At 60.4% G+C, this 57671-nt stretch carries 49 protein-coding genes and 2 pseudogenes (1 of these 51 running past the window's edge); 33 read left to right on the plus strand and 18 right to left on the minus strand.

The annotated features are described in order from the left end of the window. The 6 genes and pseudogenes from D8U82_RS17530 to D8U82_RS17555 all read left to right on the plus strand — a co-directional run. A pseudogene (locus D8U82_RS17530) lies at positions 1-395 on the plus strand (type VI secretion system tip protein VgrG); the annotation flags it as partial. Continuing rightward, a complete protein-coding gene (locus tag D8U82_RS17535) occupies positions 396-1268 on the plus strand; it encodes a DUF4123 domain-containing protein (protein ID WP_125926642.1) in 873 nt (290 codons plus the stop codon). Next, positions 1265-4684, plus strand: coding sequence for a toxin VasX (locus D8U82_RS17540; protein WP_130886923.1), 3420 nt, complete (start codon positions 1265-1267; stop codon positions 4682-4684). Before D8U82_RS17535 ends, D8U82_RS17540 begins: the two co-directional genes overlap by 4 nt. A gap of 175 nt (positions 4685-4859) precedes the next feature. Continuing rightward, positions 4860-5870, plus strand: coding sequence for a DUF6708 domain-containing protein (locus D8U82_RS17545; RefSeq protein WP_232245609.1), 1011 nt, complete (start codon positions 4860-4862; stop codon positions 5868-5870). Between the two features lie 118 nt (positions 5871-5988). Next, positions 5989-6486 (plus strand): hypothetical protein, encoded by a 498-nt coding sequence (locus D8U82_RS17550; RefSeq protein WP_130902628.1) that lies wholly within the window; start codon positions 5989-5991, stop codon positions 6484-6486. A 156-nt stretch (positions 6487-6642) separates the two neighbouring features. Continuing rightward, positions 6643-7470, plus strand: a complete 828-nt coding sequence (locus tag D8U82_RS17555; protein WP_125926645.1) for a glycosyltransferase — start codon at positions 6643-6645, stop codon at positions 7468-7470. 323 nt (positions 7471-7793) lie between these two features. Here D8U82_RS17555 and D8U82_RS17560 read toward each other — a convergent pair whose 3' ends face one another. From D8U82_RS17560 to D8U82_RS17585, 6 genes are all read right to left on the minus strand, one after another. Continuing rightward, complete coding sequence (locus tag D8U82_RS17560) at positions 7794-8378, minus strand: hypothetical protein (protein WP_130902629.1); 585 nt, start codon at positions 8376-8378, stop codon at positions 7794-7796. Between the two features lie 86 nt (positions 8379-8464). Further along, positions 8465-8665 carry a hypothetical protein gene (locus D8U82_RS17565; protein ID WP_110598969.1) on the minus strand — a complete coding sequence of 67 codons (201 nt, stop codon included), beginning with the start codon at positions 8663-8665 and terminating at the stop codon, positions 8465-8467. Positions 8666-8676: 11 nt separating this feature from the next. Then, the gene (locus tag D8U82_RS17570; RefSeq protein ID WP_016774112.1) at positions 8677-8919 is read right to left on the minus strand and encodes a hypothetical protein; all 243 of its coding nucleotides are present in this window, start codon (positions 8917-8919) and stop codon (positions 8677-8679) included. 656 nt (positions 8920-9575) lie between these two features. After that, positions 9576-10643, minus strand: coding sequence for a lipocalin-like domain-containing protein (locus D8U82_RS17575; RefSeq protein ID WP_110598967.1), 1068 nt, complete (start codon positions 10641-10643; stop codon positions 9576-9578). Then, positions 10633-13104 (minus strand): ABC transporter permease, encoded by a 2472-nt coding sequence (locus tag D8U82_RS17580; protein ID WP_130902630.1) that lies wholly within the window; start codon positions 13102-13104, stop codon positions 10633-10635. Before D8U82_RS17580 ends, D8U82_RS17575 begins: the two co-directional genes overlap by 11 nt. Beyond that, positions 13101-13754, minus strand: coding sequence for an ABC transporter ATP-binding protein (locus tag D8U82_RS17585; protein ID WP_130899468.1), 654 nt, complete (start codon positions 13752-13754; stop codon positions 13101-13103). The genes D8U82_RS17580 and D8U82_RS17585 overlap by 4 nt, the downstream gene beginning before the upstream one ends. Before the next feature lie 138 nt (positions 13755-13892). Between D8U82_RS17585 and D8U82_RS17590 the strand changes: the two genes are divergently transcribed. After that, on the plus strand, positions 13893-15866 hold the full coding sequence (locus D8U82_RS17590; RefSeq protein WP_130902631.1) for an alkyl sulfatase dimerization domain-containing protein: 1974 nt from the start codon (positions 13893-13895) through the stop codon (positions 15864-15866). Positions 15867-16085: 219 nt separating this feature from the next. Here D8U82_RS17590 and D8U82_RS17595 read toward each other — a convergent pair whose 3' ends face one another. Continuing rightward, on the minus strand, positions 16086-16937 hold the full coding sequence (locus D8U82_RS17595; protein WP_130902632.1) for an AraC family transcriptional regulator: 852 nt from the start codon (positions 16935-16937) through the stop codon (positions 16086-16088). 97 nt (positions 16938-17034) lie between these two features. On the opposite strand from D8U82_RS17595, the gene D8U82_RS17600 reads away from it, so the two are divergent. Both D8U82_RS17600 and D8U82_RS17605 read left to right on the plus strand, forming a co-directional pair. After that, complete coding sequence (locus D8U82_RS17600; RefSeq protein WP_130902633.1) at positions 17035-17979, plus strand: LysR family transcriptional regulator; 945 nt, start codon at positions 17035-17037, stop codon at positions 17977-17979. Continuing rightward, positions 17976-18995: an AraC family transcriptional regulator gene (locus tag D8U82_RS17605; RefSeq protein ID WP_130902634.1), complete on the plus strand. Its 1020-nt coding sequence runs from the start codon at positions 17976-17978 to the stop codon at positions 18993-18995. The genes D8U82_RS17600 and D8U82_RS17605 overlap by 4 nt, the downstream gene beginning before the upstream one ends. A gap of 115 nt (positions 18996-19110) precedes the next feature. On the opposite strand, the gene D8U82_RS17610 is transcribed toward D8U82_RS17605, so the two are convergent. Further along, positions 19111-20808: a sulfatase-like hydrolase/transferase gene (locus D8U82_RS17610; RefSeq protein ID WP_130902635.1), complete on the minus strand. Its 1698-nt coding sequence runs from the start codon at positions 20806-20808 to the stop codon at positions 19111-19113. 388 nt (positions 20809-21196) lie between these two features. Here D8U82_RS17610 and D8U82_RS17615 point away from each other — a divergent pair, with 388 nt between their 5' ends. The 18 genes from D8U82_RS17615 to D8U82_RS17700 all read left to right on the plus strand — a co-directional run bounded on the left by D8U82_RS17615 (position 21197) and on the right by D8U82_RS17700 (position 40498). After that, entirely contained in the window at positions 21197-22549 is a 1353-nt protein-coding gene (locus D8U82_RS17615) for a UDP-glucose/GDP-mannose dehydrogenase family protein (RefSeq protein WP_130886916.1), read from the plus strand. Then, the gene (locus D8U82_RS17620) at positions 22546-23580 is read left to right on the plus strand and encodes an NAD-dependent epimerase (RefSeq protein ID WP_110598953.1); all 1035 of its coding nucleotides are present in this window, start codon (positions 22546-22548) and stop codon (positions 23578-23580) included. The genes D8U82_RS17615 and D8U82_RS17620 overlap by 4 nt, the downstream gene beginning before the upstream one ends. A gap of 14 nt (positions 23581-23594) precedes the next feature. Beyond that, on the plus strand, positions 23595-24341 hold the full coding sequence (locus tag D8U82_RS17625) for a sugar transferase (protein ID WP_016774101.1): 747 nt from the start codon (positions 23595-23597) through the stop codon (positions 24339-24341). Then, positions 24341-24988 (plus strand): CpsD/CapB family tyrosine-protein kinase, encoded by a 648-nt coding sequence (locus D8U82_RS17630; protein WP_024012451.1) that lies wholly within the window; start codon positions 24341-24343, stop codon positions 24986-24988. Before D8U82_RS17625 ends, D8U82_RS17630 begins: the two co-directional genes overlap by 1 nt. 21 nt (positions 24989-25009) lie before the next feature. Beyond that, positions 25010-26032, plus strand: coding sequence for a polysaccharide biosynthesis/export family protein (locus D8U82_RS17635; RefSeq protein WP_041478599.1), 1023 nt, complete (start codon positions 25010-25012; stop codon positions 26030-26032). 16 nt (positions 26033-26048) lie between these two features. Continuing rightward, positions 26049-27641 carry a Wzz/FepE/Etk N-terminal domain-containing protein gene (locus D8U82_RS17640; RefSeq protein WP_130902636.1) on the plus strand — a complete coding sequence of 531 codons (1593 nt, stop codon included), beginning with the start codon at positions 26049-26051 and terminating at the stop codon, positions 27639-27641. Beyond that, complete coding sequence (locus D8U82_RS17645) at positions 27638-28729, plus strand: glycosyltransferase family 4 protein (protein WP_130902637.1); 1092 nt, start codon at positions 27638-27640, stop codon at positions 28727-28729. The genes D8U82_RS17640 and D8U82_RS17645 overlap by 4 nt, the downstream gene beginning before the upstream one ends. Beyond that, positions 28726-30096: an O-antigen ligase family protein gene (locus D8U82_RS17650; protein WP_125926654.1), complete on the plus strand. Its 1371-nt coding sequence runs from the start codon at positions 28726-28728 to the stop codon at positions 30094-30096. Before D8U82_RS17645 ends, D8U82_RS17650 begins: the two co-directional genes overlap by 4 nt. Beyond that, positions 30093-31061, plus strand: a complete 969-nt coding sequence (locus D8U82_RS17655; protein WP_122610237.1) for a glycosyltransferase — start codon at positions 30093-30095, stop codon at positions 31059-31061. The genes D8U82_RS17650 and D8U82_RS17655 overlap by 4 nt, the downstream gene beginning before the upstream one ends. Next, entirely contained in the window at positions 31054-32190 is a 1137-nt protein-coding gene (locus D8U82_RS17660; RefSeq protein WP_130902638.1) for a glycosyltransferase family 2 protein, read from the plus strand. The genes D8U82_RS17655 and D8U82_RS17660 overlap by 8 nt, the downstream gene beginning before the upstream one ends. 13 nt (positions 32191-32203) lie before the next feature. Then, entirely contained in the window at positions 32204-33205 is a 1002-nt protein-coding gene (locus D8U82_RS17665; RefSeq protein ID WP_130902639.1) for a polysaccharide deacetylase family protein, read from the plus strand. Then, positions 33202-34506, plus strand: a complete 1305-nt coding sequence (locus D8U82_RS17670; protein ID WP_095179530.1) for an oligosaccharide flippase family protein — start codon at positions 33202-33204, stop codon at positions 34504-34506. Before D8U82_RS17665 ends, D8U82_RS17670 begins: the two co-directional genes overlap by 4 nt. Further along, entirely contained in the window at positions 34503-36422 is a 1920-nt protein-coding gene (locus tag D8U82_RS17675) for a hypothetical protein (RefSeq protein ID WP_130902640.1), read from the plus strand. The genes D8U82_RS17670 and D8U82_RS17675 overlap by 4 nt, the downstream gene beginning before the upstream one ends. Positions 36423-36490: 68 nt before the next feature. Next, positions 36491-37180, plus strand: coding sequence for a hypothetical protein (locus tag D8U82_RS17680; RefSeq protein WP_064363960.1), 690 nt, complete (start codon positions 36491-36493; stop codon positions 37178-37180). Positions 37181-37184: 4 nt separating this feature from the next. Next, entirely contained in the window at positions 37185-38372 is a 1188-nt protein-coding gene (locus tag D8U82_RS17685) for a GNAT family N-acetyltransferase (RefSeq protein WP_122747231.1), read from the plus strand. After that, positions 38344-39135, plus strand: coding sequence for a ChbG/HpnK family deacetylase (locus tag D8U82_RS17690; RefSeq protein WP_122700564.1), 792 nt, complete (start codon positions 38344-38346; stop codon positions 39133-39135). The genes D8U82_RS17685 and D8U82_RS17690 overlap by 29 nt, the downstream gene beginning before the upstream one ends. 57 nt (positions 39136-39192) lie before the next feature. Further along, positions 39193-39885: an N-acetyltransferase gene (locus tag D8U82_RS17695; RefSeq protein WP_071171760.1), complete on the plus strand. Its 693-nt coding sequence runs from the start codon at positions 39193-39195 to the stop codon at positions 39883-39885. 304 nt (positions 39886-40189) lie between these two features. Beyond that, positions 40190-40498 carry an addiction module antidote protein gene (locus D8U82_RS17700; RefSeq protein ID WP_039762818.1) on the plus strand — a complete coding sequence of 103 codons (309 nt, stop codon included), beginning with the start codon at positions 40190-40192 and terminating at the stop codon, positions 40496-40498. Positions 40499-40613: 115 nt separating this feature from the next. Here the strand turns inward: D8U82_RS17700 and D8U82_RS17705 are convergent, their stop codons facing one another. Further along, positions 40614-41411 (minus strand): class I SAM-dependent methyltransferase, encoded by a 798-nt coding sequence (locus D8U82_RS17705; RefSeq protein ID WP_110598928.1) that lies wholly within the window; start codon positions 41409-41411, stop codon positions 40614-40616. A gap of 307 nt (positions 41412-41718) precedes the next feature. On the opposite strand from D8U82_RS17705, the gene D8U82_RS17710 reads away from it, so the two are divergent. Continuing rightward, positions 41719-41910, plus strand: coding sequence for an antitoxin (locus D8U82_RS17710; protein WP_130902641.1), 192 nt, complete (start codon positions 41719-41721; stop codon positions 41908-41910). Further along, a pseudogene (locus tag D8U82_RS17715) lies at positions 41900-42169 on the plus strand (type II toxin-antitoxin system RelE/ParE family toxin). Before D8U82_RS17710 ends, D8U82_RS17715 begins: the two are co-directional and overlap by 11 nt. A 76-nt stretch (positions 42170-42245) precedes the next feature. On the opposite strand, the gene D8U82_RS17720 reads toward D8U82_RS17715, so the two are convergent. After that, entirely contained in the window at positions 42246-43145 is a 900-nt protein-coding gene (locus tag D8U82_RS17720) for a LysR family transcriptional regulator (protein ID WP_024012435.1), read from the minus strand. A 215-nt stretch (positions 43146-43360) separates the two neighbouring features. Here D8U82_RS17720 and D8U82_RS17725 point away from each other — a divergent pair, with 215 nt between their 5' ends. Both D8U82_RS17725 and D8U82_RS17730 read left to right on the plus strand, forming a co-directional pair. Continuing rightward, positions 43361-44383 (plus strand): alpha/beta hydrolase, encoded by a 1023-nt coding sequence (locus D8U82_RS17725; RefSeq protein WP_130902642.1) that lies wholly within the window; start codon positions 43361-43363, stop codon positions 44381-44383. A 108-nt stretch (positions 44384-44491) separates the two neighbouring features. After that, complete coding sequence (locus D8U82_RS17730; RefSeq protein ID WP_125926664.1) at positions 44492-45919, plus strand: mechanosensitive ion channel family protein; 1428 nt, start codon at positions 44492-44494, stop codon at positions 45917-45919. A gap of 209 nt (positions 45920-46128) precedes the next feature. On the opposite strand, the gene ycaC is transcribed toward D8U82_RS17730, so the two are convergent. The 6 genes from ycaC to D8U82_RS17760 form a co-directional block, all read right to left on the minus strand. Continuing rightward, entirely contained in the window at positions 46129-46752 is a 624-nt protein-coding gene (gene ycaC, locus D8U82_RS17735) for an isochorismate family cysteine hydrolase YcaC (RefSeq protein WP_016774080.1), read from the minus strand. A 68-nt stretch (positions 46753-46820) separates the two neighbouring features. Continuing rightward, positions 46821-48659: an amidohydrolase gene (locus D8U82_RS17740; protein ID WP_125926665.1), complete on the minus strand. Its 1839-nt coding sequence runs from the start codon at positions 48657-48659 to the stop codon at positions 46821-46823. Positions 48660-48699: 40 nt separating this feature from the next. Beyond that, positions 48700-49326, minus strand: coding sequence for an antibiotic biosynthesis monooxygenase (locus D8U82_RS17745; RefSeq protein WP_110646470.1), 627 nt, complete (start codon positions 49324-49326; stop codon positions 48700-48702). Next, the gene (locus D8U82_RS17750) at positions 49319-49732 is read right to left on the minus strand and encodes a DoxX family protein (RefSeq protein ID WP_024012430.1); all 414 of its coding nucleotides are present in this window, start codon (positions 49730-49732) and stop codon (positions 49319-49321) included. Before D8U82_RS17750 ends, D8U82_RS17745 begins: the two co-directional genes overlap by 8 nt. Positions 49733-49974: 242 nt before the next feature. Then, positions 49975-50898: a LysR family transcriptional regulator gene (locus D8U82_RS17755; protein WP_130902643.1), complete on the minus strand. Its 924-nt coding sequence runs from the start codon at positions 50896-50898 to the stop codon at positions 49975-49977. Between the two features lie 54 nt (positions 50899-50952). After that, positions 50953-51936: an MBL fold metallo-hydrolase gene (locus D8U82_RS17760; protein ID WP_130902644.1), complete on the minus strand. Its 984-nt coding sequence runs from the start codon at positions 51934-51936 to the stop codon at positions 50953-50955. 236 nt (positions 51937-52172) lie between these two features. Between D8U82_RS17760 and D8U82_RS17765 the strand changes: the two genes are divergently transcribed. Both D8U82_RS17765 and D8U82_RS17770 read left to right on the plus strand, forming a co-directional pair. Then, positions 52173-52604 carry an AraC family transcriptional regulator gene (locus D8U82_RS17765; RefSeq protein WP_130902645.1) on the plus strand — a complete coding sequence of 144 codons (432 nt, stop codon included), beginning with the start codon at positions 52173-52175 and terminating at the stop codon, positions 52602-52604. Positions 52605-52738: 134 nt separating this feature from the next. Next, complete coding sequence (locus tag D8U82_RS17770) at positions 52739-55663, plus strand: winged helix-turn-helix domain-containing protein (protein WP_130902646.1); 2925 nt, start codon at positions 52739-52741, stop codon at positions 55661-55663. Here the strand turns inward: D8U82_RS17770 and D8U82_RS17775 are convergent. Together D8U82_RS17775 and D8U82_RS17780 are read right to left on the minus strand one after the other, a co-directional pair. Next, positions 55628-57100: a winged helix-turn-helix domain-containing protein gene (locus D8U82_RS17775; protein WP_130902647.1), complete on the minus strand. Its 1473-nt coding sequence runs from the start codon at positions 57098-57100 to the stop codon at positions 55628-55630. The genes D8U82_RS17770 and D8U82_RS17775 overlap by 36 nt on opposite strands. A gap of 90 nt (positions 57101-57190) precedes the next feature. Next, positions 57191-57671: the 3' portion of a GlxA family transcriptional regulator gene (locus tag D8U82_RS17780; protein ID WP_130886925.1), read on the minus strand. It continues 470 nt past the right edge of the window; only the last 481 of its 951 coding nucleotides appear in the window; its start codon lies beyond the right edge, outside the window; the stop codon is at positions 57191-57193.

Raw genomic sequence — 57671 nt, forward strand, 5'->3', positions numbered from 1 at the left:
GCGCCAACGACCACCTCACCGTCGGCGTCAACCAGCACATCAAGATCGGCACCGGCCAGTTCATCGACGCCGGGCAAGAAATCCACCTGAGCAGCGGCATGAAAGTGGTGATGGAAGCCGGCGCCGAACTCACGCTGGTGGGTGGCGGCAGCTTCATCAAGATTGTTGCTGGTGGCGTGACCATGAGTGGGCCGGTGATCAATATGAATTCCGGTGGCAGCCCGGGCAGTGGGACTGGTGCTGCGCCGTTGATGCCGGGGCCGTTGAAGCAAGCGGATACGGATAAAGCCGGGCAGTTGCTGGTGCCAGCGCAGAGGCAGGCGTTGATGCAGAAGAAGCCGATTTGTGCGGTGTGCGAAGCCGCCAAACAGGCTGCGCAAAGGGAGCTACAGTAAATGATCGAGCTACCGCCACTTCCGATTGATCTGCCATGGGAAACCCCAGCTTATCTGCTGCTGGATGGCGTCAGTGTTCCCGATCTCGCGCAGCAATTGTTTCAATGGGATAACCAAGCCTACAGCCTGTATCAGTCCACTCGCTGGCAGGAGTTGTCAGATATTTCGCCTTATCTGATCGAGCTTAAAGGTGCCAGCGATCCGCTCTTGGCGTACTTCAGAGAACATGCGGCTGAGGAGTGGGGTTATCTGCTGTTCAGCGACGCAGATGCGCATTCGTTGTGGGGCCATTGGCGTCACTTGCTAAGCGTGAAGCACCCGAGTGGCATAGAAGTCATGCCCCGTATTGCCGACCCTGCGGTCATGCACCAGCTGTTTGCATTGGCAGAAAAAAAGGGCAGCGCGAAATGGTTCGGACCGGTCAGCCATGTCTGCCTGCCGGACGGAGTTGGCATCAACTGGCATCAGCACATTCGCCCCCGACCCGCTATAGCCGAACCCGAGACCTATCGTTTGACGGATGATGAACTCACTGCGTTGGGCGAAGTAGAATTTCGTAACTTCATATCTGATCTAAATGAGCATTTGCATACGTACTTTGCGGACTTCATGGCGACTTTTGCATCTGAAGATCGTCGGCCCTATGCGCAAGCACTCGCGAATGATGCCTATCAAAAGGGTTTCGCTTCTGAACAGGAAATCACCCTCTATGCGAACGTTTTCGGTTATCTCGCTGGTGAGCCGGTCACTGATCATCCCGACATCGTTCAGCTACTCGCGCAATCGACGTCTGAAGCACCACTGAAACGCGTTGAGCGCGCTGCAGAACTGGCCGAACGCCGTGCCGCCGATCGACAAGGAAGCCAATCGTGACCACTCAACAACCGCCTAAACCCAGCGCCAACACCGCCGCAATGGCCAAGCCGGCGAAAGACACTCGAGTGCCGATGGGTGTGTGCCCGTTGATGAACAAGAAGGTGCAACTGCTGCCTCTGCGCTATGGCCTGGTTCAACATCTCGATCCAGCTGCCGAGGTGTCCATGCCGTACAAAACCAAAAGCCAGCCGCTGGGCATTCGTTTGCTGCGCGATGGGTATCTGTACATTATCAATGGCACCACCGGTTACTTGCACGAATACCGGATCGAGAAAGGCCAGATCACCAAGCTGCTGTGGAACAGTCAGGAAGTATCGGCCGACACTCGGACCAGTTCAGTCGGGGAACCGCATCTGATTTTCACTCGATCTCACACGCTTTACGCCAGTTATTCCGAAATTCAGTGGACAGCTTTCAAATGCTCGCAAGTGCTCAGCTCCAAGGATGAGCGCAAACGCTTGATGCAGCAGCTCGAGTTGACAAGCGCCTGCCCGGAAAAGGGTGGCGAGCATTTGCTGAGTAAGCAGCAGGCGGAGAGCTGGCTGGCCGAGGTCAAGGAGGATCAGTCTCGATCCGATGCCAAACCAGAGGGTTCGAATCAGCAGGAAAGCGTGGCCTATCACTGGGAGGATCAGCCACTCTTCAAGCAAACCACCATTGAAAGTCTGACCAGTAACGTGCAAGGCCCGTACAAGAACGACTACCTGTTTCTGGTGCTACGAGACGACATTGGCGTGATGCGTGATCTGGCCAGTGCGCAGTTGAAAGTGGCTGACTGGATTGAACAATGGAGTGCTGATGAACGATGCCAGGCTCAATACCTTACTGGCTCTTACATACAGTCGCTCTACGACGTCAATGGGCCCCGACTTGACGCTCTGAGCAAAACAGACCCTGATATCAAGTCGTTGAAAGACGACACCAACGAAGAGCAGCAGAACAAGATTTATGAGTATCTGAAGGTTCGCCGGGATAACAGAGATCCGGGGATCTATGGAGACGAAGCGCACTGGCGAAAAATGGCTGAAAAGGATCCTTATGCCCGTGCGTACATGGACATGACGGATTCGCTGGGCAATCCGTTATACCGTAAACATCAAGACACCTTGAATAAACTGAGCCTGCAAAGCTGGTACGCCTTGCATGGCAAGGAGCTCGGTCAGCGTGGCGTCGATGACTTGGTTAACCGACCGGAGATGGAGGCATTTCTCCTCAAACAGCAAATCCTGCTGAGTCACTGGCACGGACGGTTGAAGAACATTCGTGATGATCGCCTGACGATGTTTACCAGTGGCTACTTCCACGGAGCCGCCTGGTACTACGATTTCAAGCTCGATGCGCAAATCAAGCATCGTCTGGAGACTGAATTCGTCTGTGTCGCCGCGATGTGTGCTGACCCGAAGGCCGTCGCGAAACTTGCGGCTTACATGGAAGCCAATCTGCTGACCGTCGTACCTGGGCTGGACACGCTGACTCTGGCCGCACAAGTCGACGTAGCAAAAAAACTCGCGGACTTGAGCAGTTTCTCGATCAACGTGATCTCCGCCAAGGAAAACCTGGCCAACGTCAACGTCCTGACCAATCAGTTCCACAGTCTGATGACCGAGCGCCTGCCCAACTACGCCAAACTGAACACTCAGTTCATGGGCATGCAAAGCTTGCTGGACGAGGCCTATAACCCGGCTCGACAGATGAAAATTGCCGATCAGTTGGACAAAGCTTACGTAACCTTCGCGCGTGCACAAACCGTCGACCCCAACAGCTACATTCGCGAAATCGGAGCGCCTGCGCGTTTACAGTTACTGCGAGAGTTTTCCCGGCAAGGGCTGACATTGCGTGCAGCGTCTGCCGCCGAAATCAACGCCTTCAACCTTGCCCGAGATCAGGCGTTGGACCTGCGCGGGCAGTTGAAGGAAACCTACAAGTTGCGCAATCGCGAATTGTCCCGGCAAACCACCGGCTCCGCCATGCCGGGCAGTGAAACGCAGTACAACCAACGAATTGCCCAAATCAAAAATTCGCTGTTACCTTTGGAACAGAGGCTCTGCGACGCGTTGACGGTAGGCGGAGACAGCCCGGCAAAAATCGGCACGGTGATCGATGGTCTGGATCCGCAATTGCGGGCAGAGATGGGCCGGACCGTACGAGACTTCCGGGCTACAGGGACGTTCAATAAGCCGCTCGCAGGGGTCATGAGGTCGAAGGGGGATGGGATTGCGTTTGCGTTGTTCGTGATTCAGGGGCAGAAGTTTATTGAAGCGATAAGTTCAATGGGTAAAAAAGATGTTCCGTCGTTATCTGACTGGTGGAACTTATTTGAGTCACTCGTAGGTTTTTCGGCTGCTGGTTTTGCTACGGTACAAGGCTTGGCGGTAACAATATTTCAAGCTCATTTATCGGAAATGGTTAGTGCTACAGGCAAGGTCAATACCCTTAGCCGCTTGGGCCGATGGACGGGCGTCGCCGGAGTAGGCGCTTTCAGTTTCGGCGCGATTTCCGCCTCTATTGACTTGGGTAAGCACTCCATTCAATGGGGCAAGGCCTTGGCTAAAGGCGATTACAAAGAATTAGGAGCTACAACTCTCCAAATCAGTGGTGACTCAATACTAGTAGGTACAAATACATGGGCTGCCACACGTACAAGTTCAATCGTTGTTAACATTATGAAAAGCCCGACTGAACTGCGTGCTTTAGCTTGGGCAGAGGCGAGTCCAAGAATTATGGCGATTGGCGCACGCGCCAACTTGATTGGTCTGATCGCGACTGCTTTGCAACTGGTGGGCGAGGGTTTATACAACTATTTTAATCTGGACGACTTGCAAAAATGGATGGAGTCCAGCGTCTGGGGGAACAAAACTAAGAATCGCAGCATGCAGGACGAATGGAACGAACTGGCAAAGGTCGTGCAAAAACCTACTTGTGAAATGATTCGTGATGCCAAGCAGACCTATCTGAAGCTTATAATTCCAGGCGTTAGCACGCAGGAAATGGATACTCGAAAATTGCAATTGAAAGCGTACCAGCAATATCGCGATGTTCCAAAGAAAGGGGGTTACGCGCCCGGCCCTTTTCCCTTGAGATGGCGGGAGTGCACGACAACCTGGATTAGTCGATTAGTCGTAGCCAGTAAAGGCAGCGAAGCGTTGACAATTCATTTGCCGATCAGTGACTCATTGCAGACCACAGATTTTTCCTTGGCATTGACCATCGCTTATCAATTGGAAGCTGAACGTGACGTAATGCACGAAACCTGCTTTGTGCTCCGTGACCTGCATATTATTAGCTCACCTTATAGGCGCGATCCAACGCGCGGTGTCTTTAAGCTTGATTCTGCTGACTCGTTGCCGATTGGCACAAGTAAATCCCAATTCATATTGTTCAAAAAAGAAGATTTGGGGACCATCGATGCTTAAAAGCCTTTTCAAGCGCGGCGCTAAATTCACTACTTCTGAAGCCGCAGCGGACATCCGTAACGAGAGGCCAAGGGCTGGAGAAGTGCGCGTCCGTGGAATGAATGAAACTCTGTTTCTATCGCCATTACCGGTCTATACAGGGCAAACTCAATCCTCTCGCCGGAATTTTTCAGGGATGAACGAAGTATTCCTGGAACTCGGCGGAAGTAATTGGGGAATGGTTGAACAAGGAAAAATACTTGCCGCTGGAATTTGGATGGCATTGACGACAGCATTCATTGCTCCGGTGCTTATCTGTGCTTGGCTCGCACTTTTCAGCCCTCACGGAATAGATCGAAGGTTCGTCGACCTAATTGGTGACTCGTTACTGGTTTTTGCTAGCGGCTCTCTACTGTTTATTCTCCCTCTTGGTGCGTACTTATACGGAATGCTCTCCGGCGTCTTTAAAGCAGCAAAAACCTACCCCGTCCGCTTCAACCGCCAACGCCGCGAAGTCTGCTACGTCGACAGCAAAACCCGCCGCGTCCTCATCGTACCTTGGGAAAGCGTAGTCGCCTGGGTCTCCAACACTCAGGGCGTCACCAGTTATGGCGCTACTCGCCAGTACACGTTCGGCATGGGTCTGGAGGATGAGGAGCAGGACAAAGTGCAATTCCTCCTGCTACCACAACCCAGCGATGCACATGCTTTAGGGATGTGGACGTCAATTCGTAATTACATGGAAGACGGTCAGTTGGTAGATGCTCCAAACCCGATGCTCAAGGCACTGGGTTTGACTCCATCCGGTGATCGGCTCAAACCGTACGAAGGCCTACACACTTTTGAAATCGAACGCGAAGACGCGCGCGCGATGGGGTCGCTGGACGAGGGTGGCGACGAACTGACGCCCGAGCAGCGCGAGCATTACGGTTACTCGAAAAAATCCTACTGGCCATTGCGCCGCTGGTACATGTGGCGCGTGCTGAGCTTCTGGAAGATGCCTTATATGCTAGCCGAATGGGCGCATCGCAAAGGGCGGCCTACCCTTCCGGAACAAGTGCAAACATGGTCTCAGCCGTTGCCACCAGAGCAATGGGCCAAGCCCAGCGGTGCATTGGTGAAAGCCAATCAAATGGTCAAGACTGCCATGGACAAAAAAGGCGCCACGTTCGTCGAAGCGTGCAAAGCGGCGGGGTTACATGGATGAAATGGGAGCAACCACGTTCGTCTATTTATTTTAATTCTTAACATCTGTTAAAAGGTAAAGCCGATTTGTTTCGGTTTATCCGACGCCATAAGTCGGAAATTTCGAGTCTGAAACCCCCATGAATACCCGTCAGATAACGCTTGCCAATCGATGGACCGCAACCCTTCAAAACATCGGCGAGTTTCGCATGGGCGTCGAGGGCTGGGGCTTGCTTCTACAGGGTCCGGATAACCAGACGATCAAATACTTCGCAGACCAGATTGTTCTAGCGAACGACGAGGACGGCAACCAAGCCAACACCTGCATCCTGCTCTCGGTCGATGGTGTTTACGGCTGTTTGCATACGGCCGTAGACGGCGACTGGGTGATCGATTTTGCGCGAGGGATGATTGCCCCTCATCGAGTAACGATTCGCCACCATCACGACGCTTACGACGAAAGCCTCGCACTATACGAACAGCCGGCCTTCAAACGTGCGCGCCAGTACGTCAGTGTTGTCGGAAAACACATCTACCTGACTTTTCCGCTAACCAGAGATGAGGACTTTCCCAAGGTATGGGACGAATACTTGGCAATCCGCAAGCGCCAACTGGATGAGCTTTACTTCGGAACCTGACAATCGCATGGAGAGGTCCGGCAGTCGTCTCCAACCATATACGTCGTCATATTCCCGCAGGTGGCTCCCTCCCAAATTAAGCTTCACCTAAGCTTCCCCCGCTAGCATCCCGGCTCATCAACCTGTCGTCTTGAGCCGTGGATGAGTCCCTCCGACATGAAAGCCTTTGATCTACCTACCCGACCGCATCCCAACTTCAGCCTCGTCCTGGTAAATTACAAAACCCCGGACATCACCCGCATGTGTCTGGAACTGTTGCGCGAGCATGTTCAGGCGCAGGGCATTGCAGTGTGGGTGGTGGACAACGATTCGGCGGATGCCAGCCTCGATTATTTGCGTTCGCTGGACTGGATCAATCTGATCGAGCGGCCGTCGCCGGGCAAGGAAATGGGGCATATTGCCCATGGCAAGGCGTTGGATCTGGCCTTGGCGAAAGTTGAGACCGATTACTTGTTTCTGCTGCACACCGACACCTTTGTCTACGACATGGAAGTGTTTGCGATGATGATGCGCGAATGCACGAAAAATGCGGACATGGCGGCGGTGGGTTGTGTTGAGCAACTTGATCGTGGGTTACTGCGTGATACCTGGCGTTTAACTTCGCGGTTCTGCAAACATCATGTTCGTCGGCTCAAAGTTCATCTTGGCCTGCGTTCGAAGCCGCCACGCCCGTATAAAGAAACCCATTTGAAAAGTTTCTGCACGCTGTGGAATGCGCGGCTGATGAAGTCGCTGGGTTTGCACTTCTGTATGGATGAGGAGGTGCCTGGTTACACGCTTCAGGATCGAATGGTCGGGTTGGGCTATGGCATCAGGTTCCTCTCGCCGCGGAAGATTTTCCGCTATCTGGATCACATCCAGGCCGGCACCGTCGCGGCGGCGGGCACGTATGGCAAGGATCATCGCCGGACAAAAATGTACCAGCAGACCCTCAAACGCTTGCAGGATCAGTATGGCAAAGCCGGCATGCAAGCTTCGACTTGATCGAAAACAATAAAAAAGGGCGACTGAAAAGTCGCCCTTTTTGTTTGCAGATTCTGTATACAACTTTTGCAAGTAGTGGAGTTCGCCCAGTGTAATGGCCTGGCAATCCATGCACCGGTAAAGAGCCCTGACACTGGGCGAACGCCGAGGATTTTAATTCAAACAAGTGGGCATGTCGTCATGGGCAAACATGAAATTTTTGAACTGAAAAGTTAAAAACTGTGTTTTACCGATTTTCCCCGGGAATTGTCTTACAAAAAACTTTATATGATTGCTCTCATACATAAAATTGTACAAGAGCAATAAACTTGTAGAGCTAATACTCAACTATCGTGCTGACTGGTCACTTTCAAGATATCGGTATAAGTGACAATAACGCTCTGCCCTACTTTCAGATCCTTCAACTTGGCCTGAATCTCCGGCTTCTTCACATCGAGCGTCTTCGATTGTCCGGATGGATTTTGGAGGGTGACCTGATTGGTCTTCGAATCGATTTTGCTGATTTTCAGCTGCACCTGAACCTGACGATAAGCCTCGCCACCAGGGTTATCGCTGCCCGGGGCCTTGCGCAGTTCGCCGGTACGTTCGGTGGTGCCTGGCAGACCTTTATCCACATCCGTATCGAGATAAGCGGCGACAGATCGCTGCACCTCGATCGTCACCGAATCGCCAACTTTAAGTTTGGCGAGGTTTTTCGCTTTGTCGCTGAGCTGAACGTGGACCTGACGACCCTCGGGGCCTTCCAGCACGACCTGGTGATTGGCCGGGTCGACGGCGAGCACTTTGGTGGTAACGGAATCGGCCTCAACGACGGCGGATAACGGAATGTCGGCAGCCAGAGCGCCGAAACTCGTGACAGAAAGCAGCGTTGCGAGAGTGATGGCCTTGGCCAGAGCGTCGAGCTTCATATGCATTACTTTCCCTGTGATGAAATGGCGACGCCCGCCACTGAAACGACTTCAGCGGCGGGCGTGCCAGTGAGCATAGACGCTGTTCAGGGCTTGACTTGAGTTTGTGGCCCTCGGGTGTGCGGCTTGGCGGTGTCCTGCGCAGTGGATTCGCCACTCGGCGTGCCTTTGCCGCTGTCCTGCCGCTGCTTGGGATCGGTCGGGCGCAGCGCATCGTTATCGCGTTCGGTTTCGCCGGCCGGGCGCGGTTCGTCGGGATTGTCGTTCTGGTTGATGGTCTTATTCATGGCAGAAGTCCTCAGGCTTCGGGATCGTCGAGTTCGCGGGCGACGTTGACCTCGGGTGACTGCTTGTGCAGATCATCGGCTTTGGCGCGCAACAACTGCCATTGCTCAAGATCAATCGCGCCTTGGCCGAGCAGGTCATCGGCGATGCGCTGCAGATCGAAATAGTGAGCGTCGGGCGATTGCTGCCAAAGCGTCTGATCGTCGAACAGGCGTTGCCAGGTGTTGAGGTCTGGGAGTTGCACGTCGTCGCTCATGGGTGAGTCCGAAAATGGCGGGTTTCTGGGTAGAGCCTATTGGCGAAGGGAGAGTTCCGAGCGGTTTGATTAGTGGCGACCTTGCTGACGCCATCGCTGGCAAGCCAGCTCCCACAGGGATTGGGGTTAAGCTGTAATTCATCGGTGTTTTTGAGATAGCTATCGCGAGCAGGCTCACTCCTACAAGAGCAAGAGCAAGAGCAAGAGCAAAAGCAAAAGATCGCAGCCTTCGGCAGCTCCTACAGTCCCACGTTCACCTATAGGCCGAGTGTCAGCTCGCCTGCTCTTGATCTTGATCTTGATCCACCGGCGACGTCGGAAGGCTGAGTGGAGGGATTGATCCGGGCGTGGGAGCGCAGCGACCGTCTGGCGCAGCCAGACACAGCGGAAGGAGGTGCAGCGAAGCAAACCGTAGCCGCTGCGCCCGGATCGATCCCGCAGCGAAGGAACCCGAGCCTGCGAGGGCCGAACGTAGGAGCTAGCGTTTTTTGCTTACTTTTTTTGGCGCTTGTAAAAAAGTAAGTCGCCGTAAGGGCGAAACCCTAAGCAGCCGTTACCGCAGCAACGGATATGTACCCGGTCAAGCAGAACAAATCATCGCTCGACAAAAAGCCTTCGCGAGCAAGCTCGCTCCCACAGGGAAACTGCACCTACCGTTAATACCCGGTCATTTCCAGATAGCCCTGGCCAGGATGGCTGCCACCAATCTTCACCGGCCCCTCCCAATACGGAATACGCAAATCCATCCACGCATTGCGGTTGATCGCGTCAACGCTGATATCGAGTTGCTTGTCGGGAATGCGGATCGACCATTTCACCGGCATCGGTCGATCAGCCACCTTGGCCGTATCCTGCGGCACAAGGCTGATCTGCTCGCTGTGCAATGTCTGAATCTGCCCGTCAGCGGCGATCCAGGTGCCGGTCAGATAAGGCGCGCCGTCCTTCTGCCGCATGCGGTAAAGCATCACATGTTCGCCGCTGTCCAGATGCAGCGAGAACCAGTCCCAGCCAGTTTGATTGGCGGTGAGTGGCTGACTGCTCCACTCGCGATCGAGCCATGCCGGGCCGCTGACGGTGTAGGTCTGGCCGTCGATCTGCAGCGTACCGCTGGCCTGAAAAAACGGCTGGCTGTAGTAATACGAGGCCTGACCTTCTTCGGATTTCTGGCTGAAACCGTTGTCGCCTTGCAGCACCAGCGGGCGGCTTGAGGTGAGGCGCAGTTGATAAGCGAATTTCTTGTCACGAGCACTGAGTTGCATATCGCGCAACGGATCCTGCGCCTGACTGGCAAACATCCAGTCATCGATCCACGCTTCGAACGGCGCCAGGCGCACGCCGGCCTGGCCTACTCCGCCCCGGGCGTAGCGCTCGGCGGCGTGATGCACCGAGGGCGAAGTGACTGCCGCATGGCCCAGCCAGATCGTTTGGTTGCCCCAACCGGCCTGCTCGGCGACGGGTTTCAGGGCGCTGCGAAACAGCGTCCATTGCACACCGAAATCATTGCCCTGCTGATCCTTGAGATTGGCGGTGACGTACCACCACTCGATGCGAAAACCATCATGCGCGCCGTGATCGGCGGGGAAGCTGAACACCCGACCGGGCACCACCGGGGTGAAGGATTGCGCCTGATCGCCCATGCCGGCAAAACCCTTTTCCTCGGGTGCAGGCTGATCGCAGCCACCGAGCAGCAGTGCAATCATCAGCACGAGCCATTTAGTCCTCATGGGCAAACGTCCTCAGCAAGTCCGCCGGTTGCGTGCGGTACAGCGAATACAGCGGCCATGCCGAAGCCAACAGAGTCGCCAGCAACGCCAGGCCCATCAGTTGCAACAACTGCAACGGAAACACCCGCAACGGCAAGCGCCAGCCGAATGCCTGCACATTGATCACCGCATCCAGGCACCATGCCAAAGCAATGCCCAGCGGCAGCGCCAACAGCAACGTCAATACGGCGAGCAGCCAGGTCTGGCCGAGGTTGAGCAGCATCAATTGTTTGCGCGTCACGCCCAGCGCCCACAGCGGTGCGAGTTGACTGAGGCGACTCTGGCTCTGGGTCAGCAGACTGATGAACAGCGCCACGCCAGCCACGGCCAAGGTCAGGCTGTTCAACGCCGCCGTCGCGGCAAAGGTGCGTTCGAAGACCTGCACCGACCAGCCCTTGAGCCGCGCCTGATCGACGATGCGGTTGTCATCCAGCGCAAAACGCGCCTGCAAGGCGTTGAGCAGCGCCGGAATCTGCGCTGGGTCGATTCGCAAATTGAAGCGGTTGGGCGTGAGTTGCGGCCAGCCGCGCAACAGGTGCTCGCTGCTGATCAGCACGTGCCCTTTCGGATTGCCGTAGTCAGCGTAGATGCCGACGATGCGCGGCGACCACGTGCCGTTCGGCGTGGGAATGTTCAGATGCTCGCCCGGCCGCAACTTCAGGCGTCGTGCCAGTTGTTCGCTGAGCATCACCGCATCGTCAGTGGCCAGTTTGCCCCAGGGATCGCTGCCACTGCTGTCGAGCAACGGCCAGTGCTGGCGATAGTACGAGTGGTCGATGATGCCGTAGACATCGGCCGGCCAGCCTTGCAGTGTCACCGAAACCTGCCAGTTGGGCAGCACAGCGGTCACGTTGGGCTGCTGCTTGAGCCAACTGTGCATCTCGCGGGCCTGCGCCGGATTGGCCGGGTTGATGTACAGCTCGGCGCTCAGGCGTTGTTCGAGCCAGTCGTTGAAGGTCTGGCGAAAACCGGCGGTCATGCTGCCGGCGCCGATATTGGCGGCGAGCGCCAACAACAGCGCCATCAGCGCCAGACTCAGGGCTGGCAGTTGCTGGCGGCAGTCGGCGAGAAACCATTGGCCGAGCACCGACCGACTGCGCCCGAGCAACGGGTTCAACAACGCGCTGAGCAGCACCGGCAAGGCCAGCGCGGCACCGAGCAGCAGCCCGGCCATCAACACGAAACCGCTGCTCAGGCTGTCGCCCCAGATCAGCGCCGCCAGCGCAATCGCCAGCAGTGCCGTCGCCAGCCAACCCTGTCGGCGCAACCAGCGCGAATACTGTTGATGCCACGCCTGCGGATCGGCCACCGCCAGCAACGGCAGGCGCGCCGCTCGCAGCAGACTGTTGGCACCGGCCAGCAACGCGCCGAGCAGACTCAGACCGATGCCGCTGAACCACCACCAGGGGCTCAAACGCAACTGCCCCGCCACTTCCGCGCCATACAGACCGCGCAGGCTGGCGGCGACGTCCGGCAGCAGCACGCTGGCCAGCCAATAGCCGCTGATCACACCGAACAATCCACCGATCAGCGCCAGCACACCCAGTTCAACCACCAGACACGCGATCAGCATTCGTGCACTGACGCCACAGGCACGCAACGTGCGCAGCAAGCCTCGGCGCTGTTCCAGAGCGAGGCCGATGGCAGCGTGGACGATGAACAGGCCGACCAGAAACGAGAGAAATCCCAAAGCATCGAGATTGAGATGAAAGCTTTCGGTCAGCCGCGCGAGATTGTTTTCTTCTCCGCTGCTTTTGAGCTGCAAGCGATCGTTGAAACTCGCTGGTAATTCCTGATGAAAATCCTTGGGCAGCAGCAATCGCGACAATTGCTCGGGTTGGTCGAGCAGTCTTTGCGCTGCGCCGATGTCGACCAGTAACAGGCCCGGCGCCATGTCCTTCTGCGCGAGCAGCGGCGGCAGGGTCTGGCCGTTCACGGTTTGCGCTGTATCGCCTTCGCGCAAGCCGAGCAGTTGCATCGTGTCCGGGGAAATCCAGGTGCTGCCCGGCGGGCTGAAAAATTCGACGATGCGCTCGATCGGCATCGCCTGCCCGGCTACCGCGGAATCCGTCGGCAGCGACACTGGCTCGATGCCCATCACCTGAATTCGCTGGTCTTCGTGGCCCTTGAGCGTCAGCCGGCCCTGCAACACCGGCGACACCGGCCAGCCCTGACGGCGCAGCTCGATAAACCAGCGCTGGGGAAACAGTGCCCCATTCGGCGTGCTGAGGCTGGCTTGCGGTTCGCCGCCGATCATCTGGCTGGCCCGCGCGTAGCTGTCGCGCGCCTGACTGTTCAGCGCCTCGACGCCGGTGAGCAGACTGGTGGCCAGCCACAGCCCGGTCAGCACACTGAAAAACTGCACAGGATGACGCCGCCAGTGGCTGAGCAGCGCGCGCAGGGTTTGCCGCCAAATCATCAGGCGACCCGTCCGTTCGACAACACCACGCGCTGAGCCAGACGTGCCGCAACGCGCTGACTGTGAGTGACCATCAACAAAGTCGTCGGCGTGTCATCGAGCAATTCCAGCAACAGCCGCAGCACTTCATCGCTGGTCGCTTCATCGAGGCTGCCGGTGGGTTCATCGGCCAAGAGCAATTTCGGCTGCGAAGCCAATGCGCGGCCCAATGCGACTCGTTGCTGCTGGCCGCCAGAGAGTTGCTCGGGATACCGCGAGAGCAGATCGCCCAGACCCAGACGCTGCACCAGATGCGCTTGCCAGCGCGGCTCATGGCGCCCGGCGAGGCGCGCCTGAAAGGCAAGGTTGTCTTCCACGCGCAGGCTGCCGATCAGGTTGAACTGCTGAAACACCAGACCGATTTCCGTGCGTCGCCAGTTGGCCAGTTGCGCTTCGCTCATGGCTTCCAGACGATATTCGCCGCTGCGAATGCTGCCGCTGTCGACCTTGTCCAGCCCCGCCACCAGATGCAGCAGCGTGCTTTTGCCACTGCCCGATTCGCCCATCAGCGCGAGGCTGCCACCGGCCTCCAGCGTCAGGTCGACGCCTTGCAGCACCGGCAACAATCCCTGTGGCGTGGCATAGCTTTTAAAAACGTCGCGAACCTCAAGCATGGGCAAACCCGATCAGTGAACCTGGGCCTAGGATAGCGGCCCTGAATGGTTTTTGTCCGCTGATGATCATCGCCAACGCCGGGACGCGCCATACGCTGCTGGCTGTTCGGCCATAACGATAAAAAACCGGAGACACCCATGCCCCGTTTCATCCTGAGCCCGCGCGGCCTGCTGACCTGCCTGATCACCGCTTGCCTGAGCCAACCGTTGCTCGCTGCTGACGGTGCGGTGGCGCCGAGCATGCAAACCGCCGCAAGCAACGCTGCCGTCCTGCAAACCCTGCCTTTCAGCGACCGCACCGATTTCGAATCCGTCAGCAAAGGCCTGATCGCACCCTTCAAGGGTCAGATCAAGGACGCTGCCGGCAAAGTCATCTGGAACGTCAATGCCTATGATTTCCTCGCCAAAGACAAGGCGCCGGAATCGGTCAATCCAAGCCTGTGGCGACTGGCCCAGCTCAATGCCCACGCCGGTCTGTTCGAGGTCAGCCCCAAGCTGTATCAGGTGCGCGGCCTCGACCTGGCCAACATGACCATCATCGAAGGTGACGACGGGCTGATCATCATCGATCCGCTGACCATGGCCGAAACCGCCAGGACGGCGCTGGACCTGTACTACGCCAATCGGCCGCGCAAACCGGTCGTCGCGGTGATCTACAGCCACACCCATGTCGATCATTTCGGCGGCGTGCGCGGGGTGATCGACGAGGCCGATGTCAAGTCCGGCAAGGTCAAGGTCTACGCGCCGGTCGGCTTCATGGAACACGTCATGAGCGAAAACGTCATGGCCGGCAACGCCATGAGCCGCCGCGCGCAGTACCAGTTCGGCAGCCTGTTGCCGCGCAGTGAAAAAGGTCAGGTCGATGCCGGCCTCGGCAAGAGTGCGCCCAGCGGTGGCACGGTCACACTGATCGCGCCTACCGATCTGATTGCCGAGCCGTTGGAAACCCGCACCATCGCTGGCCTGCAAGTCGAATTCCAGCTGACCCCGGGCACCGAAGCGCCAGCGGAAATGAACCTTTATCTACCGCAGCTGAAAGCCCTGTGCATGGCCGAAAACGCCACGCAGATGATGCACAACATCCTCACCCCGCGCGGTGCGCAGGTGCGTGATGCCAAAGCCTGGTCGCAATACCTCGATGACAGTCTGGCCCGCTACGGCGACAAGGCGGACGTGCTGTTCGCTCAGCACAACTGGCCGACCTGGGGTGGCGAGCGGATTCGTACTCTGCTCGCCGATCAGCGTGACATGTACGCGTTCATCAACGACCGCACCCTGCACTTGCTCAACCAGGGCCTGACGCCGCTGGAAATTGCCGAAGCAATCAAGAAGCTGCCCGGCTCGCTCGATCAGAAGTGGTACACCCGTGGCTATTACGGCTCGCTGAGTTTCAATACGCGCGCGGTGTATCAGCGCTACATGGGTTTCTACGACGGCAACCCGGCCAACCTCAACCCGCTACCGCCGGTCGATGCGGCTAAACGCTCGGTCGAGGCCATGGGCGGTGCCGCGTCGGTGCTGGAAAAAATGCGCAGTGCGATGGCCAGCGCTGACTACCGATGGGCCGCGCAGTTGGGCAACCAGTTGCTGTTCGCCGATCCGGACAACGCGGATGCCCGCAACGCTCAAGCCGAGACGCTGGAGCAGTTGGGTTATCAAAGCGAGAACGCCACCTGGCGCAACATGTACCTGACCGGTGCGATGGAGCTGCGCAACGGCGTGCCGCCGCAGTCAGCCAATACCGTGTCGGTGGATATGGTCCGGGCGATGAGTCCGGAAATGTTCTTCGACTACCTCGCGGTACGCCTGGACAGCGACAAAGCCGTGGCCCATGACCTGACGCTGAACTGGACGTTCGACGATGTGCAAAGGGATTTCACCCTGACCTTGCGCAACGGCGTGCTGACTCACCGCGCCGGTCTGAATCCGGCGGCGGATGCGAGGGTAAGCCTGAGCCGCGATACGCTGGAGAAGATCAGCCTGAAGCAATTGGACTTCCCGACGGCGATGCAAAAAGGACTGGTGAAGTTGCAGGGCAATGGTCAGAAATTCGGATTATTGATGGGCAGCCTGGATACGTTCGGGCCGCAGTTCAATATCGTCACGCCTTAAGTCAAAAGCCCCTCACCCTAGCCCTCTCCCGGAGGGAGAGGGGACCGACCGAGTTGCATGTACGAGATACGCCGACGTGGGATACCGAGTTGAACTCAGATTCCGAACGCCATGAAGATCGGCTCCCTTTCCCCCTCGCCCCCTTGGGGGAGAGGGCTGGGGTGAGGGGGTAAATCTTGCTGGCACCCTCGATAACGATCAATCACCTCAATCCTGCTTTCAACAAACCTGCCCCGGATTCAACCGAAACTGCTTCGGCGTAATCCCGAACTGTTTGCGAAACGCGCGGATAAAGTTACTCGGCTGGCGATACCCCAGCCGCTCGGCTATCCGTTCGATCGGTTGATCACCCGCCGTCAGCCAGTGTCGCGCCATTGTCAGATTGTCCTCACGCGCAGGTGCGCGAGTTTCAGCGTGCCAGTGGCGCAGCATGCTCCGGTGCAGAAACGGGTTGGCGCCCAGCAAGGTCTGATCGAGCCTCGAGCGCGGCAAGGTCAGGCACAGATGTTCGCCCTGCTCCACCGCGATACCCACTCTACGCAGCCAGCCACCGGCCAATTGCGCCGGGCGCAGGCTGACACTCACAAACAAATCTCCAGGCGCCCCGCCCAATCGACGGGCAATGTTGCGCACCAGCGTTATCACTGCCGCATCCAGAGCGAAATGATGCAACTGCCCCTGCTGCGAACGCAGGCGCAAATGAGCCACGTCGCCTGCCTCGACCAACTCCACCGCAACGTAATTGATCACCCTTGGCAAGCAGTCGATGAAGCACTTCAGACTGGCCCGCAAGGTCGCGGACGAGTCGAGCAGAATATTCAGTCCTTGCAGGCAATCGGTCGCCATCCCGTCGGCCAGTTCACAGCCAAACGTCGGCGCTACCCCTGACCGTTCACACTCACGCCACAACTGTTCAACCGCTTGTGCGGCGATCAATTGATGCTGCCCGGCGAGCACTGACGGGCAGATCCCGACGCGCGCCATCAAGCGTTGCGGGCACAGTCCGGACTGGCGAGCATGCGCGAGAATCGTGCGGGTAAACGCGCTGGAGGCGAACAGAGGCTGAGACATGAAGGCGTGCCATCGAAGAACAGGCGTGTACTTATGCCAGCGGACGTGCTATCGATCCAATGCATTAAAAGTATCCGCAAAATGCAGGAGACGCATGATGGATCTTCGCCAGCTTCGCCATTTGGTCGCCCTCGCTGATTACCGCAACTTCGGTCGCGCCGCCGAGGCGATCAACCTCAGTCAACCGGCCTTCAGCCGCAGCATCCAGACTCTGGAGCGTGACCTTGACTGCGAGCTGGTCGAGCGCAGCAGCCGCGAATTTCGCCTGACCGGGCAAGGCCAGCTGGTGCTGCAACATGCGCGGCGCCTGCTCGCTGGCAGCCAGGCGCTGCACAACGAATTGACGCAATACAACGGCCTCACCGGCGGTGAACTGCAATTTGGTTGCGGTCCGTATCCGGCGCAGGTGCTGGTGCCGGAAGCGCTGGCCGACTTCATTGATGCGCATCCGGCGATTCGCACGCGGTTTCATCAGGGCGACTGGCAGCAATTGACGCTGTGGTTGCGCGAGCAGCAGATCGAGTTTTTTGTCGCGGACGCGCGGCACTTTGTCAGCGATCCGCAGTACCAGGTGCACCTGCTGCGCACGCGGCCGGGACGGTTTTTCTGTCGCGCCGGCCATCCGCTCCTCGCGCAACGAGACCTGCGATTGCGCGCCCTGCTCGATTACCCGATCGTCGGCACGCGCATTCCACCGATGATCCGCAAGGTGCTCGCCGATATCCTCGGTGAGCAGGACTTCACCCCGAGCGTCGAGTGCGCACAATTTGACGCGATCCAGCGCGTAGTGCTGCGCTCCGACGCGGTGGGGCTGGCAACGCTGGAGGCCTTGCGTGAACAACTTGATCGCGGCCTGATCGAGCTGCTCGACTTTGTCGACGTCCCCCATGACGAGCCGGCGCTGCAACTGGGTTATGGCATCGTCAGCCGCGCCGGTTTTACCCTGACGCCAGCAGCGCGGGCGATGATCGAGGCGATCCTCAGCGTCGATCAGCGTTTGCTGGCGGCTAACGGAGCGACGGGAGACGCGTGCACAACATGAGCAAAACCCATCCGCAATCCGTCAACGCTTTTTACGCGCCGACCCTGCTGCCGGCCATTGAAGAATTGCTCGCGCGCGGCATTAGCCAAGGCGCAATCGAAGCACAACTGCGCCGCAGCCTGTTCGATCTGCGCACGCCGTTCACGCGCATGCCGCTGCTGATGTCGCGGCGCTTCTGGGCGTTTGCCGTGGAACAGAGCGGCGATCCACTGATCGGTCTGGCGGCGGGTGAACGCTTCGTTTCGACAACCACCAATGGACTGACCTATCTGTTCGATGTCGCCGTGTCGCTGGAACGTGCCTGTAAGTTTTTCGCCGAGTACTTTGCGTTTTTCAACGGACACTTCCGTGTGCAAATCCTGCGTGAAGATGGCGGCGTAACACTGCGTCTGGTCGAAGCCGGCAGTCTTGGTGCTCCGGCGGCGCTGACCGATTACATCCTCGTCAGCCTTTGCAGTCTGGTGCGGCGCAAGTTGCTCGCCAGCGGCGTGAATCGTGATCCGGTGCTGGGCGTGGCTCTGGTGTCGGCCAGCCGCGAGGAACATGCATCGGCGTTGCGCACCCCGGTGAGCGCAGAGCAGTCATGGGCGGCGATTTATCTGGATCCTCAGCTGTTCGTGATGCCGTTGACACCGGGTAATCCGGGATTGGAAACAACGCTTGTCGATCTGCTGGAACAGACCCGCCGCCTCAGTGAATCGACCTTGCTCGGACAGCTCAGCGATTATCTGATCGAAGATCTGGCTTCAGCGGATTGGCAGCAGTTCTGTGCTACACAGCATGTGCTTGAGCGCACGGCGGCAAGGCGCTTGAAGGCGTTGGGCTGGACTTTCAGCGAACTGCTCGATGAGCATCGGCGCTATCGGGCCGAGGACCTGTTGCAGTCCGGGGCGCTGGAGCTGGTCGAAGTGGCGGATCGGTTGGGTTACAGCGATGTGCAGGGATTCAACCGGGCTTTCGCGCGCTGGCTGGGGTGCGCGCCTGGGGAGTATCGGGCGCGGTTCAACAAGGGTTGAGACTGTCGCAGCCTGTCCCGACTTGTTCGCGAGCAGGCTCGTTCCCGCCCCTGGAATGCAATCCCCTGTGGGAGCGAGCCTGCTCGCGAAGAGGCCCGCCCGAGCAATCCAGAACTCACTGCCCCGAAGCCACACTCGCCGGCGCCCGCTCCGGCGTCACGATGCTGCCCAGATCGATATGTTTCCACTCGGGCTTGGCCCCCAACCGCGCATTGAAGCGGTAGTTGAAAGTGAACTCATCCGCCGTCGGCACGCTTAGCGGTTTGCCATACACCGCTTCGATTGCGCCCAAGTCGTAGCCCATCACCTGCAACAGCGTCGGGAAGATGTTGTAGTGGCTGGAGCGGTCCTTGTTTGCCGGCAGATTCGCCGCCCAGTCCGGCGTCTGCAATCCACGACCCTGGATCACCACCAGCGGCACCAGCCCCTCCTCTTCCACCGGGTCGCCGCCGCAATGAGTATTCAAGCCCGGGTTGCCGCGCTCATGCAGATCCTGGCCATGATCGGAGGTGTAAATCAGCAGCGCATTGTTCAGGTTGGCCTGGGCAAACACCCGGGCGAAGAACTCGCCGACGTTCCACAACAGCGTGTTCTTGTAGGCGTTGCGATACAGCACCCAGTCATCCGGCTGGCCGTTGAAACCGTTGCGTTCGCCAGTGTCGGCGACTTCGGTGAACTGTCCGCGGGGCAGCGTTGGCCGGTAGGCCATGAACGCGTCCGGGTACTTGTCATGCACCGGAAAATGCGCGCCGACCTTGTTGATCACGATCAGCTCGGGGCGATTGTCGTTGAGCAGTTCGATCAGCTTCGCCGCTGCCGCCATGTCGCGGTCGCGCACGCTGGTCTGGTCGAATTGCACGAAACTGTCGATGTCGTTTTTCTCGGCGGTGGTCATCAGGTTCTGCAGGTTGCCGGCGGTGCGCTGGGCGTCGATGTAGACCGTGCCGAGCCCGGCCTTTTTCGCGTACTGCCAGATCGACGGCAACGTGCTGTTGATGCGTCTGTAGTCGGCGCGGGTGCCGCCGTAGCGCAAGGTGACGTTGGTGTCGGCGCTGCAGTTGGCAATGGACGCGGCATAACCAAAGTTGAAGACATCGACCCCGGCCGGCGCTTGCTTGAGGTTGCTGTGCACGCCGAACGGCGCGTTGATGTCGAGGTAATTGCCGGAAATGCTTTCGTCGATGATCAGCACAATGTCATGGCCGACGGCGGGCGTGGCGCGCGCAAGCGTCACCGCTTCACGGGGGCCGACAGTATCGTGCAGCGCCTCGTAGGCAAACAGGTTCAGGTAGGCCAGCGGCGTGTACATGATCGGCAACCCACGTGCGCCCTCACCCGCTCGTAGAAACAACAATCCGCTGAGCATCAATACGCCGACGAGGGGCGCCGCTACCCGCAACGTGTTGGGTATGAACAGCGCATGACGCGGCTTGAGTCCGATGCCGAACAACAGCAGCAAGCCACTGAGCACCGCGCGCAGGATCGCATCGCGATACTGATAGGCCGCTTCCTGAATGAAGCCGCCGGAGTACACCAGCGAAACGAAATCGCTGTACCTCAGGTAATCCGCGGTAACCCGTGTGTAAACATCAAAAAAAACCGCTGCGGCAAACATTGTTAATGCGAATGCATGTCGAACGAGAGCCTGACGTATATAGGCAGTTAGATATAACGCGAAAGTAAGCGCCAAAAACATCGCGCCAAAAACAAGTACATTGAAACCCCACCCGATAGCATTTAACCGATCCACGTAATAGTCGGAAAAGAGCAACAGATGGGCAACTAAGAGCAGTTCCTTGGCGTATTTGAACATGGCGATACCGGTGATCGGAAAAGGGCAAATGTCAAAGGTTTGTCGGTCAGAACCTGACACTAGCACCCGGCCATCAAAGCGCAAGAAATGACTGATAGGCGGGGAAAGCGTCAAAAAAACGGTGACTCAAATCTGACACACCTGTAGCGGTGAAAGCCTTTAATATCGGGGACTTAGACCGTCTGTCGGTTAAATAAAATCTGAACAAATCTGCAAGAAATCAACAAATTCAATGGCAGCAATGACTTGATGGCCAATCGCCAAAAACGCCTCAAGTGTTATACCCGTGCAACATGTCATTTTGCTGACACGCTTTCCAAACCCTGCGCTATACCCCTTTAACAATCTCATCCGTAATTAACTTTTCTGGTTTTATTGAGGTGCGCAGATGGACGTGAGCGTATTTGGCACTGGCTATGTCGGACTTATACAAGCCGCTGCACTTGCCGATGTCGGCCATCGGGTTTTATGCATTGATATTGATCCGAACAAGATCAAACAACTGCAACAAGCGGTGCCGCCCATCAGTGAACCAGGCCTGTCCGCAACACTTGAAGAAAACATCAAGGCCGGGCGCTTGTTGTTCAGCACTCAGGCCAGTGATGCGGTGACTCACGCCGAGCTGATTTTCATCGCCGTCGGCACCCCGGCGGACGAAGACGGCTCTGCCGACCTCAGCCATGTGCTTAACGTCGCCCGGCAGATCGCCGGCCTGATGGAGGCCGATCGCACGTTGATCATCAAATCCACGGTGCCGGTCGGGACTGCCGATCAGGTCCTGGCCACGGCCACCAGCGAATTGCTGTTGCGCGGCAAAACCGAGCTGCAGGTGCGCGTGGTATCCAACCCGGAATTTCTCAAGGAAGGCAGCGCCCTCGCCGACTGCATGCGCCCGGACCGGATCATCATCGGCACCCGCGACGACGCTGCCCGCGAGCAGATGAGCGAGCTGTACGCGCCGTTCTGCCGCAATCACGAAAAACTGATGTTCATGGACAATCGCAGCGCCGAGCTGACCAAGTACGCGGCCAACGCGATGCTCGCCACCCGCATCAGTTTCATGAACGAACTGGCCAATCTCACCGAGCTGCTCGGCGCCGACATCGAAGCGGTGCGCAAAGGCATCGGCTCCGACCCGCGCATCGGCTACCACTTCATTTATCCGGGCTGCGGCTTCGGTGGCTCGTGCTTTCCCAAGGATCTGCGGGCCTTGCTGCACACCGCCGAACACAACGGCATGCCGCTGAAATTGCTGCGCAGCGTCACCGACGTCAACGACAGCCAGCGGCACATCCTGTTCAGCAAATTGCGCACGCAGTTTCCCCAGGGCCTGGCCGGCAAATCCATTGCGGTCTGGGGCCTGGCGTTCAAACCGAACACCGACGACATGCGCGAAGCCCCGAGCCGTTATCTGATGGACGCGTTGTGGGCCGAAGGCGCCAGCGTGCAGGCCTACGATCCGGAAGCCATGTCCGAGTGCCGGCGCATCTACGGCTACCGCAACGACCTGCACCTGTGCGCGACCCGCGACGACACCCTCGAAGACGCCGACGCGCTGGTGATCTGCACCGAGTGGAAAAACTTCCGCGTAGTCGATTTCGAGCTGCTCGCCGAGAAACTGCGTTCGAAGGTGATCATCGATGGGCGCAACCTGTACAACCCGGAACAGGTTGCCGCCGCCGGCCTGCATTACAGCGGCATCGGTCTGCGCCACATCGCCCCTGAAGGGCTGCGGCCATGAAGATTCTGGTGACCGGTGCCGCCGGCTTCATTGGTGCTCATTGCGTCCTGCGCTTGCTGCGCGACGGGCATTCGGTGGTCGGCCTGGACAATTTCAACCACTACTACGACCCGCAGCTCAAGCACGACCGCGTGCAGTGGGTGCGCGAGCAGGTCGGCGATTTTCCGCTGGCCACGGTGGATCTGGCCCACGCTTCGGCGATCGATGCGCTGTTTGCCCGCGAGCTGCCACAAGTGGTGATCCACCTCGCCGCGCAGGCCGGGGTGCGTTATTCGCTGGACAATCCACGGGCGTATCTGGACAGCAACCTCAACGGTTTCCTGAACATTCTCGAGAGCTGCCGGCATCACCCGGTCGAGCACTTGATCTACGCCTCGTCGAGTTCGGTGTACGGCGCCAATCAGCACACGCCTTACTCGGTCAAGGATGGCGTCAACCACCCGCTGTCGCTGTACGCCGCGACCAAAAAAGCCAACGAACTGATGGCGCACAGCTACAGCCATCTGTTCGGCATTCCCTGCACCGGCCTGCGTTTTTTCACCGTGTACGGGCCTTGGGGCCGGCCGGACATGTCGCCGATCCAGTTCGCCCGGGCGATCAGCGAAGGCGAGCCGCTGAAGCTGTTCAATTACGGCGAGCACCAGCGCGATTTCACCTACATCGACGACATCATCGAAAGCATCGCTCGCCTCATCGATCAGCCACCGCAAGCCAATCCGCAGTGGGATCGCGAGCAGCCCGACCCCGCCAGCAGCATGGCGCCGTGGCGCCTGTTCAACATCGGCGGGCAGCAGCCGGTCGCGCTGAAAACCTACCTCGCGCTGATGGAAAAACATCTCGATCAGCAAGCCATTGTCGAGCTGCTGCCGCTGCAACCGGGCGACGTGCTCAACACCTGCGCCGAGGCCAGCGATCTGGCCCAGGCCACCGGATTCCAGCCCCGGATAGAACTGGATGAAGGACTGGGCCGCTTCATCGCCTGGTTCCGCGACTACTACCCCACTGCCCGTGCGCCGCTTGCGGCTGATTGAATGCGGAGGACGCCATGACTGGACATGAAAGAAGTGTGTCGATTGCACAGATGCGCCCTGACAAGCGCGTCGACCCGGAACATCGCATGCGCCTCGACGCGGCGATCCACCGTCAGGGTCGCGGCTGGCTCAGCGGCCGCGATGGCGGCCGCCCATGGCAGCTGTCGCGGACCAATCGGGTGGTCGCCTGCCTCGGCGCGCTGACGATTCTCGTGCTGATCTCGCCAGTGCTGCTGGGTCTGGCCCTGGCCATCAAGCTCACCAGCCCGGGGCCGGTGCTGTTCGTGCAGAAACGCACCGGTTATCGCGGGCGCAAGTTCGGCATGTTCAAGTTCCGCACCATGGTCAGCAACGCCGAAGAACTCAAAGAGTCGCTGCGCCACCTGAACAAGCACGGGGCAGACGCCATCGACTTCAAGATCGACAAGGACCCGCGCGTCACCGGCATCGGCAGTTTCCTGCGGCGCACCAGCCTCGATGAGCTGCCCAACCTGATCAACGTGGTGACCGGCGACATGCGCCTGGTCGGCCCTCGCCCGACCTCGTTCAACGCTTACCGCTACAAGGACAATCACCTCGCGCGTCTGGCGATCTACCCCGGCATGACCGGTCTGTGGCAGATCTCCGGACGCAGCAACATCGACTTCGACCAGCGCGTTGAGTTGGACCTCAGCTACATCGCCGAGCAGAGCCTTCTGCTTGATCTGAAGATTCTGTTGAAAACCCCCTTCAAAGTATTCAGCGGCCACGGAGCAAGCTAATGGACGGTTCAACCAATAAAAGCCTGAGCATCGCCAGCCCCAGCGAATCGAATCTGACTTCGACCGTGCTGGATCTCGATCTGCGCATTCTGTTCCTGACCGCCGCCAACCCCGGCGCCGGCACCACCACCAGCGCTCTGGCACTGGCCAGTCAACTGGCGCAGATGAGCAGCGGCCAGGTGCTGCTGGTCGATGCCAGCCAGTCGGCGAACAACCTCACCCAGCAGATGAACCTCGGCAAGGAGCGCGGCCTGCGCGACCTGCTGTTCAACCCGGGCAACCCGCCGCTGTTGCAGGACTGCGTGGTGCAGGTCTCGAGCCTGCCCTTCCATGTGCTGCCCAACGGCCGGCCGATCCGCACGCTGGAACACCTGACCGCCGAGCGCCTGAGCCCGTTGCTCGACCAGTTGGGCAGCCAGTACCGCTTTGTGGTGATCGACGGCGACGCGGTGTATTCCGCCGCCGACACCCTGGTCATCAGCACTCAGGTCGACGGCGTGGTGTTTGTCGTGCGCGCCGAAGACACCCGCTGGGAAGTCGCCCAGGCCGCTGTGCAACGCCTGACTCAGGCCGGGGCGAAAGTGGTCGGCAGCGTGTTCAACCGGCGCAAGTACTACATGCCCAAATGGCTTTACAAAAACCTGTAAGCGAACGCAAAGGATGACGCCATGAACGCCAGAATGCTTGTCCTGCTGTTGCTGCCGCTTGCGGGCTGCTCCAGCACTTCCGACACCCAGAACATGCCGGTGAATATTCTCACCGCTTCCCCGGCCAACGCCCAGGCGACCGATATGCCGAAGATCGAGCAGACCCTGCGCCCGCAGGATGTGCTGGACGTGATCTTCCATATCAGCACCAGCGGTTCGGACGCCTACCGCGTGCAATCGGGCGACCAGATCGGCCTGAATTTCACCGCCGCCAGCCAGCTCAACGGCAATCAACTGGTGCTGCCCGACGGCACCATCGAACTGCCTGGCGCCAACACCTCGGTGAAAATCGCCGGGCTGACCAGCGAAGAAGCCCGTCAGGAAATCCAGCGCGTCTATCAGCGCAAACAGCTGTTCCAGCCCAACCGCAATCAGCTCACCGTGCAGATCATCAGCCCGCTGAGCAACGAGCAGAACCTGAAAAGCGCCCTCAATCACCCGGCCACCGGCATGAGCCGGGAGATCACCGTCGGCACTGACGGTTACGCGAGTTTTCCGGAAATCGGCGCCGTGCCGCTGCAAGGCATGACCGTCAATCAACTGGAAACCTTCCTCAACAAAAAGTACGCGCAACTGCCGGGCCGGATGACTGTGGACGTGCTGCTCAAGTCCACCGCCGGCAACGAGATCTACGTGCTGGGTGAAGTCGCACAACCGGGCTCGTATCCGATACGCCGGCCGGTGTCGGTGCTCGAGGCGCTGACTCTGGCGCGCGGTACCAACGTCAAGGCGCGGCTGGATTCGGTGGTGATCATGCGGCGCAACGGCAATCAGGTGAAAGCGGTGCGCTACGACGTCGAAAAAGCCCTGTCCGGCGATGCCCCGCAAATCGCTTACCTGCAACCGGACGACATGCTCTACGTGCCAAAAACCAAACTGGCCAGCGCCGGCGAACTCGCCCGCCAACTGGCTGATGTGGTGCTGTTCCAGGGCGTCGGTTTCAGCTTCGGCTACCGCGTCGACAACAAAGACAGTGACAACTAACTCACAGGTGACCGACATGAACCCAAAGGAAAACTACCTGCATGAGTTCTTCAGGATTTTCTTCGCCAACAAGCAACTGGTGAAGCGCGTCTTCCTGACCTTTGCAGTCATCGCCCTGCTCCTGCCGCTGCTGCTCAAACAGAGCTTCGATATCACCGCGCAGGTCATCGTGCAGTCGAAAAAACTCTCTCAGGGTGACGCCACCACGTCGCTCACGGTGGACAACGCCACGTTCATTCCGCCGTCGCTGGCGGACATGGAAACCGAGAGCAACATCCTCCGCTCGCCAGCACTTATCCGTCAGACCATCAGCGAACTGCGCGACAACGGTGAATACAGCCCGCCACCCGGGGTGTTCGCCAAGTTGCTTGGCGAACCGTTCAAGCGCTACGTCTCGACACCGCTGCGCGAGTACGTCATCAACCCGCTGCGCAACGGGCTCGGCATGGAAACCGATCCGGTGCGTGACACCACCCTCGACGCCCTGACCCAGCAAGCCGTCGACAGCCTGAAAATCGAGACCCTGCCCGGCTCCAACGTGATCTCGATCACCTACAGCTTCCCGGATCCGCAGCAAGGCACGACGTTTGTCAGCGCCCTGCTGCAGAACTACCTGGTGAGCCGTCAGGCCCTGCAATCGATCGATTTGCCGCAGTCGTTCTACGAAACCAAAAAGCACCAGTATCAAGTGCGGCTCGATGGTCTGGAAGGTAACCGCCAAGCGCTGCTGGAAAATGTCGGCGCGGCGGATCCGAAGGAGGAAATCACCTTCCGCCTCAACGCCATCAACACTGAAGAACAGGCGCTGAACCTGTATCAGGATCGCCTGCTGCAAAGCCAGCGTTGGCTCGAGTATTTGAAAACCGCGCTCGCCGCCGCCAGCAGCAGCAAGCTCAACGACTACACCTTCCCCTACACCTTCACCACCACCGTCGACAACGTGGCGTTCGAGGACCGGGAAATCAAACAGATGGGCGAGCAACTGACCAGCCAGGTCAGCCGCTACATGAACGATCTGGCGGTTTTCCAGCCCGGCAGCGAACCGATGCTGTTGACCCGCGAGCAGATCGCCCGCACCCGTCAGCAGTTTCTCAAAGTGGTGAGCAACCGCATCCAGGAACGCACCGCCGACCTGGCCGTGGTCAAGCAGGTGATCGAGCAGAAAACCGCACGCATCGCCGAGTTCAAGAACCGCATCCGCGACTTGCAGCAGACCCAGAGCAAACTGCGCCAGATGGACACCGAGATCGATGCGCTGCACGCAGCGTTCTCGACCTATGCCCAGCGCTTTGCCGAAAGCAGCACAACGCGCTCGCTCAACGATGACCTGTCCAACGCCCGGGTACTCAGCCCGCCGTTCGAACCGACCGAGGCAGCGTTCCCGAAACCGCTGCTGATCATCCCTTTCGGGCTGTTCACCGGGCTGCTGCTGGCAATCGCGTTCGTCTACGTGCGTGAGTTCTTCGACCATCGCTTCAAACATCCTGCGCAAATCAGCCATGAGCTGGGCCTGCCGGTGCTGTTGGTGCTCAACGAAGAAACGTCGCAGCCGGGCAATCCGCACAAGAGCTGGACCATGCCGAGCCTGGTTCACTGGGTGCGCAATTGAACGCGGTGTCCACCCCAATCGTCGCCCTGCCGATCATTCATTTGCTCAGCAGCGGCGGCTTCTACGGGGCCGAGCGAATGTTGCTGGATCATTGCCTAACCACGCCGGGGCAGCACCAGGTGCTGTTCCTCGACGCAGCGCCAGAACTGATCGCGCGCTTTCGTGAAGCCGGGGTGGACGCTCGCGCTTGTTCAGGGCTGGGCGAGCTGTTGCGGCACTTGCGTCAGCGCCGGGGCGACAAGCCGTTGCTCAACACTCACAACTTCAAAGGCCTGTTGTTCGGCTGGCTCGGCGCCACGCTGTTGCGCGTGCCGCTGGTGATCACCCAGCACGGCTTCACGCCGCGCAGTCGCAAGCAGAAGTTCTACACCTGGCTCAGCCTGCAACTGTGCCGCACGGCGTCGGTGAAACGGGTGGTTTGCGTGGCACAAAGCATCGCCACGCTGCATCTGAAGGCCAGCGTGAGCGCGGAAAAGTTGCAGGTGATTCCCAACGGTTTGCCGGCAGCACCGGCAATGCAGCCGGTGGCGGAGCGGCAACGCTGGCTGGCCGGTTACGTCGGGCGGTTGAGCAGTGAAAAAGGCCCGGATCTGTTTCTCGATGCGCTGATTGCGTTGTGTCACCAGCATCCGCAACTGGACGCAGTGATGCTCGGCGACGGCCCGGAACGCGAGGCCTTGCAGGCGCGCATCGATGCTGCCGGGTTGCAGCAGCGGATTCGCCTGCCGGGCTACCAGACGGCGATGCAAGGCTGGTGGCAGCAACTCGATGCGCTGGTGATCAGCTCGCGCACCGAGGGCACGCCGATGATTCTGCTCGAAGCGATGCAGGCCGGCGTGCCGGTGGTGGCGTTCGCGGTCGGTGGTATTCCGGATGTCTTGCAGGATCGCCACAACGGCCTGCTCGCGGCGCCGACGGATACCGCCGCCCTCGCCCGCCAGCTCGACACACTGCTGGCCGAACCGAAGCTGGCCGCGCAGTTGCGCGACAACGCCAGACGCACCCAACAGGAGCGCTACGACCTCAAGGCATTGGCCGAACGCTGGTCGCAGCTGTACATCCAAACGGCACGGGAGACACGCGCATGATTTTCCCGCTCTCGATCGTCAGTCTGTTCGCCCTGGTCAGCCTCGGTCTGCTGGCCAGTCCCTGGCCGTATCTGGCGCCGGGGGCGGTTATTGGTCTGGTCGGTTTCACCGTTCTGTACCGCAAGCCAACCTGGGGCCTGCTCGGCATTGCCGCGCTGGTGCCGTTCGAAGGGTTCTTCAAGGACAGCTCAGTGTCGGGCAGCAAATTGATCGGTGCCTCGCTGGCGGTGATCGTGATGCTGCAACTGGCGCTGCACCAGATTCCGTCGCAACGCCTGCGCAGCAACCTGTGGCACTGCCTGATCGGCTTCATGGTTCTGTATTTTCTCAGCTTGCTCAATACCGATGACATGGGCATGTCGCTGGGGCACCTGCGCGAGCTCAGCGTTGGTCTGGTGCTGTTTGTCATTACGTTGTTGATCGGCCGCGAACTGAACCTCGACCTGTTCGCCCGGCTGGTGACCCTCGCCGTCACGGCGACCTGCGCCATGGCGATGTTCTCGGCGAAGTTTCAGGATCAGGGCCGCGCCGCCGGCCTGCTCGAAGACCCCAACGCCTTCGCCATGCTGATCGCCTTCGCCATTCCTCTTGGACTGCTGCTGGTGATCCGCAGTCCGAACCTGCTGCACCGCTTGTTCTGGGGCACTTGCTGCCTGCTGTTGCTCGGTGGCATGACCAAGACCGAATCGCGCTCAGGCCTGGTGGTATTGGCGTTGAGTCTGCTCATCGGCATCTGGCACTACCGCGCGCAACTGACCCACATCCGCCCACGGCACCTGGGTTTCGTCATGCTCGGTGCGGCCATCGTGATTCCGCTGGCGATCTACGCCATGCCGGCCGGTTACATGGCGCGGATCCAATCATTGAGCATCCTCAGCGCCGGCTCCAAGGCGCAGGACGAATCCCTCGGCCGCCGTGCTTCCTACATCGTCGTCGGCAGCCAGATGATCCGCGAGCACCCGGTGCTCGGCTCCGGCCCCGGGACCTTCCCGCTGCATTACGCGACCACCGGTTACGCCAAGGCGTTTTCCGCCAACCGCAAGATCGGCGACCTGTACCGCCGCGCCCACAACACCTATCTGGAAATCTTCAGCGAACTGGGCGTGCCCGCCGGGCTGTTCTTCGTCGGCATGCTCGGGCTCGGTCTGTACAACCTGATCCGCGCGCGGGCGGCGTGGATGCTGCGCGGTGACGGATATCGGGCAGACATGATGACCCACCTGGGGGTGAGCTTTCTGTCGCTGACCCTGTTCCTGATGTTCCTCAGCGCACCGAACCAGAAATACGTGTGGATCATGCTGGCGCTGACCAGCGTGCTGCGCATCAAGGCCGAGCAGGCGCCACTGACTACGGAGACGCAGGCATGAAGCGGATCAGCATCGTCATTCCGATGTACAACGAGGCGCGGCACATTGGCCGAACCCTGCTCGCTGCGCAGAAAGCCGCACACGCGGCCAATGTCGAGTGCGAGCTGATCGTGGTCGACAACGGCTCGAACGACCAGGGCCCGCAGATTGCCCGGCAGTTCGGCGCAACCGTGCTCAGTTTGCCGGGGCTGTTGATCGGCGCGCTGCGCAATCGCGGCACGGCGATCGCCAGCGGGGAATGGCTGGCCTTCATCGACGCCGACGTGGAAATGCCGGAAACCTGGTTGCAGCCCTTGTTCGACATCCAAGCCAGTGGCCAGGCCGATGTGTTCGGCTTGGATCTGCACACCCCGGCCGAAGCGCCATGGTTCGCCACGGCCTGGCAACGCCGCTCTTCGCAGCCCTCGCACCGCGTCAGCCACAGCGTCGATTGGCTGCCCAGTTCCAACCTGCTGATGCGTCGCGACTGGTTCGATAAGGTCGGCGGTTTCAACGAAACCCTGCGCACCGGCGAAGACAAGGAATTCACCCTGCGCCTGCACGAACAGGGCGCGCGTCTGCTGTCGGTCAATGACAAGGTCGCGCTGCACTGGGGTTACGAAATGAACTGGCGCGAATGGATGGGCAAGGAAATGTGGCGCCAGGGCAGCCATCTGCAACTGCTGCGCACCCATGGCATGAGCCTGCGCCTGCTGCGCTTTCCAATGCTGTCGTTGTTCGTCTGGCTGCTGGACTTTCTGGCGATTTCGGCGCTGCTCGACGGTTTTCCGCACCACGCAGCGCTAATGGTGACGCTGACCCTGATGCCGGGGCTGGTACTGAGCGTTCGCCAGAGTCTCAAGCACCGTGATCCGCTCCTGACCCTGCAACTGTGGGGCCTGCACTGGCTGCGCCTGCACCTGGCCGGCGCGGCGTTCATTTTGAGTCTGTGTCAGTGGAACGCAAGGAGGCCTGCCCGTGGCTGAGTTCATTTTCTGGATGTGCCTGTTGCTGCCGGTCTACGCCTACGTCGGCTACCCGCTTTTGCTGACGATCCTCGCGCCGCTGTTTCCGGCGTGGCGACACACGCCGGCACCGCCGCTGAACGTCAGCATCGTCATCGCCGCGCACAACGAGGCGCGGCATATCGAGCACAAGTTGCGCACGCTGCTGGCGCAGGACTATCAACCGGCGACGCTGCAGATCATTCTCGCCAGCGACGGCTCGACCGATGACACCGTGGCCTGCGCGCACAAGGTGATTGATCCGCGCATCACCGTGCTCGACCTGCCGCGTCAAGGTAAAGCCGCCACGCTGAATGCCGGCGCGGCCCTGAGCACCGGCGACATTCTGGTGTTCACCGATGCCGACAACCAATGGTCACGCGACACCCTCGGCCACTTGCTCGCGCCGCTGAGCGATCCGCAGGTCGGCGCTTGCGCCGGGCACATGGTGATCCCGGTCACCGGTGGTGGCTTGAGTGTCGGCGACAGCCTGTATCGGCATTACGAAGGCTGGTTGCGCCGGGTCGAGAACCGCACTGGCTGCATGGTCTCCGCTGACGGCGCCCTGCTCGCCCTGCGCCGCGAGTTGTTCCAGAACGTACCGGCCGAGGTCAACGACGATTTCTTCATCAGCACCTGCGCACCGGTGGCCGGCAAGCGCATCGTCTACGTGCCCGAAGCGCAGGTTATCGACCATGGCGTCGACGAGGCGGACAAACAGTTCCGCCGCCGACAGCGCGTCACCGTCGGCGGCCTGCAAAGCCTGGCCCAGCGCCGCGAGCTGCTCAATCCGCTCAAGCATGGCCTGTATTCACTGGCGTTGATCAGCCACAAACTGATCCGCCGCCTCGCGCCGGTACTCCTGCTGCCATTGCTGCTGAGCAATTGCTGGCTGTGGGACGAGCACGGCTTCTATCGCCTGAGCCTGATCGCGCAACTGTTCGGCTACAGCGTGGCAATTGCCGGCCTGCTGGATGCGCAACACCGCTTGCCGAAACCATTCCGCCTCGCCGCGTTTCTGCTGGTCACCCTCGCCGGGATGAGTCTCGGCCTGTGGCAGTTCCTGCGCGGCCAGCGGTATGCCCAGTGGAATCCGGAACAGAACCGTTAAGAGGACCGAAGCCATGGCGATCAAACAACTGATAAAAAGCACCAGTGGCTGGCTCTACCTCAACTCGCCGGTGGGCCGTCAGCAGTTGCAGGGCGCGGGGGTGATTCTGATGTTGCATCGCGTGCTGTCCAACGACCGCGCCGCCGACCTGCCGCACCGCAATGAACTGTGCGTCGGACCGAAAGCGTTCGAGCATTTGCTGGTGTGGCTGCGCAAGCATTTCGATTGCGTGCCGCTGATGGAAATTCTCCAGCCCAACGCCCTGCGCAGCGAGCGCCCACGGGTGGCGCTGACCTTTGACGATGGCTGGCGTGACAACGCAGTCAACGCCTTCCCGTTGCTGCAGAAACACCAGGTGCCGGCGAGCATTTTCCTCTCCACCGATTTCATCGGCAGCCGCCAGCGCTTCTGGTGGGAAAGCCTCGGCGAAACCCTTTGGGGCAGCCATGGCGATAAAGCCCGCATGCACCTGATCGAATGCCTGCATGCGCGCAAGCATCCGCTGCCGGTGCTGCTTGATGACATCGATGTCGAGCGCCGCAGTCTGGCGCTGCTGCATTATCTGCAAGGGCTGAAAAGCCTGGCTCCGCAGGAACTGGAAGAGCTCACCGACGAATGCCCGAAGGACTCGCTGCCACAGGCACTGGATTGGCATCAGGTGCGGGCGATGGAAGCCTCCGGTCTGGTGCGGTTCGGCCCGCACGGCGCCAGCCACGCAATCCTCACCGGTCTCGATGATGCGCGCCTGAGCGAAGAAATCCGCCGCAGCCGCGACGCATTGAACAACGGCTGCAACCGACCTCTACCGGTGTATTGCTACCCCAACGGCGACAACGATGAACGCGTACGCCAGCAGGTCGCGGACCACGATTACCCGTTTGCGCTGGGCACCGGCACCGGAATCTATCGCGGCGACGGCGATCCGCTGAACCTGCCGCGTTTTGGCGTCAGCCAGCGCACCGCGCGCCATCCGCAATTGCTGTCGTGGCGGATCTATCGGGGAGCGCGGCCATGAGCCGAGGCAACTACCTCAAGCATCTGGCGCTGAGCATGGGCACCAAGCTGGCGATGATCGCCTTGCGTTTGCTGCGCAACGTCTTGCTCGCGCGGATTCTCGGCCCCAGCGAACGCGGCCTGTTCGCCCTGCTCAGCACCCTGCCGGATCTGATCAGTGCGGCCACCAGCGGCGGTCTGAATTCGGCGGTCGGTTATCAGGCGGCGAAGCAGCGGCCGATGGGTTTGTTGCTCAGCCAGGTGCTGGTGTTCGGTTGTCTGCTGGCCGGTTTGCTGACTTTGCTGGTGGTGGCGCTGGTGCGCGAATTCGGCACGCAACTGGACGTGACCATGCAACTGGGCCTGCTCGCCTGGCTGTTGCTGCTGGCGGTGCCGTTGACCGTGTTGAAAAGCGGCCTGCTGACGCTGCACAACGCCTCGGGTGGCGTGGTCGCATTCAACGTCTTGCGCCTGATCGAATCACTGGCGCCGCTGTTGCTGTTCGTCGCACTGTTCTGGATGTGGCAGAGCGCGGCGCTGGAGGCAGCGCTGATCAGTTGGCTGGCCGGAATCAGTCTGGTGGTGCTCGCCGGTTGGGTCTGGCTGAAGCGGGCGCAGCCATTGCAGCTGCAATGGGATCGCGCCAGCCAGAAGGAGCTGCTGCGCTACAGCGCGCGCAGCCATCCCGATCTGCTGTTCCAGCAAGTGATTCTGCGCTCCGATTACCTGTTCATCGGCGCCCTGCTCGGCAGCACCGCGCTGGGCCATTACGCCATGGCCAGCGCTGCTGCCGAATTGCTGCTGATCGTTCCCGAAGCGGTGACCACACCGCTGATGAAACGCCTGCTGCAACAGGATGAAGGCATGGACAAGGTCACTCCGCTGGCGCTGCGCCTGACCGCGACGGTGATGCTCGGCGCCTGCCTGAGTATGGCCGTGATCGGCGAATGGTTGATCGTCACGCTGTTTGGCGCTGCCTACCAGCCGGCGTACCCGGCGCTGCTGGCGTTGCTGCCGGGGCTGTTGGGTCTGTGCTACGCGAGCATTCTGCGCCTGGACTTGCTGGGCAAGAATCGCCCCGGTTCGGTGTCGTTGTTGATGGGCCTGGGCGCGCTGCTCAATCTGGCCCTGAACCTGGTGCTGATTCCGGCCTACGGCATTGTCGGCGCCGCCGCCGCCTCATCGATCGCCTATCTGGCGGTGACCGTGGCCATGCTGGTGCTGTATTGCCGTTTGAGCGCTGTGCCGTTCTGGCAAACCCTGATCATCCTGCCCCGCGACGTGCTGCCGATGTGGTCGATGCTGCAGAGGAAACCCGCATGAAAGGCTGGTACCTGCTGTTCGGTCTCGGCCTGTCGCTGGACGCTTTGGCGGCGTCGATGCGCTGGGGCGAGATTCGTGACGGCAGTCTGTTTCTGCAAACCGATCAGCCCGACAGCGTGACCGTGCGCTGGACCCCGGCGTGGCAAGCGGACGCCAACGAAGAGCAGCTGTACCTGCTCGACGGTCGCGGTAAATTGCTCGGCGAACGCTTGATCAAGGCCAGCGAAACCCGTGGCAGTCAGACCTGGCCGCTGCTGCCCGGCGCGGCGAGTTATCGACTGGAAATTCCCGGCTACAGCTTCCGCCACTACCGCATCGAACACGATGCGCGCACCGTCGCCCTGTTTGCCCCGGCCAAAGTGCACTTCAGTGCCGAAAGCAAAAATGGCGACGTGCTGTATTTCAAAGTTGCAGCCGGTGAGCGCGCAGTGCTCGCCGGCAAATTCCATGGCGGCGTCACCGCGTTGCAGGCGCAGCGGATCGGCGACCACCAGGCGCTGACTCTCGCACTGAAGCCTTATCGCGCCTATTGGCAGTTCGATCAGATTGCATTGCCAGTCAGCCCCCGCGAGCAGGTCTGGCGTCTGCAACTGCAAGGCAGCGGCAAAGCGGCGTTCTGGCTCGACGGCACAGCCAATCTGTTTGCGCAGAATCCGCAGCAACTGCAACCGCTGCGTGAAGAGGTCGCAGAGGTGCGGCTGGTACTGCATGACAAAGTCCTCGGACGCACGCCGGATCTTGGCATCGCTCTGCCTTACGTGATGCCGCCAGCGGCCAGCCACGCGCTGCTCGATGCGCTGAAGCCGACCGCGGCGAGCTATTACAGTTTCGTCGACGTCACGGCGCAGAATCCACAGTTCGAGGACGCTTTCCGCCGGGTGTACCAGCAGCGTTTCGGCATCCGCAACGACATCACCCTGCTGGCCGGCAGTCAGCGCCAGGCCGATCTGCGCGCCGACGTGCAGAGCAACAGCGGCCTCGACGCCTGGCTGGCGAGCACCCGCGCCCTCGGCGGCAACGGCACGCATTACATCGGCTTTGCCGACGAACCCAATCTCAACTATTCCAGCTATGGGCAATATCAGGCGATTTTCACCAGCATGGCGCGTCAGGTGCGCAGCGACCCGGCCAACGCCCGCGCCGGTGTGCGCATCGCCATGCCGGCCAGCTCGCGACTGGTCAACGGCCCGTTCGCCGATAATGCGGCAGACAAGCGCGGAATCGATTGGGCACGGCGCCTGCTCAGCGAGTCAGCCGACCAGATCGATGCACTGGCCTGGCATGAATGGATGATTCGCGATCTGCTCGCCACCCGCGTCTACCGCGACAGTGTGCGGCGCGCCGCCGAACTGGTCGGCCTCGACGCCAATGGTCAGCCGCGCAAGGCCTTGCTGCTCGATCAGACCAACCTGTCCAGCGGCTCCAGCCTCAGCCCCTACGATCAGGAAACCCACTACACCTCGCTGTGGTGGGCGTCGGTGGTGATCAACGCCTCGCAGGACGGCTTGCTGAGCATGCTCAACTGGTTTCAGGCCGCTGACGAACCGCAATACCCCAAAGGCATGTTGCGCATATTGGGCGAGGATCGCTTCGAGCTGAAACCGGTCGGTCTGGCCCAGCAATTCATCGCCCGCCACTGGCTGCGCCAAGTGCTGCAACTGGATAACGACGCCTTCGAGGTGGATGTGCTGGCGATGGCCGGCGACGAGCAGCGCACGTTGCTGGGAGTGAACAAAGGGACGCGCCTGCAACGCGTCGATCTGAGCGGCGCCAGGTGCCCGTTGAACCATGGCGCCCTGCGTTACTTCGGCGCCGACAATCGCAGCCGCGACGCACCGTTTGCCTGCGACAACGGGCGCGTGCGTTTCGAACTGCCGGGACAAACCCTGTTTGCCCTGAGCTGGAGCGCTTCATGAGCCGCCCTTCGATGCTCTGCCGCGCGGGCTTGATGCCGCGCATGGCACCCTCATCAGGAGAAGAGACCATGGATGTTTTGCAAAAACTCAGCGGACATATTCGTCGTAAAGGCCTGCGAGCGACCTTGGGCAAGATCCGCAAACTGTACATTTTTTCCCATCAGCAACTGCTGTGGATGGAGCGCGACCTGGTCAGCCCGGTGCCGCCGCACCGCCTCAAACCCTATCCGCCACTGCGCGTGGTCAGGATTACGGCGGACAACGCCAGCGCTTTCGCGCGTTACTTTGGTGACCGTGTCGGCACGATGGCCGAGCTGGCCAAAGAGGGCCACACCGGGCACATGCATGTCGACGAGCAAGGCGATGCCGTAGCGTTTATCTGGGGTACGCCGCGGGATTATTTCGACCGGCATTACTACGGCTGCCGGTTCCCGGTGAAACCCGGTGAGTTCTTCGAGTTCGGTGGCGAACTGGCCCGGGCCTACTGGGGTACAGAGCTGTCGGTGGACCTGCAATTGCGCCTGTGGGAAGCCATGGCCGCCCAGGGCTGCCGCAAAGTGGTCGATGTCTGTGAGTCGACCAACATACCGGCGCTCAAGCTGCACCTGCGCATGAGCTATACCGAACAACAGCGGATCATGAATATCTACACGCTGTTCGGTCGCTGGCGCTTCTATCGCGAAACCCGCTACAGCGGTTCGCGCCTGGCGGCGCTGGGTAAAACTTCCCGTCCACCTGTCAACGCAACGGCGGCCTGAACCTATGGTGATGCGATTCGAATGGCGCACGTCCCTGTGCGCCGCCGACTTCCCGGCAACCGCGTATGAAACGCTGCGCCTGGGCGTGAGCGACCATACGCCGTTCAACAATCTCGGCTGGTTGTGCGCGGCCGAACAGGCTTTGGCCGAGGATCAGCGCCTGCACATTCTGCTCGGTTGGGAAGCCGCAGAACTGCGTCTGTGCCTGCCGCTGGTGGCCAGCCGCGAGCGCTTCGCCGGCGTGCCGTTTCGGGTCTTGCATCACTTGGGTTATCCGCTGGCCGATCGTCTGGCTTTGCTGTCACTGCTCGGCGGCGAGGACATGCACGAGGCGCTGCTGCTGATTCGCCAGCGCCTGCCCCATGCACTGTTGCAACTCAATGAGCTGTCGGAACCTGCGGGTGAAGAAAGTGCCGTCACCGCATGGATGGCGCGCAGTTCCACTGCCGAACGGCGCCTGAGCTGCCGGGTGCCGGTGCATCTGATCAGCGAAGCCGACCATCAGGAAGTCTCCGGCGACCCGCGCTACAAACTGCGCCGGGCTCGCAAACGGATCGCCGCGTGCGGTGCGCAGATCCGCCGGATCACTCCAGATGCGCTGAGCATGGCTGCCTTGTTGCAGACCATCAGCGAAGTCGAGGCGGTGAGCTGGAAAGGCGATGAAGGCGTCGGTATTTTCGCCACAGCGCGCAGCCGCCAATGGATCGAACGCGCCTTCACCGCCCTCGCCGGCCAAGGCCTAGTGCGCGTGGTGATGCTCGAGCTGAACGGCCGCTGCATCAGCTATCGCCTCGGCCTGCTCGAACAGGGCCGGCTCTACGATTACAACCTCGCCTTCCTGCCGCAATACGCCGACCTTGGCAGTGGCCGGGTGTTGCTGGAGGAATGGATTCGCTGGGGCCTGGATGAGCACTGGCACTGGATCGATGCCTCGCGGGTCAGCCTGGAAAACTCCAGCCATCAACTGCACGAACGCATGACCGGGCAGCTGGAACACTGGCGCTGGAGTTTCTATTCGTGGCGCCCAAGTGGGCTGGCATTGGGTCTGGCGCTGCGCATCTGGTATCGCTGCAAGCCCGCCGTGCAGCAGTGGCGGGCCCGCCGTGCAAACAAAAAACCTGCAGCGCTGGTGCAACCTGTCGCAATCACTCCGGAGGGCGGCCATGCCTCGCCAAGTCATAGTCAACGCTGATGACTTCGGTCTCAGCGCCAACGAAAACGCAGTGATCTTCGCTGCCTTCCAGGCCGGCCTGATCAGCTCAGCCACGGCCATGGCCAACATGCCGGCGTTTGAAGCCGCCTGCACCATGGCTCGCCATCCGACGCTGCAAGGGCGGATCGGCCTGCACTTCAACCTGACCTACGGACGCCCTCTGAGCCAGGCGATCCTGGGGCGGCGGACCTTCTGCGATGGCAACGGCGTGTTCGACCTCAACCTGCCCCGCCACAGCCTGTGGCTGGGTCGCGCAGATCGTGACGCGGTGCGCGCCGAGTTGCAGGCGCAATGGCAACGCTGCGTCGATCACGACATGCGCCCGAGCCATATCGACTCGCACCAGCACGTACACAACATCTGGCCGATCGGCGAAATCGTCGCGAAGTTTGCCGCCGAGCAAGGCGTACCGATCCGGCTGGCGCGCAACCTCGGGCTCAACCTCACGCTGCCCAAGCGCCTATTCAAGGGTTTGCTCAATGGCCGTTTGCAGAGCCTGGCGCGGGTCACCGCCGACTACGTCTGCACCCCGGTCGACGTGCGCAATGCCAGCGTCCCCAGCGACGGCGTGCTGGAAATCGTCGCCCACCCGACCCGCCTCGGCGTCGATTTCGGTGATGCCTATCTCGACTCCGGCGAGTCGTTGAGCGAGGTACTCGAACAGGGTTTGAGGGGCGTCGCGCGAGTCTCGTATGCCGACCTCAACCGAGAAGAAACACAGGGGGCCACGGCGCTCGAATGAATCACCGCTGTAACGACACTCACCACAACATCCGGGCCAAGACCCTGGAGGGGCATCATGAGCATCATCACCAAAGTGCAAGATCGCATCAGACACAAAGGCCTGAGCCGCACCGTCGGGACGTTGTGGAAACGCTACGTGTTCTTCCACTGGGAACTGCTGTGGATGGAGCGCGACCTGGTCAGCCCGGTGCCGCCGCACAAACTGCGCCCGTATGAAGGCCTGCGCAAAGTCGACATCACCGCGCAGAATGCCGTGGCGTTCAGCAAACACTTCGGCGACCGTGTCGGCACCATGGCGGAACTGGCTGCCGAAGGCCACACCGGGCACATGTACCTGGACGCCGATGGCCACGCCGTGGGCTTTATCTGGGGCAGCATTCGCGACTACCACGACCGCCACTATTACGGCTGCACTTTCCCGGTCAAACCCGGCGAGTTCTTCGAATTCGGCGGCGAAATGATCCGCGCCTACTTCGGCAGCAGCCTGTCGGTGGACGTGCAGGTTGCACTTTGGCAAGCGATGGCGGCGCAGGGTTGCACCAAGGTCGTCGACGTCTGTGAAACCCATAACATCCCGGCGCTGAAACTGCATATCCGTATGGGCTATCAGGAACAGGGCCGGGTGACCCACGTCTACTGCCTGTTCGGCCGCTGGAAATTCTTCCGCGAAACCCGCTATGAAGGCTCACGCCTGGATCCGCTGCGCAAACCGGGTCGGCCGGTGGTAAGTGCCGCAGCGCAGGCTTGATGCGGTCGTGTGAAATGTGGCGGTCGCAACGCCGCCATCGCGAGCAGGCTCGCTCCCACATTGGAATGCGTTTCCCTGTGGAGCGAGCCTGCTCGCGAAGAGGCCAGTAGCTGCACCCGCAGCTCTCACAAGCGATTGGCTGGTTGCCTACAAACTGTGACGACACTTCCAACATTCGGAAAAGACTTGGCCGACTGTTTATCTGTATCCACTTGGATAGAGTCAAGCACGACATCGGGCGCGACAAATCCTCACAAAGCGCAGACATCCGACGCGCACAAAAAATGACAAAGGAGGTTTAACCATGAGCCAGACTTTGACGAATTTCGACATGGTCGCGCTGCTCGACAGTGATGAAGCCATCAGTGAGTACCTGTCACAGGTGCTTGCAGACGGAGACAGCGAAGAATTCCTTCGCGCGATCGGCTACGTGTTAAAGGCGCGAGGAATGACGCAGATCGCCAAGAATTCAGGCATGGGTCGTGAAAGTTTGTACAAAGCTTTTGCTCCCGGAGCGAAGCCGCGCTTTGACACAGTGTTGAAGGTGATTCATGCGTTGGGCATTGATCTTTATGCGCAGCCGGGGCACGTAGTCAATCACGCCGTTCCCTGAATTTTCTGGCGGTCACAAGGCCGCCATCGCGAGCAGGCTCGCTCCCACACTGGAATGCGTTTCCCTGTGGGAGCGAGCCTGCTCGCGAAGAGGCCAGCCGTCGCAAAAAAGGTTCTCAGGCCTTGCTCACCACCAGGCTAAAGCACATCGGCAACTGCGCCTGCTGGTTCAGGTAGCAGTCATACACCTCTTCCCGGTTCGAATGCGCATATTCCTGAAAATCAACGATGCTCAGCCCCGCTCCAATGGCGCCGCTGAAGATCGCGCCCAGCGTATGCACGTACCAGTACGACTTCGCCGCCGGCTGCTCGACCTTGCCGACATACACAATCGGTTCTTCCTGCACAAACGGCTCGACACGGAAATACGAGCTGGCGAGGCGGTAGGGATCTTCAGCCTGCGGATCAACCATTTCCAGAAAAGGATGGGTTTCGTAGATCACCAGTTTGCCGCCCGGCTTCAGCACCTGCGCGACATGATGGAAGAATTCGCCGATGTCAGGCATCCAGTTGAGTACACCAATGGTAATCAGGGCTACGTCGAAGCGGTTATGCAGCGATGCGGGCAGATGGTGGATGTCGCTCTCGACGAATTCGGCAGTATGCGGCGAGCGGCTGTTGAGCTCGCGGGCCTGCTCAAGAAACGCTGCCGATTGATCGACGCCGACGACACTGCGGGCACCCAGCGCAAACAGCGACAGGCTCTCCCGACCGTTATTGCAGCCCAGTTGAATCACGTCTTTGCCGTCGACGTCCAGCAAGCCGCGCAAAGTGTCATCAAGGCAGCAAAACTCTGCCTGCGCGACATCGTTGAGCAATGCCTGCCAGTCCGGCGAATCCTGATGATGACGGGCGGAATCGTTCCACGCCTGTCGATTGCTTTCGATGGCGGTTTTGGGGTTGGGCACTTCCATGGCGCTACTCCGGGTGAGGCTCGTGATTGAGCGGCGTGAGTCTAGAACAGACCCGGGTGGTGGTTGTTCCAATGTTGTAATCACACTGCGCAGTCCTCTTCAGCGAGTCCTACAGAAAAAGGAAGGAACTCGGGAAACCCCAACCGTTTTCCTACATCTTCCGTCGGTTGGCCGTCGGAAGCGCTCAGTCTAGGATTTGTCGAACTACAAGTACTCATGGAGCTCGACCAAGATGCAGTTCATCCAGACAACGACGACAGCAATCCCTGTACCGAATAGACTGCCAGGCATTGAACCCGGAGGCACTATGGACGGCAAAATCTTTCCCGACGATTCAGGGTTCGAAAACGACAAGCAGGCTGCCAGTCATGATCGCTGGTTGCGAGCCAAGGTGCAGGCGTCCAGAGATGATCCCCATCCGAGTCTCCCCCATGAGGACGTGATGGCGGACATGCATGCCTTGATCGAATCCATGCGAAAAAAGGCCGATGCAGATTGAGTGGCGGCCCGAAGCCAAGGCCGATCTTTCGAACATCCTCAGATACATTGGCTAGAGAAACTTTGCAGCCGCAGTGAGTCTCTCGAAATCCATCGAAGAATCCACAACCTCACTCTCCGTTCATCCCCATCTCTACCGTAAAGGTCGATCTCCCGGCACCCGGGAAATCGTTATACATCCTAACTACGTAGTGATTTATGAGGTGACGGATCGAATCGAGATACTTAGCGTTTTGCATACCCGACAGGAATATCCATAAAGACATAGCAGGAAAAAACGGTGTGACGTTCGCCCGATCGATAACACGCCGTTTGTTTGCCCAGTAGGCACCACTATCAAAGATTCACATGACTCTGGTTAAGCCGCTCACGCAAAAACTCCACCAGCGCCTGCACCGGCCGCGAAGCCTGGCGATGCTGCGGATAAACCGCCGACAGGGTCAGCGGCTCCGGGCGCAGGTCATCCAGCACCGGCACCAGCCGCCCGTCCTTCAACGCCGCACCGACGATGAAGGTTGGCAGATAGGTAATGCCCATCCCCTGCACCGCTGCGTCTCGCAGCAGTTCGCCGTTGTTGACGCGCATGCGCCCGGTGACGTTGATCAGCAGCGGTTTGCCCGGTGCTTCGTTGAAGCGCCATTGCACCGAGCGACCGTGGCCGTAAGGCAGGCAATCGTGGCTGTGCAGGTCTTCGGGTTTGAGTGGTGTGCCGCGTTCGGCGAGGTAGGCCGGGCTGGCGCAGTAGACCCGTTCGATGCTGGCGATGCGCCGGGCGATCAGTGTCGAATCTTCCAGCACGCCGATGCGCAGGGCCAGGTCGTAACCTTCGCCGAGCAGGTCGACCGGGCGATCGCTTAAATCGACCTCGACGGTGACTTCGCGATAACGCTGCAGGAACAACGGCAGCAGACAACCCAGATGCGCCACCGCGAACGACAGCGGCGCGCTGAGGCGAATCGTGCCGCGCGGCTCGGCGGTTTCGCCGGCGATGCCCTGCTCGACCTGCTCGACTTCTCCGAGCAAACGCAACGCCGATTCGTAATAGCTCTGCCCCAAGGGGGTGACGTCGAGGCGGCGGGTCGAGCGGTTCAACAAGCGCACACCGAGGCGCTCTTCCAGTTGCATCAAACGGCGGCTGACGAATTGCTTGGACAGGCCCAACTGATCGGCCGCAGCGGTGAAGCTGCCGGAGTCCATCACCTGGCAAAAAATACGCATGTCTTCGAACGGGTTCATTGTCACTCTCTGGTGGACAGTTAAACGCTTTATAGCCGCTTTTTCGCTTTTCAGCAGCCCATTAATCTGTGCTCACGGTTTGAAAACAACCCTGAACACAAAGAGCTGCCGAAGGCAGCCATCTGATCGTTGGGACGCGGAGCGTCCCCGGCTGCATTCCCACGCAGAGCGTGGGAACGATCAGAAAATCAAAATCATTCAAAAGGATTTCCACCATGAACATCGTCAAGAAAACCATCGCCGCGTCCCTCCTCGCCCTCTCCGTCAGCAGCGCTTTCGCCGCTGGCAGCCCTGGCGTCGAACACAACACCCAAGCGTTCCTCGATGCCCTCGCCGCTGGCGGTGGTCGTCCGCTGGAGCAACTGAGCCCGAAAGACGCCCGTGCGGTGCTGACCGGTGCGCAGGCTTCGGTGAAGGTTGATCTGTCCGGTGTGGAGGTCAGCGACAAGGCGATCAAGGTCGATGGCCAGACCCTCAACCTGAAAGTGGTGCGCCCGACCAAGGTCAAAGGCGAGTTGCCGGTGTTCATGTTCTTCCACGGTGGCGGCTGGGTACTGGGTGACTTCCCGACGCACCAGCGCCTGATCCGTGATCTGGTGGTCGGCTCGGGCGCTGTTGCGGTGTATGTCGATTACACGCCATCGCCGGAAGCGCAGTACCCGACCGCGATCAATCAGGCTTACGCCGCGACGAAATGGGTGGCCGAGCACGGCAAGGACATCGGTGTCGATGGCAAACGTCTGGCAGTGGCCGGCAACAGCGTCGGCGGCAACATGGCGGCGGTCGTGGCGTTGATGGCCAAGGAGCAGAAAACCCCTGCCCTGCGCTTCCAACTGTTGATGTGGCCGGTGACCAATGCGCAATTCGACGACGGTTCTTACCAGCAATTTGCCGAGGGACACTTCCTTACCAAGGGCATGATGCAGTGGTTCTGGGACAACTACACCACCAACCCGGCCGAGCGTGCGCAGATCCATGCCTCGCCGCTCAAAGCCAGCGCCGAACAGCTCAAGGGCCTGCCCGCTGCCCTGGTGCAGACCGCCGAGTTCGACGTGCTGCGTGATGAAGGCGAAGGTTATGCGCGGCATCTGGATGCGGCCGGCGTGCCGGTGACCTCGGTGCGTTACAACGGGATGATTCATGACTTTGGTCTGCTCAATCCGCTGAGCCAGATTCCGGAAGTCAAAGCCGCGGTGCGTCAGGCGGCGGCTGAACTGAAGACTCATCTGAATCCATAAAAGCAAAAGATCGCAACCTGCGGCAGCGCCTACCCTGGAATACGATTCCCTGTAGGAACTGCCGCAGGCTGCGATCTTTTTTCTCACCAGCGTCGCGGAGTACCGGTCATGACTCTTTTCTACGCCCACCTGCTGTCCTGGAGCGCCGTCCTGCTCCTGCTCGACGCCGCACTCTGGCACTTCTCGCCCTTCAGCCACCGCGCGCCGCGAGTCGGCGTGCGTCTGGCGCTGTTTCTGGCGTTCAGCGCGCTGGTGATCAATGCCGGTGTCAGCCCGTTGCAGGCTCCGCTGTTCGCTGATGATCGCGTGGCACAACTGGGGGCGACGGCGCTGGGGATTCTCTGGTGGTTGTACGCAGCACGGGTGCTGACCGAAGTGATCGGCCTGGCGCTGATGCGCCGCATCGGTCACAGCGGACGCTTGTTGCAGGATGTCATCGGCGCGCTGGTGTTTCTGGTCGCCATTGTTGCGGCAGCCGGTTACGTGCTGGAGCTGCCAGTCAAAGGTCTGCTGGCGACTTCCGGGGTAGTCGCCATCGTGGTCGGTCTGGCGCTGCAAAGCACCCTCGCCGACGTGTTTTCCGGCATCGTCCTCAACACCACCAAGCCGTATCAGGTGGACGATCTGGTGATGATCGACGGCGTCGAAGGCAAGGTCTTCGATATCGACTGGCGCGCCACGCACCTGCTGACCAGCGCCGGCACCATGGCCGTGGTACCGAACTCGGTGGCGGCCAAGGCGAAAATCGTCAACCTCAGCCGGCCGAGCAACATGCACGGCGTCTCGATCAGTATCAAGGTGCCGAACCACATTCGCCCGCGGCGGGTACTGGATGCCCTTGATCGCACCTTGCAGGGCAGCAGTTCGCTGCTGCTCAGCCCGCCGCCGAAAGCCGTGCTCAAAGAGGCCGGCGAAACCATGTCGGAATACGTTGCCAGCGGTTTCATCGCCGAGCTGGGCAAGAAGAGCGAAGTGCGCAATCAACTGTTCGACCTCGCCCACCGCCATCTCGAAGCGGCGGGTATTTCGCGCCATCCCGACGGCGTGATCGAACCGTCGAGCCGTGCTCGTGCATTGCTGGATGAGGTGAAGATTTTCCGCTCGCTGAGCAGTGAAGAACGCGATCGCCTCGCTGAGTCGATGGTCGCGCAGCAGTACACGGCCGGTCAGGTGGTGCTGGATCTGGACGAGGTGCCGGACAGTCTGTTCGTGATCGCCACGGGCGTGGTCAGCGCGACGGTGCCGGACGGCAATGGCCAGACCGAGGCCGGGCGCATGGGGCCGAGCGAAGTCATGGGCGAACAGAGCATTCTTGCCGATACTCCGTCGCAGGCGACGTTCACAGCGCTGACGTCGAGCATCATCTATCGTCTCGACAAACAGTTGACCCGTGAGTGCATGGACAAGCGCAGCGAAGTCGGCCGGGCCTTGAACAAGTTGCAGGCGGTGCGTCAGCAGAACAGTCGCCTCGCGTTGATGGCCAAACCGGTGGCGGTGAAAAAAGGTGGTTTCTTGGGTTGGTTGCAAAAACGCTGATCTGAAACTTTGAAGATCAAAAGCTCACCCCCTCACCCCAGCCCTCTCCCCCTAAGGGGGCGAGGGTGAAAGGGAGCCGATCTCCATGCGTTTCAAGAGCGGAGCTCGGCTCGGTATTGCAGGTCGATGCAACTCTAGCAAACAACGCTGTCAGTCCCCTCTCCCTCCGGGAGAGGGCTAGGGTGAGGGGCTTTTGACTTTCGACCAGATTACTTGGCAGTGAACTTGGTGTAGCTGTTGATCAGGTTGCGATAGTTGGGCAGACGCTCGGACAGCAGATGCGCCAGACCTTCCATGTCGTTGCGCCAGTCGCCCTGCAGCTCGCAGGCCACAGCGAACCAGTTCATCAGATGTGCACCGGCGGCGGACATCCGCGCCCACGCTGCTTGTTGCACGGTGGTGTTGAAGGTACCCGACGAGTCGGTGACGACGAACACTTCGAAGCCTTCAGCGATCGCCGACAGGGTCGGGAAAGCTACGCAAACGTCGGTCACGACACCGGCGATGATCAGTTGCTTGCGGCCGGTGGCCTTGATCGCTTTGACGAAGTCTTCGTTGTCCCAGGCGTTGATCTGGCCTGGACGCTGGATGAACGGCGCGTCAGGGAATTGCTCGAGCAGCTCGGGCACGATCGGGCCGTTTGGACCTGCGTCGAAGCTGGTGGTCAGAATGGTCGGCAGCTTGAAGAACTTGGCGATGTCGCCCAGTGCCAGCACGTTGTTCTTGAACTCGTTCGGCGAGAAATCCTGCACCAGCGAGATCAGACCGGTCTGGTGGTCGACCAGCAGGACGACGGCATCATCTTTGTTCAGACGCTTGTAAGGAACGCTCATGGCAAAACTCCTGGATGGATGGTTGTTGCGGGAAGCGCCGGCCCCGATGACCGGCGCTTTTTTCAAACTCAGAACGCGAAGCAGGAACAGCCGAATGCGCCCCAGAAACCGGCGAAATCGCTGACCGGCGCATTCGACATCCGCGCTTTTTCATGGCTGTGGGTGTGCACGGCGCACGGCCCGCTGCACTGGTGCACCTGCGCCTGCAGTGGCGAGTTCGGGCGCCAGTGGCCCGGTACTTTGACCACTGGCGACCAGTCCGGCAGCACCGGAATCGAACGCGGGCCGAGGTCTTCGAAGTCGCCGGCGGCGTAGACGATCTTGCCGCCGACCACGGTCATCACCGACTCGATCCACTTGATCGCTTCCTCTTCAACGTTGAAGAAGTCCGCGCTCAGTGCCGCCAGGTCTGCCAGTTGGCCGACGCGGATCTGGCCCTTCTTGCCCTGCTCCGAGGAGAACCAGGCGCTGCCATGGGTGAACAGCTCCAGTGCAGTGCTGCGTGGCAGACCTTCTTCGTAAAGCGCCAGACCGCCAACGGTACGGCCACTGACCATCCAGTACAGCGAGGTCCACGGGTTGTAGCTGGACACGCGCGTGGCGTCGGTGCCGGCGCCGACCGGCACGCCTTCGGCGAGCATGCGCTTGATCGGTGGCGTGGCTTCGGCAGCTTGTTTGCCGTAGCGATCGACGAAGTATTCACCCTGGAACGCCATGCGATCCTGAATCGCGATGCCGCCGCCCAGCGCTTTCACGCGCTCGATGTTTTGCGGAGTGATGGTTTCAGCGTGGTCGAAGAACCACGGCAGACCGTTGAACGGAATGTCGCGGTTGACCTTCTCGAACACATCGAGCATGCGGCTGATCGATTCGTTGTACGTGGCGTGCAGACGGAACGGCCAGCGCTGCTCAACGAGGTGGCGCACCACCGGTTCCAGTTCCTGCTCCATGGTCTGCGGCAGGTCCGGGCGCGGTTCGAGGAAGTCTTCGAAGTCGGCGGCGGAGAACACCAGCATTTCGCCGGCGCCGTTGTGGCGCAGGTAGTCGTCGCCCTGATGCAACTTGACGCTGCCGGTCCAGTTCTGGAAATCGGTCAGCTCTTCTTTCGGCTTCTGGGTGAACAGGTTGTAGGCGATGCGTACGGTCAACTGATCGTCTTTGGCCAGTTGCTCGATCACCTGGTAATCGTCCGGATAGTTCTGGAAACCACCGCCGGCGTCGATTGCACTAGTCAGGCCGAGGCGATTGAGTTCACGCATGAACTGGCGGGTCGAGTTGACCTGATATTCCAGCGGCAGCTTCGGCCCTTTGGCCAGGGTCGAGTAGAGAATCATCGCGTTCGGCCGCGCGACCAGCATGCCGGTCGGGTTGCCGTTGCTGTCGCGCACGATCTCGCCGCCCGGCGGGTTCGGCGTGTCGCGGGTGTAACCGGCCACGCGCAGGGCGGCGCGGTTGAGCAGCGCACGGTCGTAGAGGTGCAGGATGAACACCGGAGTATCCGGCGCGGCCTGGTTGATTTCTTCCAGGGTCGGCATGCGTTTTTCGGCGAACTGGAATTCGTTCCAGCCACCGACCACGCGCACCCACTGCGGGGTCGGCGTGCGATCGGCCTGGTCTTTGAGCATACGCAGCGCGTCGGCGAGCGATGGCACACCTTCCCAGCGCAGTTCGAGGTTGTAGTTCAAACCGCCACGAATCAGGTGCAGGTGCGAGTCGTTGAGGCCAGGGATGACGCAGCGGCCCTTCATGTCGACCACTTGTGTGGCGCTGCCCTTGAGGGCCATGGCCTCGGCATCGTTACCGACGGCAACGAAGCGGCCGTCCTTGATCGCCACCGCACTGGCCAGTGGTTTTTCCCGGTCTACGGTATGAAACTGGCCATTGAATAAAATCAGATCGGCGCTCATCGCAGTTCCTCAAGCGAAAGTGAAAAGAAGCAAACCCCGCTCAACGCGGCGAGGTTTCTTGGGAATCGAGGTGTTCATGGGCCTGGCTGGCTTCCAGCCACGGGGTGAACAAACGGGTAACCGGCGGCATCACCACGTAGACCACCGAGAGGACGATGGTCAGGGTGATCAGGAACGTGGCGACCACGTAGTTGGACAGAAGCGGATGCAGCGCCAGCAGCGGGCCCCAGATCAGCGGCACCAGCAGGGTGTGCGGCAGAATCACCAACAGCGTGACGACAGCCTGCTTCCAGCGCGGCGGTGGCGAGCCGGCTTCGGCCAGCGGTGTGAACCAGAATTCATTGACCGGCGCGACTTCGGTCTGATCGCCATCGGCCAGCATCGGTGCGGCTTCAGCCACCAGCGCCTGACGCTCGGAGGATTCCAGCCAGCCCTGCATCGCTTCGGTGGAGCTGAAGCGCAATACGCACGTGTAGAAATCCAGACGCCCGCGCTTGCCGCGCACCACGTCCACACCCAAATGCCCTTCCCGCTGGCCGGCGACGCGCACGATGTTGCGCAGCCATGCTTCATACGCCGATTCGAAACCGGTTTTGACCGAGTGTTTGATGATCAACGTGACGGTCTCATCGGCCCCCGGTGCTTGTGAATTGAGGACTTCAGGCATAACGCAGCACTCCGGGCAAACGAACAGGAATCGCCAGCCGTCCGGGCCCGGCGATCAATACGGTGGTGAAAAGAATCAATAGCAACCAGCCAAACTGCCCTTCAGCCACACTCCATTGCGGATGCACGACCAGCAGCGCCACGAGCAGTACAAAGAGAATAGGCAAGCAGGCCAAACGCGCCAGCACACCGGCGACGATCAGCAACGGGCAGAGGACTTCGGCGAAAATCGCCAGGATCAGGGTCAGGTGGGCGCCGAGATGGAACGGGTCTTCGATCAGTTGCAACTGCGCGGTGAAGTCCAGCAACTTCGGTAAGCCGTGCACCCACAACAGAAACAACCCGCCGCTGACCCGCAGGAACAGCAACCCGATGTCGCGCGCCTGTTCATCCCTCGTAGCAATCATGACCCGACCCTTTGAATGTCATTGACGGGAATCATGCCAAGGCCGGCGCGGAAGAAATTGGATGGGTGTGCTTAGTTGCTTTTCAGACCACAGAATTCCCTGTGCTTGATCGTTCCCACGCTCTGCGTGGGAATGCAGCTCGGGACGCTCCGCGTCCCATCCAACGCCGAACGCGAAGCGTTCGTTGAGGCATTCCTTTGCTGCGCGTGGGAATGATCAGCATCGGAGATCGGCGCTGGGATCTATATCGCCTGAATACCCAGCGGCGCCGCCATGAACTGGCTAATGCGCGAGCGCAGCCATTTCTCTGCCGGGTCGTTGTCGTGCACCCCGCTCCACGCCATCGACAATTGCGCGGCATCGATCGGGAATGGCGGGTCTTCGGCACGCAGTGCGCAGCCTTCAACAAGGGCACAGGCGGCGTAATCCGGCACCGTGGCGATCATCTCGGTACCGGCGAGCAAGGCGCGCAAGCCGCTGAACTGCGGCACACCAAGAACCACCCGGCGGCAGCGGCCGATCTTGGCCAGATCCAGGTCGATATTGCCGCTCAGATCACCGGAGAACGACACCATCGCATGCGGACGCGCGCAATATTCGTCCAGCGTCAGCGGCCCCGGACGGTCGTCGCCGCGCAGCACTTTGCAGGGAATATCACGCAGCTTCTTGCGCTTGGCATTGGCCGGCAGATCCGTGGTGTAGCTGACGCCCACGGAGATTTCCCCCGAAGCCAACAGCGCCGGCATCAACAGGTAGTTGGCGCGGCGTACCACCACGACAATCCCCGGCGCCTCCTGCTGAAGCTGGCGCAACAGCGGCGGAAACAGACCGAACTCGGCGTCGTCCGACAGACCGATGCGAAACACATCGCAACTGCTCGCCGGTTCGAATTCCTTGGCGCGGCTGACTGCGCCGGAAATCACGTCCATCGCCGGTTGCAGCTCCTTGAGGATCGCCAGCGCCCGCGCCGTCGGTTCCATACCGCGACCGTTGCGCAGCAGCAACGGATCGTCGAACAGATCACGCAAGCGCCCCAGCGCAGCACTGACCGCCGGCTGGCCCATGAACAGTTTTTCCGCCACACGGGTCAGATTCTTTTCGAACATCAACGCTTCGAAAATCACCAGCAGGTTCATGTCGACGCGGCGCAGATCGTTACGGTTCATGGGCGTGGTTTCCTTATCGGTGTCAGACGCTTTATGCCACTGGCGCTGGGCACTTTACTCGATCAACGGCACTTTCGCCGCGCGTTTGTAAGGGCCGTACTCCACCGGCACCCACTGGAAATGCTTGCCCTCGGCGGCGATGTGGCCGATGCCCGGGAACGGCAGATGCGCTGCCGTCACCCAGGTCTTGCTCGCTGCCGCAGCACTGAACACTGCCTGCCGACTGGCGATCGCTTGCTGACTGTTGACGTCGAAACCGATCGAGACTTCCGGGTGCAAGAACTGCACCGCCAGGTTGTGCACCAGATCGCCCATGAACACGATGCTCTGCTGCTGCGAGGTGAAGCGGTACGTGGTGCTGCCCGGGGTGTGCCCGGCTTCGAGGGTTGCTTCGACCAGTCCCGGCAATGGCGACTGCCCGGCGGCAAACATCTTGAAGCGGCCAGCGGCAACGTAGGGCGCCGTCGAATCCTGGGCAATTTTGAAAAACTCTTTGGCTCCCGCCGGGGCCTTGGCCAGTGCTGCCGGATCAAGCCAGTAATCGGCCTCTGCCTTGGCCGCATAGACGGTGGCATTGGCGAACAGCGGCTTCTTCTCTGCATCGACCAGACCGCAGACGTGATCGAGGTGCAGGTGGGTCAGCAAAATTGTGTCGACCTGCTCAGGCTTGTAACCGGCGGCCTGCATGTTGGCCGAGAGTTGGCCTGCGGTGGCGCCGATGCACTGCCCTGCGCCGGTGTCGACCAGAATCAGTTGCGTGCCGGTGTTGACCAGAAAGGCATTGAACGCCGTCTGCACGCCCGGGGTTTCAATCGAACGGCGTGCGAGCAGCGCGCGAATCTGACTCTGGCTCATGCCCTGCAACAACTTCGGCGACAAATCGTTGTAACCGTCGAACAACGCGGTGACTTCGTAATCGCCCACCGCCAAGCGGAAATAACCCGGCGCCTGAGTGCCCACCTGCGGTGCCTGCGCCATCGCGCCGGACATTGCCAGCATGACCGCCAGGGCCGTTGCTGCTTTCACCAAGCCTTTCATTGCATTCCCCTTTGAACCTGGCCAACGGCGGCCGTGCTTTGTCGACATCGTCGCGCAAAGCACCGGGCGCTGACTTGCAAGGATGTGCTGAGTTCCAGCCTGAGCGAGGAAATTAACAACGATTAACTCGTCAGCCTCAAGCCCTCGCCCAACAATGAAGCCCTCTGCGCAGCGTTGCTTTTTTGACCTGAGGGAATGCGCCGACCGTGTATTCCCCACCGACACGGACCTTGGCCATGGCTTATCTACAGCAAACCGTCGCCCTCGCCCCTGCCTGCGGACCGCGGAAAAACACGACTGGCGGACTCAGTCCGCAGCGCGAACGCCAGATCAAACAGTTGATCCTCGATCGACTGGGCGAAAGCCTGGAAGTGGCTGAGCTGGCCCGGGCATGTGCACTGTCGCGCAGTCACTTCTCCCGTGCATTCAAATGCAGCACCGGCCTGTCGCCACAGGACTGGATCCGCGCCCAGCGCCTGGCCCGGGCCAAGTTGCTGATCCAGCACACCGACTTGAGCCTGACGCAAATCAGCCTCGAATGCGGCTTCTGCGATCAGGCGCACTTCTGCCACATGTTCACCCGCAGCGAGGGCATCAATCCCTTCGCCTGGCGCTGTCGAGTCATGGGCAAGCCGAAAAACAACGCAGCGCAGCCTGCGGTGTTTTGACTGCTGCCGTTACGCCACCCGTTGCACTGATGCTCAAACCTGAGGATTATGCCCGGACACCCCGGATCAGACGGCCTGCGCATGCGCCAGGGACTGATTCGCCCTGTCCGCCGCATCACCGCAGGAGCGCGCTGTTGAGTTTCTCCCCGAATCAGGCCATTGCGTTTGGCCCCTATCGGATTCATCCCGGCCAACGACTGCTAATTGAAGGCCAACAGCCTCTGCGCCTGGGACGGCGGGCGATGGATATCCTCCTGATTTTGCTGGCCCACGCCGGTGAAGTGGTGAGCAAACAGCAATTGATGGCCGGCGTCTGGCCAGACAGCGTCGTCGAAGACATCAATCTGCGCGTGCACATGGCGGCCCTGCGCAAAGCGCTGGGCGACGGACAGAACGGTCAGCGCTACATAGTCACCGTGGCGCAGCGCGGCTACAGTTTTGTCGCACCGATCGTGCTCGACAGCATCGAACAAAAACCGGCGATGCCCGTCGCCAGACACAACCTGCCGCTGCGCCGTACGCGAATGATTGGGCGCCAGCCCGTGATCGATCACCTGATCGCGCAACTGCCGCGCCGACGCTGCATCACTCTGGTCGGTCCCGGCGGCATCGGCAAGACCACCGTCGCCCTGCGCGTCGCCGAACAATTGCTCGACCAGTATCGCGACGGCATCCGCCTGGTGGACTTGGCGCCCATCGCCGATCCCGCGCTGATCGGCTCGCATCTGGCGACGCTACTTGATCTGTCCGCGCCAGAAGGCGATGCGCAGGCTAGTCTGGTCGACGGCCTGCGAGAACGGCAAATGTTGTTGGTGATCGACAACTGCGAGCACTTGATCGATGCGGTCGCGTCGCTCAGCGAGCAGATTCTGCGGGGAGCGCCAAAGGTGCATATCCTCGCCACCAGCCGCGAGAGCCTGCGCGCGGAGGGCGAATTCGTGCAGCGTCTGGAATCGCTCGAATGCCCGTCCATGTCGACGCCGATGGAGCCGGCTCAGGCGCTGGGCTTTGCTGCGCTACAACTGTTTGTCGAGCGCGCCACCGCGGCGCGGGAAAGCTTTCAACTGAGTCGCGCCGAGCTACCGCAGGCGATCGAAATCTGCCAGCGCCTGGACGGCATTCCGCTGGCGCTGGAACTGGCCGCCGCACAGGTCAGCGAATTGGGCATGGACGGATTGCTCAAGCAATTGCGCGAGGGTTTGCCGCCATTGTCGGCTGGACACCCCAGCAGCGCCGAGCGCCACCTGACCCTGCGCGCAACGATGGACTGGAGCTTCAACCTGCTCAACGCCTGCGAACAAACCTGTCTGCGGCGACTGGGGATTTTCCGCGGCAGCTTCACCCTCGCCTCGGCGGCAGCGGTGGTCATCGGCCAACAGATTGATCCCGGCGCGGTGTTCACCGCAGTCACGCAATTGGTGGCCAAATCCCTGCTGAGCGTCGAAGTGGGCGACGAAGATGTTTTCTACCGGTTGCTCGACACCACGCGCCACTACGCACTGGAAAAACTCGAACAGGCCACCGAGCTCAGCGCAACCCGCCAACGCCACGCCGAGCGCTGCCTGACACTGATGCAGCAGGCGCAGGCGGATTGGGACAATACTCCGACTGTATTGTGGATGGAGCGCTATGCGAGGGGGCTGGAGGATTTGCGCGCGGCGCTGGACTGGAGCCTCGACGGGCCGGGCCCGGATGAGCTGGGCGTGCAACTGGCAGCCGCGTCGGCACCGTTGTGGCAGGAGCTGTCGTTGCTGCGCGATTACAGCCGCTATGTGCGCCGGGCACTGAGTTTGCTGGAGGCTTCGCCAGCAGACTCGCTGCTACCGCCCTGCCCTCGCCTGCAAATCGCCTTGAAACTGGCGCTCGGTAGCGCCAGCTATCACACCTGGGGCGGCACGCCACAAACCATTCAGGCCTTCGTCGACGCCTGCCAATTGGCCGAGGAACACGGCGATCTGGCCGGGCAACTGCGTGCGATATCGGGGCATATGGCGGTCAATCTGAGTTGCGGGCATTACCGCATGGCGCTGGCGCAGAGTGAGCAATTTGATCGCATCGGTGTGCACGGCGAGCCATTGCTGTCGCTGAGCACGCATCGCTTGCGCGTGCTGGCCCTGCATTATGCCGGCGACCAACCGCAGGCCCGCGTACATGCCGAGCAGGTGCTGCAACGCATGGCCCACAGCGGCCATCTCAATCGTTTCACCCATGGCTTTGGCGTGCAGTACGACCAGAGCGTCGCTTCGCTGACGGTACTGGCCCGCGTGCTATGGCTGCAGGGTCTGCCAGAACAGGCATGGCGCGCGGCACGGCAGGCGCTGGATATTGCCGTGCAGATCGACCATGGCACATCGATCTGCTACACGCTGGCGCTGGCCAGTTGTCTGATCGCCCATTACAACGGCGACGCCGCCAACGCCCGCGCGCTCCTGCAATTGTTGCTGGAGCAGTCGCAGAAGCATTCGGTACTGCTGTTCAATAATTGGGCGCGGCACTACGCGCAGGTGATCGATCCGGATAATGCCGCGCCGGTATCGACGCAGAGCAGCGGTTTGATCCGGGAAGTGATGGTTACGCTGGATGAGCGTTTTGTCGATGATGCACTGGTGGAGCGCGCGCGCACCGGGGATGCGGGTTGGAGTGCAGCGGAGATACTGCGGGCACGGGCGGTGGCATTAGTGAAGGGTTCAGAATGGCCCCTTCGCGAGCAGGCTCGCTCCCACAAGGGGTCGGTGTCGGGCGCAAATTCCGAGTTGTGCGCTGTTTCCTGTGGGAGCGAGCCTGCTCGCGAATCGGCCTGCTCAGACACCGCTGAAACCCGAGAAGCCGAACAAACCCTGCAACAAGCTCTGGCCATCGCCAGAAGCCAGGGCGCGTTGGCCTGGGAGCTGCGCAGCGCCACGGACCTCGCCCGATTATGGCAGCGCCAGTCCCGCCATCGCGAAGCATGGGATTTGCTCAGCCCCATTTACCAGCGCTTCACCGAAGGCTACGCCACCCCGGACTTGCGCAAGGTCCGCCTGCTACTCGACAGCCTGCGCGAGCAGTGCCTGGCCTGACGCATTGCGCGTGCGGCTGAGATAGCGCGCATGACGCTGTTGCAGTTCGAGCCTGTCGTCGCTGCGCTCAAAGCGATCACGGGCATAGCGGCGCACGGTGTTGAGCATCCAATAGCGTGCCGTTGCCCGGTTGGGTTCTTGAATGAGCAGTGACTTGCGCGCCAACCCTTCGATAATTGCGCTCAACCTGGATCCCGCCAGATCCACGCTGCTGATCACGCTCAGCGCAGCCTCCAGAGTAAAGCCCGTGCTGAACACCGACAGACGCAGCAGCACCCGCTGTTCCATTTCCGTCAGGTACTGGAAGCTCCAATCGATCGCAGCGGCCATTGACTGATGACGTGGTTCTGCGGTGCGCCGGCCTTGGCCAAGCAACTGCAGACCGTTTTCAACCTGGGCCTGTAAGCCGATCAAGCCCAGCGCATCGATCTGCGCAGCGGCGAGCTCGATCGCCAGCGGCAGACCGTCCAGTTGACGGCAGATCTCGCGCACGCCTGACAAATCCTGTTGACGCAAACTGAAGCCCTGTTGCCGCGCTCGCGCGCGATTGACGAATAGCTGCACCGCCGGATAGCCCATGGCTTCCTCGACGGAGTTCAATGTAGAGCGCTTGGGAATCGCCAGCAGCGGCACGTGATGAACGGCTTCCTGTGGAATGTGCAAGGCATCGCGGCCGGTGACCAGAATCGACAGGCGAGGCGCGGCATGCAACAGGGTCTCTACCAGAGTCGCGCAACTGTCGCGCCGGTGATCGCAGTTATCCAGCACCAACAAGGCGTGCCGACCGGACAGTGTGAAAAAGTCTGTATTCAGGGCGTGCAACAGGTGGTCGAGCAAGGGTTTGTCATCTTCGAGCATGGCAAGGTCGACCCACCAGGCGCCATCACGAAAGTATTGCAGCAGCAACTCCGCCACGCGCAGTGCCACAGTGGTTTTGCCAACACCCGGCGCACCGGTAATGGTCATCAAGCGGCACACCGGCATTTGTCGAACCAGACTACCGATCAGGGCGTCGCGCCCACTGACTGGCGTCAGTCGTGCCGGAAGATTGTGCAGTGGCGTGAGGGCGGCAGCGGGCATGTGCAGCGCATCACTTGTGCCCTGCTCCACCGGGGCGACAAAGCTGTAGCCGCACTGCGCCACGTGAATGATGTAACGCTGGCCGTTGGTGCCGTCGCCCAGTGCGCGGCGCAACGCCGCGATGTGCACCCGCAGGTTGATCTCTTCAACGATCGATGTCGGCCACACACGAGCAATCAACTGCTCTTTGCTGACTACCTCGCCCGCGTGTTCGAGCAGCACCTGAAGAATGTCCATGGCGCGCCCACCCATGCGCAGCGGCTGCTCGCCTTCAAGAACCAGACGCTGGCGCACATGAAAGGCGTAGGGGCCAAAACGCAGCACCGAACCTTGGCTTGTGTCGTTGTGATTATTCATGCCAAACATCTTGGCACTGTTGCGTGACGATACAACCGCCGGAGCCGACGCAGCACGGACATCCGGCTGCGTCTGACGGACAGAACCGCTCTAGCTGAACTGTTCGCGGTATTGTAACGGCGTAAGACCGAGCTTTTCGGCGAATAGCGAGCGCATGTGCCGGACACTGCCGAAACCACTTTTGTAGGCGATGGTTTTCAGCGGCAGATCGCTGGTTTCCAACAGGTTTCGCGCGCAGTCAATGCGGGCATTCTGCAGAAACTCCATGGGAGTCATGTTGACGTCACGGGCGAACAGGCGAGCAAAGTGCCGTGCGCTCATATTGGCCAATCCGGCCATGCGCTCGACTGTGAAGGGCTCATCCAAGTGTTCAAGTACGTAATTCTGCGCGCGGGTGATGGGCGTTTGTTGCGGTGAGACGGCCGCCATCAATGGGCTGAACTGGGCTTGCCCACCCTGACGCTTCATCACCACCAACAAAACCTTGGCGACGTCCTGGGCGATTTTCTTGCCGTGATCCCTGGCCACCACCGCCAGTGCCAGATCGATGCCAGCGGTCACGCCGCCCGAA

It is taken from the genome of Pseudomonas sp. Sample_23, from assembly GCF_004307595.1.
GTDB lineage: Bacteria > Pseudomonadota > Gammaproteobacteria > Pseudomonadales > Pseudomonadaceae > Aquipseudomonas > Aquipseudomonas atacamensis.

Bases quoted from the DNA above. Each gene is read 5' to 3' on its own strand.
- D8U82_RS17575 (WP_110598967.1), bottom strand. From the start codon at position 10,643: ATGAGGACTAAATGGCTCGTGCTGATGATTGCACTGCTGCTCGGTGGC.
- D8U82_RS17545 (WP_232245609.1), top strand. From the start codon at position 4,860: ATGAACGAAGTATTCCTGGAACTCGGCGGAAGTAATTGGGGAATGGTT.
- D8U82_RS17590 (WP_130902631.1), top strand. From the start codon at position 13,893: ATGCCCCGTTTCATCCTGAGCCCGCGCGGCCTGCTGACCTGCCTGATC.
- D8U82_RS17595 (WP_130902632.1), bottom strand. From the start codon at position 16,937: ATGTCTCAGCCTCTGTTCGCCTCCAGCGCGTTTACCCGCACGATTCTC.
- D8U82_RS17680 (WP_064363960.1), top strand. From the start codon at position 36,491: ATGGATGTTTTGCAAAAACTCAGCGGACATATTCGTCGTAAAGGCCTG.
- D8U82_RS17750 (WP_024012430.1), bottom strand. From the start codon at position 49,732: ATGATTGCTACGAGGGATGAACAGGCGCGCGACATCGGGTTGCTGTTC.
- D8U82_RS17675 (WP_130902640.1), top strand. From the start codon at position 34,503: ATGAAAGGCTGGTACCTGCTGTTCGGTCTCGGCCTGTCGCTGGACGCT.
- D8U82_RS17740 (WP_125926665.1), bottom strand. From the start codon at position 48,659: ATGAGCGCCGATCTGATTTTATTCAATGGCCAGTTTCATACCGTAGAC.
- D8U82_RS17720 (WP_024012435.1), bottom strand. From the start codon at position 43,145: ATGAACCCGTTCGAAGACATGCGTATTTTTTGCCAGGTGATGGACTCC.
- D8U82_RS17755 (WP_130902643.1), bottom strand. From the start codon at position 50,898: ATGAACCGTAACGATCTGCGCCGCGTCGACATGAACCTGCTGGTGATT.
- D8U82_RS17550 (WP_130902628.1), top strand. From the start codon at position 5,989: ATGAATACCCGTCAGATAACGCTTGCCAATCGATGGACCGCAACCCTT.
- D8U82_RS17560 (WP_130902629.1), bottom strand. From the start codon at position 8,378: ATGAAGCTCGACGCTCTGGCCAAGGCCATCACTCTCGCAACGCTGCTT.
- D8U82_RS17700 (WP_039762818.1), top strand. From the start codon at position 40,190: ATGAGCCAGACTTTGACGAATTTCGACATGGTCGCGCTGCTCGACAGT.
- D8U82_RS17710 (WP_130902641.1), top strand. From the start codon at position 41,719: ATGGACGGCAAAATCTTTCCCGACGATTCAGGGTTCGAAAACGACAAG.
- D8U82_RS17655 (WP_122610237.1), top strand. From the start codon at position 30,093: ATGAAGCGGATCAGCATCGTCATTCCGATGTACAACGAGGCGCGGCAC.
- D8U82_RS17695 (WP_071171760.1), top strand. From the start codon at position 39,193: ATGAGCATCATCACCAAAGTGCAAGATCGCATCAGACACAAAGGCCTG.
- ycaC (WP_016774080.1), bottom strand. From the start codon at position 46,752: ATGAGCGTTCCTTACAAGCGTCTGAACAAAGATGATGCCGTCGTCCTG.
- D8U82_RS17760 (WP_130902644.1), bottom strand. From the start codon at position 51,936: ATGAAAGGCTTGGTGAAAGCAGCAACGGCCCTGGCGGTCATGCTGGCA.
- D8U82_RS17690 (WP_122700564.1), top strand. From the start codon at position 38,344: ATGCCTCGCCAAGTCATAGTCAACGCTGATGACTTCGGTCTCAGCGCC.
- D8U82_RS17670 (WP_095179530.1), top strand. From the start codon at position 33,202: ATGAGCCGAGGCAACTACCTCAAGCATCTGGCGCTGAGCATGGGCACC.
- D8U82_RS17615 (WP_130886916.1), top strand. From the start codon at position 21,197: ATGGACGTGAGCGTATTTGGCACTGGCTATGTCGGACTTATACAAGCC.
- D8U82_RS17610 (WP_130902635.1), bottom strand. From the start codon at position 20,808: ATGTTCAAATACGCCAAGGAACTGCTCTTAGTTGCCCATCTGTTGCTC.
- D8U82_RS17745 (WP_110646470.1), bottom strand. From the start codon at position 49,326: ATGCCTGAAGTCCTCAATTCACAAGCACCGGGGGCCGATGAGACCGTC.
- D8U82_RS17535 (WP_125926642.1), top strand. From the start codon at position 396: ATGATCGAGCTACCGCCACTTCCGATTGATCTGCCATGGGAAACCCCA.
- D8U82_RS17570 (WP_016774112.1), bottom strand. From the start codon at position 8,919: ATGAGCGACGACGTGCAACTCCCAGACCTCAACACCTGGCAACGCCTG.
- D8U82_RS17585 (WP_130899468.1), bottom strand. From the start codon at position 13,754: ATGCTTGAGGTTCGCGACGTTTTTAAAAGCTATGCCACGCCACAGGGA.
- D8U82_RS17605 (WP_130902634.1), top strand. From the start codon at position 17,976: ATGAGCAAAACCCATCCGCAATCCGTCAACGCTTTTTACGCGCCGACC.
- D8U82_RS17685 (WP_122747231.1), top strand. From the start codon at position 37,185: ATGGTGATGCGATTCGAATGGCGCACGTCCCTGTGCGCCGCCGACTTC.
- D8U82_RS17775 (WP_130902647.1), bottom strand. From the start codon at position 57,100: ATGAATAATCACAACGACACAAGCCAAGGTTCGGTGCTGCGTTTTGGC.
- D8U82_RS17665 (WP_130902639.1), top strand. From the start codon at position 32,204: ATGGCGATCAAACAACTGATAAAAAGCACCAGTGGCTGGCTCTACCTC.
- D8U82_RS17555 (WP_125926645.1), top strand. From the start codon at position 6,643: ATGAAAGCCTTTGATCTACCTACCCGACCGCATCCCAACTTCAGCCTC.
- D8U82_RS17640 (WP_130902636.1), top strand. From the start codon at position 26,049: ATGAACCCAAAGGAAAACTACCTGCATGAGTTCTTCAGGATTTTCTTC.
- D8U82_RS17625 (WP_016774101.1), top strand. From the start codon at position 23,595: ATGACTGGACATGAAAGAAGTGTGTCGATTGCACAGATGCGCCCTGAC.
- D8U82_RS17635 (WP_041478599.1), top strand. From the start codon at position 25,010: ATGAACGCCAGAATGCTTGTCCTGCTGTTGCTGCCGCTTGCGGGCTGC.
- D8U82_RS17765 (WP_130902645.1), top strand. From the start codon at position 52,173: ATGGCTTATCTACAGCAAACCGTCGCCCTCGCCCCTGCCTGCGGACCG.
- D8U82_RS17705 (WP_110598928.1), bottom strand. From the start codon at position 41,411: ATGGAAGTGCCCAACCCCAAAACCGCCATCGAAAGCAATCGACAGGCG.
- D8U82_RS17725 (WP_130902642.1), top strand. From the start codon at position 43,361: ATGAACATCGTCAAGAAAACCATCGCCGCGTCCCTCCTCGCCCTCTCC.
- D8U82_RS17620 (WP_110598953.1), top strand. From the start codon at position 22,546: ATGAAGATTCTGGTGACCGGTGCCGCCGGCTTCATTGGTGCTCATTGC.
- D8U82_RS17600 (WP_130902633.1), top strand. From the start codon at position 17,035: ATGGATCTTCGCCAGCTTCGCCATTTGGTCGCCCTCGCTGATTACCGC.
- D8U82_RS17565 (WP_110598969.1), bottom strand. From the start codon at position 8,665: ATGAATAAGACCATCAACCAGAACGACAATCCCGACGAACCGCGCCCG.
- D8U82_RS17630 (WP_024012451.1), top strand. From the start codon at position 24,341: ATGGACGGTTCAACCAATAAAAGCCTGAGCATCGCCAGCCCCAGCGAA.
- D8U82_RS17730 (WP_125926664.1), top strand. From the start codon at position 44,492: ATGACTCTTTTCTACGCCCACCTGCTGTCCTGGAGCGCCGTCCTGCTC.
- D8U82_RS17650 (WP_125926654.1), top strand. From the start codon at position 28,726: ATGATTTTCCCGCTCTCGATCGTCAGTCTGTTCGCCCTGGTCAGCCTC.